The organism is Dyadobacter ginsengisoli DSM 21015 (assembly GCF_059568735.1).
Genome location: NZ_JCANTY010000006.1, coordinates 173,014 through 230,684, shown reverse-complemented (window position 1 = coordinate 230,684; position 57,671 = coordinate 173,014). Strand labels below are relative to the sequence as shown.

The 57,671-nt window shown below is 51.6% G+C and carries 39 protein-coding genes and 3 riboswitches (2 of these 42 only partly in view); of the genes, 16 read left to right on the top strand and 23 right to left on the bottom strand.

Features of this window, described 5'->3' with window-relative positions; genetic code table 11:
* From BP71_RS22705 to BP71_RS22680, 6 genes are all read left to right on the top strand, one after another.
* On the top strand, positions 1–2,098 hold the 3' portion of the coding sequence (locus BP71_RS22705) for an alpha-glucuronidase family glycosyl hydrolase (RefSeq protein WP_496383485.1). Its footprint begins 38 nt before the window's first position; only the last 2,098 of its 2,136 coding nucleotides appear in the window; its start codon lies off the left edge, out of view; it ends in the stop codon at positions 2,096–2,098.
* A gap of 82 nt (positions 2,099–2,180) precedes the next feature.
* Positions 2,181–2,780 carry an RNA polymerase sigma factor gene (locus BP71_RS22700; protein WP_496383483.1) on the top strand — a complete coding sequence of 200 codons (600 nt, stop codon included), beginning with the start codon at positions 2,181–2,183 and terminating at the stop codon, positions 2,778–2,780.
* A gap of 78 nt (positions 2,781–2,858) precedes the next feature.
* Positions 2,859–3,875, top strand: a complete 1,017-nt coding sequence (locus BP71_RS22695; protein WP_496383481.1) for a FecR family protein — start codon at positions 2,859–2,861, stop codon at positions 3,873–3,875.
* 232 nt (positions 3,876–4,107) lie between these two features.
* Positions 4,108–7,530 (top strand): TonB-dependent receptor, encoded by a 3,423-nt coding sequence (locus tag BP71_RS22690; protein WP_496383479.1) that lies wholly within the window; start codon positions 4,108–4,110, stop codon positions 7,528–7,530.
* A gap of 10 nt (positions 7,531–7,540) precedes the next feature.
* Positions 7,541–9,013 (top strand): RagB/SusD family nutrient uptake outer membrane protein, encoded by a 1,473-nt coding sequence (locus BP71_RS22685; protein ID WP_496383478.1) that lies wholly within the window; start codon positions 7,541–7,543, stop codon positions 9,011–9,013.
* Between the two features lie 31 nt (positions 9,014–9,044).
* Positions 9,045–10,811, top strand: a complete 1,767-nt coding sequence (locus BP71_RS22680; RefSeq protein WP_496383476.1) for a DUF8769 domain-containing protein — start codon at positions 9,045–9,047, stop codon at positions 10,809–10,811.
* A gap of 76 nt (positions 10,812–10,887) precedes the next feature.
* Here the strand turns inward: BP71_RS22680 and BP71_RS22675 are convergent, their stop codons facing one another.
* From BP71_RS22675 to BP71_RS22615, 13 genes are all read right to left on the bottom strand, one after another.
* Entirely contained in the window at positions 10,888–11,481 is a 594-nt protein-coding gene (locus BP71_RS22675) for a DUF1572 domain-containing protein (protein WP_496383475.1), read from the bottom strand.
* A gap of 61 nt (positions 11,482–11,542) precedes the next feature.
* Positions 11,543–12,064, bottom strand: a complete 522-nt coding sequence (cobC, locus tag BP71_RS22670) for an alpha-ribazole phosphatase (protein ID WP_496383473.1) — start codon at positions 12,062–12,064, stop codon at positions 11,543–11,545.
* Positions 12,049–12,843, bottom strand: coding sequence for an adenosylcobinamide-GDP ribazoletransferase (locus tag BP71_RS22665; protein WP_496383471.1), 795 nt, complete (start codon positions 12,841–12,843; stop codon positions 12,049–12,051). The genes cobC and BP71_RS22665 overlap by 16 nt, the downstream gene beginning before the upstream one ends.
* 22 nt (positions 12,844–12,865) lie before the next feature.
* Complete coding sequence (gene cobT, locus BP71_RS22660; protein WP_496383470.1) at positions 12,866–13,894, bottom strand: nicotinate-nucleotide--dimethylbenzimidazole phosphoribosyltransferase; 1,029 nt, start codon at positions 13,892–13,894, stop codon at positions 12,866–12,868.
* Complete coding sequence (locus tag BP71_RS22655; protein ID WP_496383468.1) at positions 13,895–14,407, bottom strand: bifunctional adenosylcobinamide kinase/adenosylcobinamide-phosphate guanylyltransferase; 513 nt, start codon at positions 14,405–14,407, stop codon at positions 13,895–13,897.
* Complete coding sequence (locus tag BP71_RS22650; protein WP_496383466.1) at positions 14,404–14,988, bottom strand: cob(I)yrinic acid a,c-diamide adenosyltransferase; 585 nt, start codon at positions 14,986–14,988, stop codon at positions 14,404–14,406. The genes BP71_RS22655 and BP71_RS22650 overlap by 4 nt, the downstream gene beginning before the upstream one ends.
* Positions 14,988–16,160: an ABC transporter substrate-binding protein gene (locus BP71_RS22645; protein WP_496383464.1), complete on the bottom strand. Its 1,173-nt coding sequence runs from the start codon at positions 16,158–16,160 to the stop codon at positions 14,988–14,990. Before BP71_RS22645 ends, BP71_RS22650 begins: the two co-directional genes overlap by 1 nt.
* A 31-nt stretch (positions 16,161–16,191) precedes the next feature.
* Positions 16,192–16,421: riboswitch (cobalamin riboswitch) on the bottom strand.
* Between the two features lie 232 nt (positions 16,422–16,653).
* Positions 16,654–17,604, bottom strand: coding sequence for an adenosylcobinamide-phosphate synthase CbiB (gene cbiB, locus BP71_RS22640; protein ID WP_496383462.1), 951 nt, complete (start codon positions 17,602–17,604; stop codon positions 16,654–16,656).
* Positions 17,583–18,605 (bottom strand): pyridoxal phosphate-dependent aminotransferase, encoded by a 1,023-nt coding sequence (locus BP71_RS22635; RefSeq protein ID WP_496383460.1) that lies wholly within the window; start codon positions 18,603–18,605, stop codon positions 17,583–17,585. The genes cbiB and BP71_RS22635 overlap by 22 nt, the downstream gene beginning before the upstream one ends.
* Positions 18,605–20,089 (bottom strand): cobyric acid synthase, encoded by a 1,485-nt coding sequence (locus BP71_RS22630; RefSeq protein WP_496383459.1) that lies wholly within the window; start codon positions 20,087–20,089, stop codon positions 18,605–18,607. The genes BP71_RS22635 and BP71_RS22630 overlap by 1 nt, the downstream gene beginning before the upstream one ends.
* Positions 20,082–21,926 carry a magnesium chelatase subunit D family protein gene (locus tag BP71_RS22625; protein ID WP_496383457.1) on the bottom strand — a complete coding sequence of 615 codons (1,845 nt, stop codon included), beginning with the start codon at positions 21,924–21,926 and terminating at the stop codon, positions 20,082–20,084. The genes BP71_RS22630 and BP71_RS22625 overlap by 8 nt, the downstream gene beginning before the upstream one ends.
* A gap of 22 nt (positions 21,927–21,948) precedes the next feature.
* Positions 21,949–26,229 carry a cobaltochelatase subunit CobN gene (gene cobN / locus BP71_RS22620; protein ID WP_496383455.1) on the bottom strand — a complete coding sequence of 1,427 codons (4,281 nt, stop codon included), beginning with the start codon at positions 26,227–26,229 and terminating at the stop codon, positions 21,949–21,951.
* A 21-nt stretch (positions 26,230–26,250) separates the two neighbouring features.
* Positions 26,251–27,585, bottom strand: a complete 1,335-nt coding sequence (locus BP71_RS22615; protein WP_496383453.1) for a cobyrinic acid a,c-diamide synthase CobB — start codon at positions 27,583–27,585, stop codon at positions 26,251–26,253.
* Positions 27,586–27,848: 263 nt separating this feature from the next.
* Positions 27,849–28,032, bottom strand: a riboswitch (cobalamin riboswitch).
* A gap of 75 nt (positions 28,033–28,107) precedes the next feature.
* A riboswitch (cobalamin riboswitch) is annotated at positions 28,108–28,319 on the top strand.
* A gap of 105 nt (positions 28,320–28,424) precedes the next feature.
* Between BP71_RS22615 and BP71_RS22610 the strand changes: the two genes are divergently transcribed.
* Both BP71_RS22610 and BP71_RS22605 read left to right on the top strand, forming a co-directional pair.
* Entirely contained in the window at positions 28,425–29,054 is a 630-nt protein-coding gene (locus BP71_RS22610) for a hypothetical protein (RefSeq protein ID WP_496383451.1), read from the top strand.
* A gap of 2 nt (positions 29,055–29,056) precedes the next feature.
* Positions 29,057–31,246, top strand: a complete 2,190-nt coding sequence (locus BP71_RS22605; protein ID WP_496383449.1) for a TonB-dependent receptor plug domain-containing protein — start codon at positions 29,057–29,059, stop codon at positions 31,244–31,246.
* A 47-nt stretch (positions 31,247–31,293) separates the two neighbouring features.
* Here BP71_RS22605 and BP71_RS22600 read toward each other — a convergent pair whose 3' ends face one another.
* From BP71_RS22600 to BP71_RS22585, 4 genes are all read right to left on the bottom strand, one after another.
* Entirely contained in the window at positions 31,294–32,781 is a 1,488-nt protein-coding gene (locus tag BP71_RS22600; protein ID WP_496383448.1) for a SusD/RagB family nutrient-binding outer membrane lipoprotein, read from the bottom strand.
* Between the two features lie 13 nt (positions 32,782–32,794).
* Complete coding sequence (locus BP71_RS22595) at positions 32,795–36,010, bottom strand: SusC/RagA family TonB-linked outer membrane protein (RefSeq protein WP_496383446.1); 3,216 nt, start codon at positions 36,008–36,010, stop codon at positions 32,795–32,797.
* A 142-nt stretch (positions 36,011–36,152) separates the two neighbouring features.
* Positions 36,153–37,079, bottom strand: coding sequence for a nuclear transport factor 2 family protein (locus BP71_RS22590; RefSeq protein ID WP_496383444.1), 927 nt, complete (start codon positions 37,077–37,079; stop codon positions 36,153–36,155).
* Between the two features lie 301 nt (positions 37,080–37,380).
* Positions 37,381–38,229 (bottom strand): CHRD domain-containing protein, encoded by an 849-nt coding sequence (locus BP71_RS22585; RefSeq protein ID WP_496383442.1) that lies wholly within the window; start codon positions 38,227–38,229, stop codon positions 37,381–37,383.
* Positions 38,230–38,446: 217 nt separating this feature from the next.
* Between BP71_RS22585 and BP71_RS22580 the strand changes: the two genes are divergently transcribed.
* The 8 genes from BP71_RS22580 to BP71_RS22545 all read left to right on the top strand — a co-directional run bounded on the left by BP71_RS22580 (position 38,447) and on the right by BP71_RS22545 (position 46,953).
* Entirely contained in the window at positions 38,447–39,523 is a 1,077-nt protein-coding gene (locus tag BP71_RS22580; protein ID WP_496383440.1) for a sensor histidine kinase, read from the top strand.
* Positions 39,524–39,535: 12 nt separating this feature from the next.
* Positions 39,536–40,024, top strand: a complete 489-nt coding sequence (locus BP71_RS22575; protein ID WP_496383438.1) for a hypothetical protein — start codon at positions 39,536–39,538, stop codon at positions 40,022–40,024.
* A 19-nt stretch (positions 40,025–40,043) separates the two neighbouring features.
* The gene (locus BP71_RS22570) at positions 40,044–40,544 is read left to right on the top strand and encodes a hypothetical protein (protein ID WP_496383436.1); all 501 of its coding nucleotides are present in this window, start codon (positions 40,044–40,046) and stop codon (positions 40,542–40,544) included.
* Positions 40,545–40,558: 14 nt separating this feature from the next.
* Positions 40,559–41,269: a LytR/AlgR family response regulator transcription factor gene (locus BP71_RS22565; protein ID WP_496383434.1), complete on the top strand. Its 711-nt coding sequence runs from the start codon at positions 40,559–40,561 to the stop codon at positions 41,267–41,269.
* A gap of 120 nt (positions 41,270–41,389) precedes the next feature.
* On the top strand, positions 41,390–41,530 hold the full coding sequence (locus BP71_RS22560) for a hypothetical protein (RefSeq protein WP_496383432.1): 141 nt from the start codon (positions 41,390–41,392) through the stop codon (positions 41,528–41,530).
* Between the two features lie 64 nt (positions 41,531–41,594).
* Positions 41,595–42,032, top strand: a complete 438-nt coding sequence (locus BP71_RS22555) for a DUF6169 family protein (protein ID WP_496383430.1) — start codon at positions 41,595–41,597, stop codon at positions 42,030–42,032.
* A 10-nt stretch (positions 42,033–42,042) separates the two neighbouring features.
* The gene (locus BP71_RS22550) at positions 42,043–44,346 is read left to right on the top strand and encodes a hypothetical protein (protein ID WP_496383428.1); all 2,304 of its coding nucleotides are present in this window, start codon (positions 42,043–42,045) and stop codon (positions 44,344–44,346) included.
* A gap of 207 nt (positions 44,347–44,553) precedes the next feature.
* Positions 44,554–46,953, top strand: a complete 2,400-nt coding sequence (locus tag BP71_RS22545) for an ABC transporter permease (protein WP_496383426.1) — start codon at positions 44,554–44,556, stop codon at positions 46,951–46,953.
* Positions 46,954–46,959: 6 nt separating this feature from the next.
* Here BP71_RS22545 and BP71_RS22540 read toward each other — a convergent pair whose 3' ends face one another.
* From BP71_RS22540 to BP71_RS22515, 6 genes are all read right to left on the bottom strand, one after another.
* On the bottom strand, positions 46,960–49,011 hold the full coding sequence (locus BP71_RS22540; RefSeq protein ID WP_496383424.1) for an SGNH/GDSL hydrolase family protein: 2,052 nt from the start codon (positions 49,009–49,011) through the stop codon (positions 46,960–46,962).
* Between the two features lie 662 nt (positions 49,012–49,673).
* A complete protein-coding gene (locus BP71_RS22535; RefSeq protein WP_496383422.1) occupies positions 49,674–51,206 on the bottom strand; it encodes a RagB/SusD family nutrient uptake outer membrane protein in 1,533 nt (510 codons plus the stop codon).
* 34 nt (positions 51,207–51,240) lie between these two features.
* On the bottom strand, positions 51,241–54,639 hold the full coding sequence (locus tag BP71_RS22530) for a SusC/RagA family TonB-linked outer membrane protein (protein WP_496383420.1): 3,399 nt from the start codon (positions 54,637–54,639) through the stop codon (positions 51,241–51,243).
* A gap of 38 nt (positions 54,640–54,677) precedes the next feature.
* Complete coding sequence (locus BP71_RS22525; RefSeq protein ID WP_496383418.1) at positions 54,678–55,688, bottom strand: FecR family protein; 1,011 nt, start codon at positions 55,686–55,688, stop codon at positions 54,678–54,680.
* 113 nt (positions 55,689–55,801) lie between these two features.
* Positions 55,802–56,341: an RNA polymerase sigma factor gene (locus tag BP71_RS22520; protein ID WP_496383416.1), complete on the bottom strand. Its 540-nt coding sequence runs from the start codon at positions 56,339–56,341 to the stop codon at positions 55,802–55,804.
* Between the two features lie 212 nt (positions 56,342–56,553).
* A protein-coding gene (locus BP71_RS22515) for an enolase C-terminal domain-like protein (RefSeq protein WP_496383414.1) crosses the window boundary here: on the bottom strand, positions 56,554–57,671 show its 3' portion. It continues 247 nt past the right edge of the window; the window shows 1,118 of its 1,365 coding nt (coding positions 248–1,365); its start codon lies off the right edge, out of view — the gene reads right to left on this strand; its stop codon occupies positions 56,554–56,556.

Sequence of the window (57,671 nt, the reverse complement as noted above, 5' to 3'; positions counted from 1 at the left end):
TCTGATTATCATCCATATATCGATTAGCAAAAAGGCGTTCGCCGACGACGGTTACAGACTTTGGCTCAAATATGACAGGATCGCCGATGAGGCGCTGAGGGAGAACTACATCCGGTCCATCCGGTTCATTGCCGTCTCCCGTCAGGGGGAGATATTGCAGGCTGCGGCCAGCGAATTACAAACCGGCCTTAAGGGAATGCTCGGCGTGTCGATACCCATTGTCCATTTGCCGCCCGCAGGCCAAACCGGTATCACGCTGACAATCATGGCCCCGACTTATCCGGGTGCCGCAACAGCCCACGAGGAAGGATATTCTCTATCGGTACAATCCGGGAATCTTGTGATCTTAGCCAAGCGGGATGCAGGACTTCTCTATGGCAGTTTCGCATTGCTGCGGCATTTACAAATGCACTTACCATTGAAAACAGCACCTGGTGCCAGCGCTCCCAAAATAAACCTGCGGATGCTCAACCATTGGGATAATCCCGAGGGAACGGTCGAGCGGGGTTATGCGGGGGCTTCTCTCTGGAAATGGTATGACCTTCCGGAGCACATCGATCCCCGTTACCGTGACTACGCCAGGGCAAACGCCTCCATTGGGATCAATGCCACGGTTGTAAACAATGTGAATGCAAGCGCGCGATTCCTGACCGCCGAATACCTGCATAAAGTAGCCGCGCTGGCAGGGGTTTTCCGGAGATACGGCATCAAAACCTATTTATCCGTTTATTTCGCCGCGCCGAAAACACTCGGAGGGTTGCCTACCTCCGACCCGCTCGATCCGAAAGTACGGCAATGGTGGCATGACAAAGCTAAGGAGATTTACAGCATTATCCCCGATTTCGGCGGCTTTCTGGTCAAAGCCAACTCCGAAGGCGAGCCCGGGCCACAAGATTATGGCCGCACCCATGCCGACGGTGCAAACATGCTGGCAGAGGCGGTCAAACCTTATAACGGCACCATCATCTGGCGGGCATTTGTGTACAAAGCCGATCCGAAAGCAGATCGGTTTAAAGCTGCCTACGAAGAATTTGTCCCGCTCGACGGGAAGTTCGATTCCCGGGTGATCGTCCAGGTCAAAAACGGGCCGATCGATTTTCAGCCCCGGGAGCCGTTTTCCCCGTTGTTTGGCAACATGCCTAAAACCCCGCTGGGGATGGAATTTCAGATCACCCAGGAATACCTCGGCTTTACAACCCATCTGGTGTATGAAGCGCCTTTGTTTAAAGAATGCCTCGATTCCGATACTGATGTAAATGGTCGGGGCTCTACCGTAGCCAAAATTATTGACGGCTCGCTGCACAACTATCCGCTGACCTGCATGGCCGGCGTCGCCAACACGGGGTCGGGCCGGAACTGGACGGGCCATCCCATGGCCCAGGCTAACTGGTACGCCTTTGGCCGCCTCGCCTGGGACCACAGCCTGAGCTCAGAAGCCATTGCCCGCGAATGGATACAACTCACACTCACGACGCAGCCGCCGGCAGTTTCCAAGATCGCTGCTATGATGCTGCAATCCCGGGAAATCTATGTAAACTACAACGCGCCTTTGGGCCTCTCGCGCCCCTGGGCCGGGAATCATTATGCACCTGAACCGTGGCAAAGCCGGAGCTCCCGCCCCGACTGGACCGCTACTTACTACCATCGCGCCGATTCGCTCGGGCTGGGTTTCGACCGCACGACTACCGGCAGCGGCGCCCTCGAGCAGTACCGCCCCGAAGTACGCAAGCAATGGAACTACGCTCAAACCTGCCCGCTACCCTACCTCCTATGGTTCCATCACGTTCCGTGGACTCAAAAACTGATTTCCGGCCGTTCGCTTTGGGAGGAATTGTGCTTCCGGTTTTATACCGGGGCCGATTCGGTCCTCTGGATGAAACAGCAATGGGCGGAAGTGCGCCCGGTCGTTGATCCGGAAACCTATGCCGATGTGGATGCAAGGCTATCCAAACAGCATAAGGAAGCCGTCTGGTGGCGTGACGCGTGGGTTTTGTATCTGCAAACGCAAGCCGGGCTACCCATCCCGGAGAGCCACCCGAAAACGGACCGAACACTCGACGACGTTAAAAAAATGACCGATGTGTATCTGATCCGCTAAAAATGACAGGATAAAACACATAAAAAATTGAATTCTATTTTGGTATACTTATATTTACACCTGTTAACGCCCGCAAACCCTGATGAAAGACCCCATGATCGACGACCTGCTTTTAGCAACCAACATCCGTCAGGGTGACAAGGCGTCTTTCACAAAGGCTTATCAGTATTACCACCGCTACCTGTACCGCTTCGCATTACGATTTCTCAAATCATCCGAACATGCGGAAGAGGTAGTCCATGATGTTTTTTTAAAATTGTGGGAAAACCGGGAAAGGCTCAATGAAGAATGCTCCCTGAAAGGATATCTTATTAAAATCTGCAAAAACCACATCCTGAATATCCTCACACGTGCCACGCGGGAACGGGCCATTATGCAGGAAATGGGGCAGCGGATAGCGCATTCGCACAATGAAACCGAAAACGCCGTCGTCACAGCCGATTACGAAGCCCGTGCCGACCAGATCATCTCGCAGCTTCCGCCCCAGCGCCAAAAGGTTTTCCGGATGTACCGTTTCGACGAAATGAATTCGGACGAGATTTCACAGCAGCTTGGCATCTCTAAAGGCACCGTCAAAGACCACCTCCTCAAAGCCAACCGCTACCTCCGTAAGTACCTGCACGCTTACACAGGCATTCCCATTGACATTACCGTGATCGTTCTCGCAATGTTCTTACACTGATATTTTTTTTAGAAAAATTTCCAGTCCGAGCATGCCTGATCCCAGGTTCATTTGTATTATCCATACAAAACAAAACCTATGGACAAGGAAATCTATATCAGAAACCTGCTTTACAAGTACCTGGCCGATCAATGTACGGAGCAGGAACAAGACGAGCTTCTGGCACATCTGCAGACGCCGGTAGGCAAATGGGTTTTCGACGAAGTCATGAACTCCGAAGCGGGGAAGATATTCGGATTACCGCAGGAAATCGAACCCGCCATTTCAGACCGAATACTAGACCGCCTGCAGCAAAGCATTGAAGAAAGCGATGCTACGGAAAAACCGGTACCGGTGTTCCGTAAAGCTAATTTCTGGCGCATGGCCGCAGTGTTGACAGGTTTTCTGATGGTGTTCGGCATCGGCTACTATCACTTCAGGGGAACCCGGCCTCAAACCGTCAGCACGGGTAAAGGGCAAATGCAAACCACTATGCTGCCCGATGGTTCAAGAGTTATTTTGAATGCCAGTTCGTCCCTTAAATATGAAAAACAATGGAACAACAAAGCGACGCGAGAGGTGACGCTGGAAGGAGAAGCCTTCTTTGATGTAGTGCACAACCCCCGACAGCCGTTTTTCGTCAAAACCGACAGAATGGAAATCAGGGTGCTGGGCACGGCATTCAATGTCAAATCACGCAATGCGCAGCGGATATTCGAAACCACGCTGGTCCGTGGCAAAGTGACGATCAAAGACCGCCAGGCGCCGGAGCGCAAAGAAACCATTTTAAAGCCTAATGAGCAGGCGATACTTAGCCCACAGTCGGCAAAGTTGGAAACCGCACCGGTAGTTGTGCAAGAGGATAGCTACTGGCACAAAGGACGGCTGATTTTCGAAGATGAGCCAGTGGAAGTGATCGCCCGCGAGCTGGAAAAATGGTATCACGTTAAGATCAAAGTAGAAGAAGAGTCGAAGGATTGCCGGTTCAATTTCAATGTAGACCAGGAAACGCTGCCGGAGGTACTCAAACTACTTGAAGCGGTAACGGGAGCACTCCCGGTGATCGACGGAAAGAATGTATCGATCAAAGGGAAATTGTGTGATGATGTAATGTAAAAAAGTGAATTGCCTATTGAACAGCCAGTAACCCAGAACCATACCTCGTAACGGGCAGCCCGGTGCGGGAAGAAATTCGGATGCTATCGCCTCTCGCCAAAGAATAATGATAGCACCCGGGTTTGAACAAACAGTTGTTTCACCAAACCTTTCCAAAAGTATGAAAAATACTTTATTAAGAGTCTATTACCCAATACAAAGGGTAAAACCGTACAAATCGCATTCCATACTTATGTTAGCATTGGTTCTCTTCCTGATGAATCTGATGCCTTTACAGGCAGGCGGCACCGCAGCTATTGCCAAGGATACCAAAGTTTCGCTTCACCTGAAAGAAACGACGGTCCGGCAGGTACTGTACGAGATCGAACGTCAGAGCAGGATGAGCTTCTTTTATAGTTCTAACCAGATCGATACCCGCCGTCGCATCACGATCGATCTGAATGCTTCCCTGGAAAAAGTCCTCGGTCAGCTTTTTGACGAGGAGGGTATTTCCTGGCAGATCAACGGCAAGCACATTCTTCTCAAGAAAAAGCCGGAAAACACCAAACGGGATACGTATAGCAATGATCGTTCAAACGGTACCGATATCGCCCAACTGAAATCCCCTACCGAAATGAAGCCGCTTGTTCGCACCCAGAGTGTTAAAGGCACAGTCAGGGACACAGACAATGAACCGCTTCCGGGTGTCAGCATCATCATCAAAGGAACCCAGACCGGCGCGATCACCGATCAGGATGGCAGGTACAGCATCGAAGTACCCGATGCCAATGCCACACTGATATTCTCCTTCGTAGGCTACATTCCCCAGGAAGTGCGGGTCGGCAACCAGTCGGATATCAGCCTCACCATGCAAACCGATACCAAGGCATTATCCGAAGTAATCGTAGTGGGCTACGGAACAATCAAAAAAGAAAACTTAACCAGCTCCGTGTCGAAGATCGGCAGTGAGTCGATACAGGGCCGCCCGCTCACGACATTGAGCGACGCCTTTGCGGGGCAGCTCGCAGGCGTACGGGCGCAAAGCGTTTCGGGTATTCCGGGGCAGGAATTGCAGATACGCATCCGGGGCGTCAATACCATTAACGGAAACAGCAATCCGTTGTACGTGATCGACGGGGTACCGCGCGACGACATGAACGACCTCAACCCGGCCGACGTAGCATCGATCCAGATCCTGAAAGATGCATCGGCCACGGCCATTTACGGTGCCCGGGGTGCCAACGGCGTAGTGCTCATCGAGACGAAACAAGGCTCCGGAAAACCTTCCGTTACCTTCGACGCCTACTACGGTATCCAGGATCCCGAGAAATTTGTGGGCATGATGAACAAAGACCAATGGCTGGCTTACAACATCTGGGACCGCAATGAAACCTGGCTTCGGCAAGGCGGATCGATGAAGGATCCAATGTCGGCCCGCCCGGCCAACCTCCAGATCCCCGAAGCCTGGCTAGATCCCAACAACAAGGGTACCGACTGGCAGCGGGCCATCACGGTCGTTGCGCCCATTCAGAGCTACCAGGTAGCCGTGTCAGCCAAGAACGATATCGGCAGCATTTACATGTCCGGAGGGTATTTCGATCAGGACGGCATCATTTACAACACCTATTACCGGCGTATGAACTACCGGTTCAACGGGACACTCAATGTCACCAGCCGGTTTAAGATAGGCATGAACCTCTCGCCTTCATTTTCCGTGCAGGACGACCGCGAAACGCAGGGAAAGGAAACCGTGATTCACCACGCACTGGCACAGTCGCCGCTGGTGGGCCTCGACCAGGCGACGCGCGACTGGGGTTACCCGGTGGGTATTGGACAGGTGTATCCAAATCCGGTAGAAAGATTGAAATACACCACTGATAAGACCAATAAAAACAGGTTTACGTCGGTCGTTTTCGGCGAATACCGGTTTGTTCCCGGCCTGACTTTCAAAACACAGTTTGGCTACAATTTCAACCAGAATCAGTATGAGTTCTTTCAACCCGGCAATGTGACCTACAACAATGGCTATGTAACGCTGGGTAACAGTTACTCCCAAACCAGTAAAGACTGGTCGATCCAGAACACATTGGCTTATGAAAAGAATTTCGGAGATCACTCGCTCAACCTGCTTGCCGGGCAAAGTGCCGAAAACCGCCAGTTCTTTCAGATACAAGCCACCGCGAGTGGCTGGCCCAACGAAATCATCGAAACATTGAACGTCGCCACCACGCCCACCAGGGCTTCTACCGATCGCAATGCCTCGCGTATTTCCTCTTTTTTCGGCCGGCTGGGTTACAGTTTTAAAGACAAATACCTCCTCAATGCGACCCTCCGGCGTGATGGCTCGTCGCGTTTTGGCACCAACCACAAATGGGGCGTTTTTCCAGCGGTATCGGCAGGCTGGAAGCTCAACGAAGAAGGATTTTTGCGCGGTGTAACGTGGCTGTCACTCCTGAAAGTCCGCGCGGCATGGGGAACTTCGGGCAACGACCGGATCGGCAACTACGACTACATGGCCAAAATGGGCATCAGTAATACCAGTTGGGGCGACGCCGTGGTGCCCGGCCTCGTTCCTTCCAATATCGAAAATCCGGACCTGAAATGGGAGTCGACCACCAGCCGGGATTTCGGGATCGATTTTTCCGCATTCAACAACCGCTTGCAAATCAATCTCGATTATTACATCAACAAGACCGACAATCTGCTCTTCAATCTGCCCATTCCCAACACCACGGGTTTTGGTAGCCTGCGCAGTAACATCGGCTCGATCCGTAACAAGGGTTGGGAAGTAGACCTGACGACGGTCAATACTACCGGTCCGATACGCTGGACATCGTCGCTGAATTTGTCGGCCAACAGCAACAAGGTACTGGATATGGGTAATATCAATCAATTCACAAGCACCAACTGGGACGCTCAGTTCATCACGCGCGTAGGCGGACCGGTTTCCCAGTTCCTCGTTTACCGGACCAATGGCCTGCTCACCCAGTCGGACTTCAACGATGCCGGTAAGGCGATTGTACCCACCCTGCCCGGACAGGAAGTCGGCAATGTCAAATATGTCGACCAGAATGGCGACGGTAAGATCAATACGCAGGACTTCGTTCCGTATGGCAACAATCTCCCCGACCTGATCTATGGCTTCACTAACCGGGTCAAGTGGAAGAATTTCGAACTCAGCGTCCTGTTGCAGGGACAGCTTGGCGGCGATGTGCTGTTCCTCGGCCAGCGCCAGCTCGACAATGGCGGCACCAATGTGAATGTATTCCAGCGGTGGCTCCATGCCTGGAAGCCCGATTATGAAAAGAAATACGGGACGGGTGAAAATCCCATCCCCGACTACCTGGGTGTGGACATGTCGTGGGATGGCGAGACACCGTATACGAAAGGCAATAAATCCGACAACAACAGCGATTTCCGGATTTACGACGCCACTTTCCTCCGGATCCGGAACATCGCGCTCAACTATAACCTGCCGGGCAAAATAGGAGGCAGGAGCTTTTTCAAGGGAGCACGTATCTACGTTTCGGTCGATAACCTGAAAACATTCGACAACTACCCGGGAGTAACGCCCGAAACCAACAGTTTCGGCAATGCGACCACCCAGGCGGGGGTCGATTACAGCACCTACCCGCTCTCCAAGAAATATACTTTCGGAATCAATGTTACCTTTTAAGCAGACCGACATGAAAAAGATACTTTATATATGGCTGCTCGCCGGAAGCATCGCATTATCCGGCTGCGACCAGTTTCTCGACCTAAAACCCGATTCGGAATACAGCGTCGATGCGGGTTATAAAACCCAGAATGATTTCAACCAGGCCATCGCAGGCGTGTATGCCTCGCAACAAAACCTGTTTTCCCCGAACGCCAGCTGGTTCAGGGCTACCATCGCGCGGGGTGACGAGGTGAGCATAGGCGGTTTGTATTTCGAGGGACTTGATCAGTTTACCGATAATGCGACCAACGCCTGGACCACCCAGTCCTGGAACGAGCATTTCAAGATGATCAACCTCAGCAACCTGGTCCTAGAAAAGATCGATGCCGGTGAGTTTACGGATCCCAAAATGAAGGATTACATCAAAGGAGAGGCCTATATGTTCCGGGCTTATGCCTACTGGACTTTGGGCTGGATATTTGGCGGCGTCCCTATTCTGGAAAAACCCCAGACCATCGCGAATGTGAAGACCGTAAAGCGCAGTTCGCGGGAAGAGACATTTGCATTCGCGGAATCCAATTACAAAAAGGCCATTGAACTGTTGCCGGTCGAATGGGCGGGTGCCCACAAGGGACGTGTCACCAAATATGCCGCCGAAGGTATGCTGGCCAGAATGTATATGTTTCAATCGAAGTTTACGATGGCCAAACCATTGCTGGCCGACATCATCGGTTCGGGCAAATATGCATTGGAAGAAAGCTATAAAAACGCATTCAACGACGGGTTCGATAATGGCAAGGAACGTCTCTGGGAAGTGCAGTTTACGGGTGGACAAACGGGGGAAGGTCAGACTTTCTCGACCGGGCTGCTGCCGGAAGGATTCAATGACAAAACTGTCATGCCGTTTTCGGGTTACTCTACCGCACTGCGCGTGGCGCCCGGCTTGTTCGACAGCTACGAGGCCGGCGACGCCCGAAGAGCCATGTCGACCCTCAAGGGCTGGGTGAGCAATACGGGTGTCGTTGATACTGTCACGGTGTTTATCCGCAAATATTGCCATTATACTTACGTCCCCAAAACGCAGTCGGACTGGGCCAACAACATCCCGGTACTTCGCTATGCCGATGTGAAGATGATGTACGCCGAGGCACTGAACGAAGAGGGTTTTGTCGCAAACGGAGAAGCACTCACCCTACTCAACGAAATCCGGAAGAGGGCCGGGCTGGCTGCTAAAACCGCTTCGCAACTCAATTCACAGCAAGCCATGCGGGAAGCCATCCGCAACGAAAGGAGGTTCGAATTTGCATTTGAAGGCATGCGCTGGCTGGATCTGCTGCGCTGGAACTTAGCCGAAGAAACCGTCAACAAGTTCCTCGCCACCCCGTTGCAAGGGGGAGGGATTTATTCGATGAAGCCTCACCAGAAAATTTTCGCTATACCATTTGAAGAAATATCCCGGTATGCGGATGAAAGCGTGCTCTGGCAAAATCCGGGTTATTGACACGCATTCATCTTTTACTAAAACATGATATATGATGTACAAAATATTCATACTGGTTCTGCTGACCGCTTGCATACAGGCCTCAGCCTTTTCTATCGGTTACAAGGACAACCACATTCAATACGAACCGGTCAGGCTTTCTGAGGCGGAGCGAAAAATACTCCGCGAATCACTCGACAAACAGCACGAAAAGTATGACCCGAAAGAGCAGATGATCACCAAGACGCTCAATGCATGGAACTACCATACCGATGCTGAAACCGGCATTTTCCATGAAGTACGGGCCTCGTTCAGTTACGCGGTGGGTTTGCTCGATCTGGGCGACCCGCAATACGAACAGCGGGCATTCGACATTATCCGCAAAACCATTACGTTGCAGGATACCATTTCAGCCAACAAAACCTGCGGCATATGGCCTTATTACCTGGAAGAGCCGCTCGCTACCAAGAAATCCCCTGCCGACTGGAACTGGGCGGATTTCAACGGCGTGAGCTTACTGGACGTTTACATGGGCCATCAAGATAAACTCCCCGCAGACCTGAAAGCGACGATCCGTACCTCGCTGATTTATGCGGCGCGATCCATTCAGAAGCGTGATGTACAGCCGGGTTATACCAATATCGCCATCATGGGCACCTACGTTACTTACCTGGTTTCGCATCTATTTGATCTCCCTGATATGCAGACCTACGCCACCAATCGCCTGCAAAAGTTCTATGATTATACTTTGCAGCGGGGTTTTACCGAATACAACAGTCCGACCTACACCATTGTGGCCCTGGACGAGCTGGATCGGATGAAACGGCACATCATCGATAAAGATGCCAAACCCAAAATCGACAGGTTGTACCGCACAGGCTGGGAAATCATCGCCAAACACTATCATAAACCCTCGGGACAATGGGCCGGACCGCACAGCCGGTCGTACAGCACACTGCTGACGCCATCGGTAACGGGTGTTTTTAAACAGGCTTCCGGCGGGAAAATCGATCTGCCAGGTGCCATGCCCAGGCCCGATGTGAAGATCAAACACCGGATACCGGCCGACCTGCTACCCTATTTCCTGGCCCCGAAGTATCCCCGTACGCAAACCGATAACCTGACGACCGACGAACCAAAGATCATCGGAACGACCTACCTCACCGATCAGTACGCATTGTCTTCCGCTAACCGATCGAACCTGTGGAATCAGCGCAGGCCCTTCCTCGTGTACTGGGGTACGCCCGCCAGTCCGCATTACCTGCAAGTACGTGTGCTGCATGACCTGTACGATTTCAGTGCCGCAGCATTTTACAGCGAGCAAAAGGAGAATAGCATTCTTGCGGGCATCAATTTTATGACCAATGGCGGGGACAAACACATCAATATCGACAAGCTCAAAGACGGCAAATTTACTGCCAAAGACCTGAGGCTGAGATTTGAATTTGGTCATGTACCGCCTGGCCAGCTTGCCGTTCCAGGTAAAGTAAATGAGCCATTCAGCGTACACGCGGATGGGCTGGACCTGAGTTTTCAGCTTTTCCATGCGGCTTTTGGCGATTATAAAGGCCATTGGGAAAAAGGCGGAGACGGCAACGTCTCCTGGATCGACTATGTGATCTACTCCGGTGAAAATAAAGAATTGAATCTTTCTTCCATGGAGGATGCAACGCTGGGATTCACCTTTGGTGTCAATGAAAGCAAAGCCGGGTATATTAATCCGGTTGTTTCAAACACAGACAACACATTGCAAGCCAGGTGGAAAGGCATGCGAATTGAAATACCGGGTAAACCAGCTCCTCAGCCCAAGAACCTTTAATGGGTGCTTAAACATTAGTGGGTTATTTAGAGAAATGCCGCCGCTCCATTTGGAAGGCGGCATTTTAGTTTCTGTTTCAAACCGATTGATCCGCATTGCCCGTTTGAGCGCCACCGACATATTCGTCTGTAAAATGCTGCCTGCTCTTTGGCTTCGCAAACTTATCAGCGTTATAAGCCTGTGATTTACCTCTCGGGATCGACAGCGATTCCCATTTTTCATCGGTAATCATCTTGCCAATATAAACGATCTGCCCGACATGGTAGGGATAATGGGCCAGCTGCCGGTTAATGGCCTCCGTGACGGAATGTCCCTGGTTCCGGATATAAATAATCGAGTTCCAATTGGTTTCATTCAATGATTCCAATGTGGTGAACAGGCATTCCCAGCCCTCGTTCCATTTGCTCAGTAAATCGGCACGGTCGACAATGTCATTCTCGAACTCGGCTTCACGATTGCGCCATTCTTTTTCACCGTCGCTCGTCAGAAAACCGGTCCAGCGGGAGCGCATATTGCCCCACAGGTGTTTGACGATCATGGCGATGCTGTTGCTTTCTCTATTATACTGCCAGAAAAGCTGCTCATCGGTCAACTGGGCGATCGTTTTTTCTCCTAGCATTTTGTAGTACTCAAACTGCTTCCGTGTACTTTCGAGATATTCTGTATTCATAAACTGGCTCGGATCTATGGTTCTGAATCTTCCTCCCTAATTTACAAATACATCCCGCCGGTCAACCTTCTACCCTGACTACTTCGCCATAACCGACTTTAATGTTAAAAATATCCCGCAACGGTAACCCGCGGACCATCGCCAGCATCAGCCGGATAACTCCGCCGTGCGTGACGACCGCAACCCGCTCGTGCCCCTGCGCTATCAGTTCCTCCCAGAAGCCCGTCACGCGCCGGTGCATCATTATCATACTTTCCCCACCCGGTACACATTGGTTTACATAGTCGTCCATCCACACTTTCGATGCTTCCTGGTCGACCGTGTCCCAGGTTTTGCCCTCCCAATCTCCAAAATCAAGTTCCTGCAAACGGTCATCGGTCCGATAGGTCCTGCCAATAGCCCCAGCGAGTGTCGTGCACCTCGATGCCGGGCTTGAATAAATGACATCGAAATGCTCAGGCAAGGAGGCCGTTACTGACTTCAGTTCCTCCAAAAAATCCGCACGTAACGCGAGTTCCGTCCGGCCATAGATCATGCCCGGCGGGAAAACAGGCGTCGTATGCCGGATCAGATAAATTTCCACAACGCAACAACAAAAAGATAGAACCCGATTTCACAAACCTGCTGTATAGCGCCCAGGCAATCACCGGTATACCCGCCGATCCATTTCCAGAAATAGCGGGCCATCAGAAACGTAATCGCTCCGAGGCAGGGAATGCTCACCAAAAGCAACGGCTGTCGCGCTTGTACTATCCATAAAACCAGAGGTAACAGTCCGAAGACTATGGCAATAAGGAGTACAACGACCGGTGGCTTCTGTGCTACGGGCTTGGCCTTGCTATCGTTGGTATCGCGGGAATAAGGCAATGTGTAAATAATAAAAACGGGCATCAGCCGGCTCAACGCATGCGCCGCTACGACCGCCAGGATGACCGGCAACCCGGAATGCACGTTAACCATAGCTGCCGTCAGTGCAAATTTCAAACCCAATATCAGGATCAAACCCACAGCCGCATAGGTTCCCACACGGCTGTCCTTCATGATTTCAAGGATTTTATCGCGGGTCCAGCCCCCGCCGAAACCGTCGCAGGTGTCGGCGAAACCGTCTTCGTGAAATGCACCGGTGAGTAAAATCGAAGCAATCATCGAAAGCAGGACAGCAATGTTCGGACCAAATAATCTGAGCGCGCCCAAAAGGACAATTCCGGAGACCAGGCCGGTTACCCAGCCTACCAGCGGCAGATATCCTGTCGCCCGGTTCAGGTTATCCGGGTGGTAAACCAGCCATTTCGGTGCAGGAATACGGGTATAGAATTGTAATGCGGTAAAAAAAAGTGTGATTTGCCTGCGGATGACTGACATAGCTATCTGGGCTTTAGAATGCTTACTGATCCGTCTTCTGACTCACACCCGCGCTCTCGAAACTCGCCATCTCATTCAGGAAATTCACTGCACTCTGCACAAGCGGGTAAGCCAGCGCGCAGCCCGTGCCCTCGCCTAGGCGCATATCCAGTTTCAGGATTGCTTCCGCACCCAGCGATTTGAGAAGCAACTGGTGTCCTTTTTCGTCGGATTGGTGGCAAAAAATGGCATTTTGTTTAATCGAAGCATCCACTCTGAATGCGCACAGATAGCTCACCGTAGCGATAAAACCGTCGACCAGCACCAGCATATTCTGCCGTGCAGCTTCCAGCATCGCCCCGCACATCATGGCGATCTCGAACCCGCCAAAAACCTGCAATACCCGCCGCGCGTCATCCCCAACATCGCCATGGTGCCGGAGCGCAGTATCCAGCGTAGTGATTTTGCCGGCGAGCTGCGTCTCATTGAGGCCGGTTCCTTTCCCCACGCAATCGCCGATGGGTATATTCAGCAACTTACTCATAATCACCGCGGCCGACGAGGTATTGCCAATACCCATTTCCCCAAATCCGATGACGTTACAGCCCGTAGCATGCACGTTGCGGACTATCTCCTCGCCCCTTTCCAGGCATTGCCGGCATTCAGCCTCCGACATGGCCGGTTGGGTCAGAAAACTGCGCGTGCCAAACCCCACCTTGGCATCGATCAGCCGTTCTGTTTTCCCGAAATCGTAATCCACACCGGCGTCTACCAGTATGAGTTCGATTCCGTGCTGTCGGGTGAACACATTGATCGCCGCTCCCCCGCCGATGAAATTCAGTACCATTTGTGGCGTCACTTCCGACGGATATGTACTCACACCCTCAGCCGCAATACCGTGGCTTCCCGCAAAAACCACCACGTGCGGTTTGACGAGCTGCGGCGTCAACGATTGCTGCACCGAAGCGATCCGGAATGCAATCCTTTCGAGCATTCCCAGTGCGCCCAAAGGTTTTGTTTTCAAATTTATCTTCTCTTGTATTTCCTGGTCAATACCTGTTTCTGTCCTCATCTATGCAATTGTCTTTAATGTCAATGGTAACCCCGAAACCATCAAAAATGCCTCGTCTGCTACTGAGGCTACATACTGATTCGCCCAGCCCTGAAGGTCTGTGAATTGGCGTCCCACTTCGCTTTCGGCATGTACGCCCATCCCGATTTCATTGGAAATGATGATAAAAACACCGTCTGTTTTGGCCAGCTCGTCGATCTCCGTTTTAAAGAATGATAGCGACCGTTCAATATCCTGGTCATTGTCCATGAAAAGATTGGTCAGCCAGAGCGTCACGCAGTCGATCACCGCCACCTTTCCGGACAACGGCAGGCCTGCAATGTCTTTTTCACGCTCCCACGATGTCCACTCGGGCCCCCGCTCACTCCGGTGCCGCTCAACGCGACGGGCAAAATCATCGTCCCAGATCCTCGCTGTCGCCACATACACAGGCTCACGGCTTTTCTGTAATGCAAGGTCCATGGCAAAACGGCTCTTTCCGCTTCGCGCACCGCCCGTTACGTAAATGATCATGACGGCTCGGCGGTCTTGAATCGTTTATAGAGGAATAGCTGCCATTTCTCCTCGGCAACCCCGGCTTTATCCATTTCGGCCCGGGCTAATGTAAAAAACAGGTCTGAAAGCCGGTTGATATAAGCCGGAATAGCCTCGTGGACCTCGTCCGTCCGGATGAGTGAGACCAGTCGCCGCTCTCCCCGGCGCATTTGTGTACGCGCCATGTGGCACAGTGCCGACACTTCATTACCACCCGGCAACAGGAAGTAATCCGACGGAGACGTCATCGCCGCTTCGAGTGCGTCGATCCATTCTTCGCAAAATGCTGCTCCGTCTAGCGGCATCGGGTTTTTATTCTCTTTTTTAGCATCTGACGGTCTTGCCAGATGCGACATCATGTCCATCAGGTCTTTCTGGATGCGATGCAGATTGGGCTGCCATTCATGGTCGTTACCGAGCTTCACCCGCAGTAAACCGATTGTAGAATTGGCCTCATCGAGTGTCCCGATACATTCAATGCGGACATCGTCCTTGCTCACCCGGCTTCCGCCAAACAGCCCCGTAGTGCCCTTATCCCCTTTTTTGGTATATATTTTCATCAGTTGATCGGTTTATAATAAATCAGTTCGTGCTTCGGAAGCAATTCAGGGTGAAGAATCCGGATCAGATCTGCTAAAACATCTTGCGGGTTAACAGCTCCCGACTCCCAGTAATCGTTGGCCCCCTGCGCGTTCATCCGCTTGTTATAGCTGTAAATTTTTCCTGTTTTAAATGCTTTGAAATCGGCGTAGCGTACGTCACGCCCCAGGATGTCGTCTTTGGTCTGCACATTGCCAATACTCACATTCAGCCAGTAATCGGCCTGCAAGGCAATTGGGTAAACCGTCTCGAAACTCAGCGGCAAACTGCCTGTGGCCTTTGTACCCGACCAGTGATAGTATCCGCCCGCATCCTGAAAAAAACGGTTCACATAGCTGTCGCCGTTGGGAACATACCAGGCGTCTTTTGAATTCATGCCGGTGATCAGGCTGGGTTTGTGGGGGTGCTTGCCGGCGAGCCGGACCAGCCGACGATATTCTTTCTCCACAGCCCCAAATTTTTGGTTAACCAGCGACTCTTTGTTGATGAGCGCTGCCAGCAGCTTGACCCATTCGGCACGCCCCAGCGGTGTCGTTTCCACCCACTCCGAATTGACCAGCACCGGGATTCCCGCCTGGTGTAACGATTCATAGCGGCTTACCTTCGACACGGGACTGCCCGTGGCCATGATCAGGTCTGGATGCATGCTGATCAGCAGTTCCTCATTCAACCCCTGGTCCTTTCCGACCTCCGCGATTTTACCGGCCTGAATGCGGCTGATCACCTTGGAGGATGATACATAACGCAGGTTGCCCATACCTGTCAGGATGTCTTCGCATTCCAGGAAACCCGCCAGGCCGATATGCAATGCGGACATTGCCACCATGCTCCTTACGGGAATTTCGATCACCTGGCTGTCCTTAAAGCCATTTGGTCGTGGGGTACCGCGTTGCACGAGCACGTACGAGAGCGTGTCCGTCGATTTTTCAAACGGACTCATGATTTTTACGACCTTGTAATGACCATAGTAGGAAATGGAAAATCCCCTTGCGTAGGCTAATTTGACCTTTTCAGGAAACAAGTCCCTTCCTGCATAATGGGTATCGCTTTTTTCGTAAAGCGACGAAGAAGTGCTACAACCGGCCATCATGCCGAGCAGCAAGAATACTGCAATCTTTTTTCTGAAACTCATTTTTGTCTGACGGCCTTTCTTCCGAAAGCCTCGTTCATAGCGTTAGCAGGCAGGTCTTCTGACTCGTTCAACTCTTGTGCCTTCCCAGGAGCTATTTTGAATGCCTGACTGATTGTTTTCTATTCAGTCAGGCAAAACTTCTTCCAGTGACATTTTACAAGAGCCTCGTTGTGAACTTACAGCAGCGGAGACTGTTCCGGATTTTCACCGGATTCCCTTTTCATCACGCGACGTGCGTGAACCTGGTTGGTCGCAAAACTAGTAATATTTTGTTGGTTATCATTGCGAAAATAACCACACACATTTAGCTATGGAGCGGGATGACAAGTTATGGAAATCGATTCCCGAAGATATTTTTGACGACTTCCTGCTTTTCTACTATCCGTACGCCGGGACTGGCTCTCCGTCACTAAGAATCTAATCATGGAAACCAATTTTAGCATCGGGGAGATTGCACGGCTTGTGGGTGTGGCACCGGATTTCGTACAGAAGATCAAATGCATGAAATCACAGTACTTACGACTTTGAGCAACGCGATGCCCGATACCATCAGCAAACAGGTCCTTTGATTGACGCTGATGACCCTGTCGATCTCTTCCCGGCCTATGAGCCTGTCTCGCTCCCCGATCAAAGGCTTTTCCACCAGTTTCCCGTGATAAACATTCGCCCCCCCGAAACGGCAATCCAGAATACCGGCCAGCGCAGCTTCCGGATATCCGGCGTTGGGGCTTTTGTGAAGATGACCGAATGCGCGGATAAACCGTAATCCTCTTCGGCTCCCGGTCACCGCGATCATCATCAGGGCGGTTAATCTCGCAGGAACGAAATTAGCCACATCATCCAATCGCGCGGCGAACTTCCCGAACAATTCATACCGCTCATTACGGTAACCAAGCATCGAATCCATGGTGTTGATCATTTTATAGGCCATCATGCCCGGCACACCGGCAATCATGTAATAGAACAAGGGGGCTATCACCCCGTCGCTCAGGTTTTCCGACATAGTCTCCAAAACCGCAATGCGTATCTGCTGGGGCGTCAGCCTGGCGGTATCCCTCCCTACAATGCGGGAAAGCTGTTTCCTCCCTGCTTCCAAACCGATTTCATCCAGCGCCTTAAACACATTCCTACCCTCGGTGATTAGGGACGTGTTGGCAAGGCCGTAATAGACAAACACTGTATTGATGGCCAGAAACAGAACGGGATATTGGAGCAGAAACTCATTCAACTTACTAAAAATGAGGTAAGTCAATGTCGCCAGAGTAAACGACAAGAATGCGCCCTTCCAAAAACGCGCCCTGCCGGTGTTTAACCATTTTTCACCTTTCGCAATCAGACTGCCGTACACCCGCACCGGGTGAGGCCAATGATCGGGATCCCCCAGAACCAGGTCCAGCAGGTAACCTGCTACGAGAGGAATGATCAATAGTAGAGTGCCTGCCATTCTTTCAATGCATTGACCAACAATCGATTGGAAGCAGGTGCAAGTGTCGCGATCCGAAAGTGCTGTCGGGTCAGCGTACGGAAGTTACAGGCATCCCGGATCAGTAAACCATGTTTTTCGACCAGGTAATCTTTGAGCTGGGCCGAGTTCCGGACGAGTGTCCGTCCCAGAAAGAAATGGGTATCGCTATCTGAGAATTCAAACGATTCGAGCTTTGCCAATTCTTGAACGAACGTTCTTTTATCTTCATGCAATGCAGCAATCGGGGGTTGAACTGTCTCGAAATGGTCAAAAATAAATGCCCCGGCAGCAAGGGCCATCGCATTGACGGTCCAGGGTTGCTTGATGCCGGACAGTTGTGCGATGACATCCTCATTCGCGAGCACGTACCCCAAACGCAATCCCGGTATGGCATAAAGCTTGGTCATCGACCGCATCACCACCAGGTTAGGAAACCTGGCGATCAGTGGAACAATGGTGCTATGATCCAGCGTGAAATCGATAAATGCCTCGTCGACGACAAAAACGCATTGCGGATTCAATTTCAGCCAATATTGCAGATCTTCAAAGATCAAACCCGTCGGATTATTAGGACTGCACAAAAACAGCAGATCGCTTTTCAACCGGGGTAGCTCCCGCGCTTCATTCCAGGACAGGTAACTGATCTCGTGTTCGAAAATCTGGCAGGCATCCTCATATTCCGAAAATGCCGGCACCACGATCGTCGAGCGCTTTGTTCCAAACAATTGCGCGATGAGGTAAATGCTTTCCGTGGTTCCGCTATTGACCAGCACCTGCCCGTCCGAAAAGCCGTGATGCTTTGCAATCCGACTCCTGAGACTTTCCGCGATCACCTCCGGGTAACGATTGACGCTCCCCCATTGCGCAAACACGTGATCCTTTAATCTGCCAGGTTCGCCTCCGTACCATACATTGGTACTGAAGTCTGCGACGATCTCCCTGCCGTAACGGTACCCATCGTCTCCGTGCCCATGTAACATTAGTCTGTTTTTAAACTATTGTAAATAAAATCCATATCCACATGCGAGCGAATCAGATCCGCGAGCTTGTCGTATTGCGCTTCTTTGAATTCCCTGTAATCCTGAGATGCTCCTTTTTCATCGGTAAACCGGGCCAGAACATGATCGATAACCGGTGCATTGTCCAGGATGCCATGCAAATAGGTCCCCCATGCCTGGTCATTCAGATAGCAGCCGTCGCGGGAGTCATCGTCCAGAACAGCCACTGGTGAGGCTGCGTTCAGATGGCGCGTCCTGCCCGCATGGATTTCATAGCCTTCGCATTGTGCCGGCTCATTCAAGAATCTGAAATGTCTTTGAACGGTTATCTTACCGGTTTCCAGAACGGTCTCAACGGGTAAGATGCCCAGTCCCGGAATGGCCCCGATATTTCCTTCCAACTGACCGGGATCTGCTATCATTTGCCCCATCATCTGATAGCCGCCGCAAATGCCGATGACCGTCTTTCCGGCACGATGTGCGTTGTTAATGGCCCCTGCGACGCCGTTGTTTTTAATGGCCAGCATATCCGCAATCGTGTTCTTGCTACCCGGGATAATGATGACCGAAGCTTTTTCTATTTCTGATGCAGTCTGGGTATAATACAAATTCACCCTCGGGTCCTTTTCCAGCCTGTCGAAATCCGTGAAGTTTGATAGCCGGTTGAGCAGAATCACGGCCACATTCACTTTGCCGGATACCGCACTCCGTTGTTTAAGTTCCAGCGATACGGAGTCCTCCTGTTCAATATGAATATCGCGAAAATAGGGAAGTATGCCCACTACGGGCAAGCCCGTCAGTTTTTCGAGCATGCGTTTCCCGTCATCAAACAACCTTGCATCGCCACGAAATTTATTAATGAGAATACCTTTCATCAAAGCTCTCTCCTCCTGGTCGAGCAAAGCGATAGTCCCGTAAACGCTGCCAAAAACGCCGCCACGGTCGATATCCGCGATCAGGTAGGTGGCCGCTCCCGCGTGGGCGGCCATGCGTAAATTGGTAATATCCCTGTGTTTGAGATTCAGTTCGGAAATGCTTCCTGCTCCCTCCATCACCACCGGCGAAAACCTGCTTTCCAACCGATTGAATGCCGACTTTACCGCTGTAAATAGCTCGCGTTTGTCCTGGGCCATGAAATAGTCGTAAGCCGACTGGTTTCCCACCGGTTTTCCATTCAAGACCACCTGGGATGACTTGTCATTCGTCGGTTTCAGCAAAACCGGGTTCATATCCGATTCGCAGGGTATGCCAGCCGCCTCAGCCTGCACGGCCTGTGCGCGCCCCAGCTCCAGTCCGTCGGCCGTCACATAGCTATTGAGCGACATGTTCTGTGCCTTAAAAGGTGCTGGGGCATAGCCATCCTGTTTGAATATCCGGCAGAACCCTGCTGTGATTACACTTTTACCGACATCTGAGCCAGTCCCGACAAACATGACCGGCCGGAGTTTCTTTGAATCTTTATACATTGTTGTGATGAATCCGTGCCGAAATTGTCGTTGTAATATCCCCGGAAGACATGCTGTCCATGACAATGCATTCCGCCCCCAAGGCCTCCGCCAGCGCATGCGCGCGTCCCTGCCGCACATAACCACTTTCCGTGTCGAGTACCAACGCGCCTGCACCCAGGTTGCGTAAGTGTCCCGCCCAAACCAAGCTTTGCGCCCAGGCATCACCAGCCCCGCCCAGCGGTACATTGGCCTTTCCATCCGTCAAAACTACTACGAAAGGCTGCTGTTGCCCGGCTGATATCGCGCGCTTTGCCATTGTTTCGCCGAGTTGCAACGCATGTGGCAAGGGTGTGCGGCCACCGGTTGGTAGTGCGATCAGCGCCTGTTCCGCCAGCTCCGTGCTTCTCGTAGGGTTCAGCAGCACCGTTGCTTCGACACCCCGAAATGCAATGACCGCTACCATGTCCCTTTTTTGATAAGCATTCTGCAATAAGCCCATTACGCTGCCTTTCACCGCTTCCATCCGTTTGCCTGCGGCCATTGATCCTGACGCATCCACAACAAACACGATCAGGTGTCCCGCCTTCCCGTTGCGGACTTTGCGATGCAAGTCCTCCCTCTGCACGTCAAAATGTTCCGACTCACGCGACAAGGCATGAATAAATGTCTCGTTCAAAGCCAGGTCACCGCTATTCAAATCTTTCCCCGTCCTGACCTGGGCTCCATTTCTAACATTTCGAATCTTAATGCTCCGACCAGCCAAAGGTTCGGTCAAAAGAGCGCTCTCTTTAAGACCCAAGGCCAGAACATCCATTCCAAAACCAATTTCCGCTACTTCCGTCAAACCATCATCCCCACACTTCCCTTCTCCGCATTCAAATTCCTCCTCCCTCTCCCCCCTTTTCTCCATTCCCCCATCGCCTGCCCCACGTCCACCCCTTCCTCCATCCTCCTTCCCACTATCTTTCTGCCCCCCCGGCAAAGGTTTCTTCCCTTTGCGGTGTGGCAAAACTAACTCCGCCGCCTCCCGGATATCCCCCGCAACGACCGTACTCCTGCCATTCCAGGCTGCAATGGTGATTGCAGTTTTATACATAACGATATCCGCGCGCAGGCTTCCTACCGCCCATTCAATGCATAGCTGGCTAATCAGGCTCAGGAGCCCGTCGGGCATATGCACAACCGGCAAGAGCTCCCGCGCCTGCCGGATCTGTTGACGCAGGACGTCCCCACTCTTTTGCCAGGTTTCGTTAAATTGTATGGGGTTGTGTTCAAAAGCCATTCTCCGTTTCACCACTTCAGTTCTGTCGCTCACTTCGTTATGCGTTTCCACTTCCACCATCAGCCCAAAGCGGTCGAGAAATTGCGGACGCAGGTTACCTTCTTCTGGATTCATTGTACCGATTAATATGAACCTCGACGGATGGCTCACCGACAACCCTTCCCGCTGAACGGTATTCACGCCGGAAGTCGCGACATCGAGGAGCACGTCCACCAGATGATCAGCTAAAAGATTGACCTCATCGATGTACAAAATCCCCTGATGCGCCTCTGCCAGTAAACCCGGCAAAAGTGTCTTCCTTTTTTCAGAAAGCATCATTTCGATATCGAGGCTGCCCAGCACGCGATCTTCCGAAGCACCCAGCGGCAAATCGACAAACGGAACCTGTCTCAGGCCACTTTCATGAACAGCCGGCGGCATCATCTCCGCCAATCCTCGTACCGCGGTCGTTTTAGCAGTCCCTTTCTCCCCTTTAATCAGCACACCGCCGATACCTGGGTTGACCGCACAAAGCAGCAATGCTTTCTTCAATTTTTCCTGTCCGACAATCGCCGGGAAAGGGTATAATTTCATGATTAGCTCTATTTTGAACCGGTTATTCCACACGGGATTCCAGTAATGCTTCACTTTTCAGGTACAGCTCCCGCAATCCCTGCAATGCCTGCTCAGAAGGTTTTTCCCACATTCCCCGCTGGGCTGCTTCCAGCAACCGTTCTGCGATCGCATGCAATGCCCAGGGGTTATTTTGCTCAAAAAACGCCTGCATCACGGGATCCAAAGCATAAGTTTCTGTTAACTTCTCATACATCCAATCTTCCGCCACGTGGGCTGTCGCATCGTAGCCAAAAACGTAATCGACCGTCGCGGTCAGTTCCAAACCGCCCTTGTAACCATGTTTCCGAATGCTATCCAGCCATTTCGGATTCACCACTCTTGATCTGAAAACCCGTAATATTTCCTCTTTCAGGTCCCTTACAACCGGCCTGGCCGGATTTTGGGAATCTCCGAAATAATGCTTCGGCTGATGTCCCGTCAGGTTCCGGATCGTGGCGATCATTCCGCCGTGGAACTGTAAATAATCGTCGCTATCGAAAATATCATGTTCCCGGTTATCCTGATTGTGCACAGCGACCTCCACACCCGCGAGCCGCTGCGTGAACTCCTTGCGCGCATCTACGCCCTGCGCGTTGCGCGAGTAGGCATAGCCGCCCCAATTAATGTAGGTTTGTGCAAAATCGGCATCCGAATGCCAGTTTTTCTCGTTGATCAACGGCAGGATACCCGCGCCATAGCTACCCGGCGCTGCACCGAAAATCCGGTAGGAAGCTTTTTCCTCAGCCTGTTCAATGGACAAGCCCGGGTCCTTCTGCAACTCGGCGAATTCTTCCAGAAAATGTTTTCTGACAAAATTATCTTCCAATGGCTCCTCCGCGGCTATTACCATCTGGACCGCCTCATCCATCAGTTCGATCAGATGGGGGAAAGCATCCCGAAAAAAACCGCTGATACGCGTAGTCACATCAATGCGCGGCCGGCCCAGCTCTTCCGTGCTGATCAATTTCAACCCGGTTATACGCCTGCTTTCGCTCTGCCAGAGCGGCCTGACGCCCAATAGCGCCAGTACTTCCGCCACATCATCGCCATGGGTACGCATAGCGCTGGTGCCCCAAATGCTGATACCAATGCTTTCAGGATAGCGGCCGGTTTCCCTAAAATGCCGGTCGAGCACCTCCTTTGCCAAGTGCTGCCCCACCTCCCATGCGGCCTTTGAGGGCAACACACGCGGGTCTACTGCGTAAAAATTCCTACCGGTTGGCAAAATATGCGCCATTCCCCGTGTGGGTGCGCCGCTGGGTCCTGCGGGTACATACCCACCCGAGAGTCCATGCAGGAGGTTATTGATTTCATCGTCGGTCTGCCCCAGGTTTGGAACCAGTTCACTGGCCATAAACTGCATTATCGACCTGATTCCATTCAGGCCAGCGTCGAATAGTGCACATGGCAGCGCCTCCGCGATCATCCGGTCGATTGATTGTATTTCAAACCGGTAATGCATAAAAACCCGGATCATATGCCGGGCCATTTCATCCAGCACCTCCAGAACGTCCGCACCTGTAACGATCGGCCGGTCTGCCCAGGCGGCAAACTGGTCGGATACCTGCCCTAATTTTTGCCCTTTTTGTTGATGAAGTGTATCTATATTAAAGCCATACAACGCCGCGAGTTCAGTCTGTAAGCCAGGTACGGGTCCATTGGGCAACCGCGTGAGCGACTGAAGCATATTAATCAGCGCTTCCTTTTCAGGCATTTCCCCCAAAATATGTAATCCATTTCTGATCTGAGCGGCACCCAGTTCACAGAGGTATCCGTCGATGTCCTCGATCAAATGGGCAATATCCTTTCCATCCATTTCTGTCAGGCTCACCGGCACACCTTCGGGAGTCATGTCCTCATCCCAGTCATGTTTATGGTCACCATGGTCCCTGCTGAGCATCGCGGCGAGATCGGTATCGAGGTTGGTCTTCCGGATCAGCTCCCAGATCTGCCTCTGAAGCAACGGCAATTTCGATGGGTCCAGGCTTTCGACCTGGTAATATTCATCGACCAGCTGCGTCAGCTCGGCCAACTCACCATAAGTGTCCGCAGAAGTCATAGGGGGCGTGAGGTGATCGATGATAACCGAATGCGCCCTCCGTTTGGCCTGTGAACCTTCCCCGGGATCATTGATGATAAACGGATAAAACATTGGCAGATCGGTCAGGAAAGCATCCGGAAAACAGTTTTCCGATAATCCGATACCCTTGCCAGGGAGCCATTCCAGCGTTCCGTGCTTGCCTACATGTACAATCGCATCGGCACCCCAACTATCCCTCAGCCAACGGTATAACGCGAAATAGTGATGGGTAGGCGGCAAATCCGGCTGATGATAGATCGCGTCCGGGTCCATTCCGTAGCCTCTTGGCGGCTGTAACATCACGAGGGCATTGCCCAGGTCCAGCCCGGCCAGGGCAATGTGATTCTCGTGCACGTAGGTCTTGCCCGGCGCTTCGCCCCATTGCTTACGCATTTTTTGCCTGGGTTGCTCCGGAAGCTGGTCAAACCATTGCTGATATTGCGCCGCAGGTACGCGCGCAATCGCCTGTGCGAGTTGCCCGGAAGTCAGAAACTCTTCATCATAGGAGCAACGGTCGATCAATGCATGGATCAGCTCTGTCCCCGTCACCGGAAGCTGGTCGATCCGGTATCCTTCGGCCTGCATGGCCCTCAGGATATTCAGCAGCGATGCCGGCGCATCCAATCCCACCGCATTACCGATCTGCGATGCTTTCGTATTGGAATTGGTGAGGATAAAAGCAATTTTCTTATCCCGGTTTTTCAGGTACCGCAGCCTTGCAAACCGGACTGCCAAACCCGTTACCCGCTCGACGCGGTCTTCCAGCGGTTCATAACCTCTTCCTTCTTTGTTTTTCTCCTTAAAAGAAACCGGAACGGTGATGATACGCCCGTCAAACTCAGGGATCGCCACATTCATGGCCGTGTCCAGCGGATTCAATCCCCGCGCCGACGATTCCCAGGGCCCACGGCTCATCCCCGAGGCAATGGCTTGCAACACCGGCACATTCAGGGCAGTCAGCGCATCGGTTTGCACAGGCCGCGCCCCCGCAGCCCTGACGTCGTTCATCGCAAAAGATATCGTGTTGATCAGGACGGCAATGCCGGATTCTTCCGGTTTTCCAAAAAATTCAAACGCATAGGGTTTCCCCGATTCCGGATTGAAGGCTTTCAGTGATGAGGTAAAAACCGGCAGTACATTCACACCCCGATCTTCCAGCGATCGCACCATGGTGTCTATAAAGTGTGTATTACCGCTTAGCCAATGAGCCCGGTAAAATGTAATGCCAATCGTCGCCAGCTGCGGGTCCCGGTGTTTCAGCCAGTCGTCCAGATCCGCATGCTCGGGCAGGTCCGGATGGTAAATACCGTGCTCCGCAAGCACAGCGGGTGTTTCAAAACCAAAACCCGTCATTAGTAAATGGTCAGACAGATAGCCTAGTAACGACAGCAGGTTGTTGTATCCTCCTGCCTGAAGATAACCCAGTGTTTCCTGCAAAATGGCGGGAGAAACGGTGGATACAGCAGCAAATTCGGGATTCAACTCACCTGTGCCGCTCACCACGATCAGATGCTGCCCGCGTTGTCCGGCCAGGTTCACCAGTTCTCCAAAACCCGGAATGCTGCTCAACCTGCCGTGGATGCGCACAACAATGATTTTTGCTTCCGCAATTTCACGTTGCAGCAACTGCTGCATTTGTTCTTCGCTCTTGATGGCTAGCAAACTGATACCGGTTGTCCTCGGAAAATCATCCGGCAAGAGCTGCATCGCACGGTTCAATGTCAGCAGGTCTGTGTCGGCATGGGTCAGAAATACAATGCCTTCCGTAGGTAGCGCCACCTGACCAGCCACCGTCGCATGTTCGCTTCCCTTCCAGGTGTAAAACTGAAACACATACTCCGCCAGGTCGGAAGGCGGTACCAGGTACCGGTCGGCCTTTACCATACTCTCTATATAATCGAAAATGGCGATGATCTGCCATTCATAGTTGATCGAATGGAACCAGACCGAATGACCGTCAAACAGCAGTGTCACCACATTAGCCAGTGTACAGGGCCCCAGGCAACCGCCTTTGGTCATATGCACCACATTCCGAAGCTTTCTCCGCAACCATTCATTTTTATACAATTCCACAGGGATAGGCGCATAACCCCGGTCGACCCGGCCGCAGCAGCAGGCATTGTAACAATATGACAGGTGCCCCCGCCGCTGAACGAGGTTAATGGCTTTTCCATCGGATCGGGTGACGCGCTGACGTTTCATAAGGAGCTATCGGCAATCGGCTTAATGTGAACGATTGCGGTTCGACTGTTGGATTAAATGGCTAATAAACTCGGGCTTGTCTCCCCAGTAAAGATGTGTATAGGTAGCAAAAGTATTTTGGGCCCGATACAAGCGGGTATCGACCGGAATGCCCTTTGCATTGGTGATCAGCACAGGTTCGGGAGTTATTTTCTCGTCGGTCACCGTCGAATAGTGAAATTCATGGCCATTGATTTCCAGCCCATTCCAATGCAGTTTCCGATAGCCCAGCGTCATCCGCGCATGTTTCAGCGAGGTTCGGACGTCCAGCACGCCTGCCATCTCAAAGCTGTCGCCACGGTGGTCCGTAATGCTTTTACCGAGATACATCAGGCCCCCGCATTCGGCATAGGTGATGCCTCCGCTCCCGCAATAATGCGCTATGGCGCTCAGCATCGGGGTGTTTTTTGACAGTTCAACTGCAAAAAGCTCCGGGTAGCCGCCTGGCAGGTACAACAAATCCGTCTCTGGCAATTGCCGGTCCTGTATCGGGCTGAACCATTCCACCTGCCCGATTGATTTTAATACTTCGATATTTTCGTGGTACAAAAAAGAAAAAGCTGCGTCGCGGGCCACTGCGATCCGGAGCGGGCTTCGCGGATCCGCTTTCGGGACAATAGGTTTTGCAATTGTCCGCTGGTTACTATTTCGGGTGATTTCGAGCAGCCGGTCCACGTCAACGGTTTTGGGAATAATTTTGGCCAGTCTCTGAACAATGGCCTCATAATCGGTATCAGCAGAAATATGCAACCCCAGATGCCGCGAAGGGATCACCAGGTTCTGATCCTTAGGCAAATAACCCAGTGCCTCAACACCGGCATCTTCGCAGGCCTCTTTCAAAAAACGGTAATGGGACTCGGTATTGACAAAATTGAAAATGACACCGGCAATGCGTACCCGTGGATCAAACCGGCTGAAACCATAAATCAACGGTGCCGCGGAATAGGCCATCGACTGCGCCGAAATAACCATTATTACCGGAATATCCAGCAAAGCCGCGATCTCTGCGCTGCTTCCCTTCATCCTGTCGGCCCCGTCGAACAACCCCATTACCCCTTCGGTAACCGCTACATCCGATGCGCCAGCATACTTTTCGAACAGCGCCTCTGCATGCGATCCGGGAGCCATAAAAGTGTCCAGATTAATCCCTGGCGTCCCGGCAGCGGTGGTATGATGGATTGTGTCGATGTAATCCGGCCCGCATTTGAATGGCTGCACCTTGTACCCCCGATTTTTCAATGCGCGCAATAACCCCAGCGTAACGGTGGTCTTACCCGAGTTGCTGGAAGGAGCAGAAATGAGGAATGCTGACTGCATTGAGGAGGGCGGTTTTGTTGTTAGCTATTTATTTCAAGGCAATGACTCCTTTTTTAGATACAAGCTTTCTTCATCATCCTATCCCAGCAATCGCAAACCATCCGGGATCCCGGCCCTCAGAAAGTCAGGATCTGAAAAGCCACACATCAGGCGATATCAGTAAGTAAGCAAAGAAAGAAAGGTATGAACGGAAGCACCGAAACCGGCAGGCGGGAGCAAATCCCGGCCATATCCAAACCTGACCCTGCTTCAAACCGCGAAAGCATTGTCAACATGAAAAAGCAGGTGCTCTGGCTTTGGGTTTTAATTCTGAATGTTTGACTGAATAATTTTTGCCCAATCATTCGTCATTCAAAATTGTCCCTTTACAGTTGCGCGACAGCTCGTGATTTTCACACGATTCCCCTGGAATGCATTGAAATGCATTACCTTTTCTGTTGTAGAAGTATGTTAAAGAACTTGTTGGACCGCAAAGTTAGGCTTAATCATCCGGTTTTCTGGTTTTACTCGGTCAAAAAAAGCTAGCTTTGCACATTCATAGGTTCACGCTCTGCGCGTGATTAAAAGGGAATCCGGTGCAAATCCGGAGCAGTACCCGCTGCTGTAAGTTCAAAACATCGCTCTTGCATGATGTCACTGGGATAGACTTTTTGAATGACTTCAATCATTCGAAAGCCCGGGAAGGCGCAAGAGCTTGGACGAGCCAGAAGACCTGCCGTTGAACAATCCGGTTTTGCTTTCGGGAAGAAAGGCAAGAGGACAACAACGCAGGTACATGTAACCTGAGTCGCCTTCTGCATTCTCCCATAAGTTGTTTTTTAATTTATGCGGAAATCCAAATGATTCATTATCTGCTCATTGACTCGCTGCTGCTCGGCGTACAACATTCTTTCGAACCCGACCATATGGCGGCGGTATCGGTACTGGCCACCGATGAAAATAAAAGTCCGGCACAACGCTGGAAACTGATATGGCGCTCGTCGCACTGGGCGTTGGGTCATTCTCTCACATTGATCCTGTTTGCCGTCCTGGTGCTACTTCTCAGGTCGACGCTTTCGTTGCAGGTTGCCGGTAAAGTGGAATTGCTGGTGGGGCCGCTGATGATCTGGCTGGGCATGCTGGCTATCCGAAGGAATTTCAAAAAGAATACATACTCCCCTATTGCCGATGATCCTAAGGTCAGCCGCTCGTTCTGGGTAGGCATGGTTCATGGGCTTGCGGGCACGGGCGGAGCGTGCGCCGTTGCATTGACGCTCGCTGCCAGCGACGCCGTCACGGCCGTCTGGATCATCATTCTCCAGAGCGTCGGCATCATCCTTTCCATGTCGGCTTACGGCTATTTCTTTGCCTTCTCGATCGGCCGTTTTGCCGGCAAGCGCGACCGTTTCCTGACCATCGTCAACTACCTCGTCGGCTCATTCTCGATCCTCATTGGCGCAGTGACTTTATACGAATCATTTCAATCTTAACAATGCATATTACTTTGTACCATTCTTTCCGCAGGCCTTTCGCCGGGTTGATGTTATTCGTTCTCGCTAACCTGCCAGCGTCCGCGCAGGAAAACGTCCCCGACTCCTCCGATCACAAACAGCTGGACGCCGTGGTCGTGACCGCGACGCGATTTGAGACAAAAAAAGAACAGATCGCACAAAAGCTCACGCTGATCTCCGGGGACGATATCCGGATGACTCCGTCCGCCGACCTGACCGATATCGTCCGAAAAACCGCCGCTGTGGATGTAATTCAATATCCGAACCTTTCATCCGGCATTGGAATCCGCGGCTTCCGGCCCCAGTTTTCGGGTCTGAACCAAAGGACATTACTATTAATCGACGGACGCCCGGCCGGTGCTACGAACCTATCGCAGATCAATCTCAATGGTATCGAGCGGATTGAAGTTCTGAAAGGGCCTGCTTCTTCCCTGTATGGTTCACAGGCTATGGGCGGGGTGATCAACGTAATCACGCAACGTTCAAAAGGTGAGCCAGCCGGTAATGTGTTCGTTGAATATGGTAGTTTCAAAACCATTCAGGCAGGGCTTCATACGGGCGGGAATATTACTTCAAAACTCGATTACGATCTCTCATTCAGCTACCTGGAAAGATCCAAAGATTACCGGATCGGGAAAAACAATTGGCTGAGGGACGCCTTCGGGTACAAACATGCACAAAAAAACTACATCGGCCGGCCCGTGGTTGAGACCGACGAGACCACCGGTGACGGCGACCGGCGACCGTTCACCAAGCTGCATTATTTCTCTGGTGCATTGCGCCTCGGATACCAGATCAATGAGCATTGGCGGGTGGATGTCCGTGGGGAGCAATTTCAGGCGAAGGACGTAGAATCGCCGGGTGAGCTATCGTCAGGAAGTGCCGAGGCCAGTACCAAGGACTTGGACCGGCAGGCCCTGGATGTTTCATTAAGTGGCCTGATTGGCCGGCATAATCCGAGTGTGAAAGTTTTCACTTCTGAAGAGAGTACCAAAAATTACACACAAAATGTGTCTGGCAAGGCTGTTGTCCCCTTCCGGTCGGCGCAGGGGCGCAACGCATGGAAGGGTATTCAGGTGAAGGATGTCTGGAAATTAGGCCGTCATTCTGTGATATTGGGTTATGATTATCTCAATGCTTCTACCAAAAGCCGTCGCTGGACCAACGACACCACGGAGCGCGCCCCTACTCAACCGGAATATGCGCTGATTTCCAATGCCTTCTTCGGCCAAGCCCTGCTAAATTTCGGAAAACTGACCGTACAGCCAGGGATCCGACTCGATCACATTACTTTTGATGTTCGGGAAACCGCCCTGCTCCCTACTTATAAAGCAGGGAAGAAGACCAGTCCATTCACAAGTCCAAGTCTGGGCATTACGTACGAACTCGTGCCTTCGTTTCGGATGAAGACCAATGTCGGCAGGGCGTTCGTGACCACGGATGCGTACAGCGTGGCAGGATATAATGAGATCCGCGACTCGAAAGGCCGCATTGCGATCACTGCGGGCAATCCTGATCTGAAAAACGAAAGCAGTTTCAGTTGGGATCTTGGGTTGGATTTCAATAAACCCAAAGCAGGTTTCGCAGCCAATGCCACATTCTACCATACGCAGGTAGACGACCGCATCGCGAAAATCATACATGTCGTGAACGAGCCACTGCCCAATGGTGATGTGATTACATCCAGGGCCACTTTTGTGAATGCGGCCGACGCGGAAATCACAGGTCTGGAAACCGAATTATCCTATGATTTTGGGGCCAGAAGCGACTATCACTATTCGCTCAGAGCATTCTGGAACGGTAATTCAATAATCAAAGCCAGGGAGCTGATTGTTGGCACCGACGCCTCCGAAGTGGAGCGCGACATTCAGAATGTTGCACGAAATACTTTCAATTACGGCATTGCGTATGATAACCTGAAATGGCTTCAAATCAGATTATCCGGAAGATCGATCGGAACACGAAAAGACATCGACTACACCGATCCGATCAATCCCGAAATAGAATATCCGAAATATATGGTGCTGGATTTCACCGCGCAGTTCAAAATCGTCGGCGACCACGCCATCGCGCTGAAACTAAGCAATATCACCGATGAGAACTATTACGAAAAACGGGGATACAATCTGCCCGGAAGGGCATTGTCCGTTCGGTATGTGAAGCGATTTTAACAAAGTAAAACGGGCGCATCGTAAACATGCGTTGCGCCCGCCTTTCATCAAAATTTATCCCACCAATTCTTAGCAGCCTTGCTATTCCTGCCTCCAATTCTTTCCAACGCCATCCGGTAATGCGTGCCGTTGAGCGACGCTTCTACAAGCGGGTAACTCATGCGGGCCGATATATCCGTTACATCAGGGTCGAGTGAGCCGTCGGCGGGTAATGCAAAAATGGCTTTGCCGGTATTGGGGTCCCTGAAATCCAACCGGAGACGTTCCAGCCAGCCTTGCATGCCCTGCGTATACATCGCAATCCATTTCTGGGAGCCGATGCAATCCTTCCATTTGGCGGCATTATACGGCACCTTTTTGAGATAAGCCGTGATGTTTTCGTCGCGGATGCCCGCAAAGCGCATGGATGCGGTGACGCCTTCCTGGTAATATTGGGCCGCAGTTCCGGTCAAGCCGACTTTCAAACCCCTCGCGATAATTTCAGCCAGCATAAACTTCACCTCCGCCAGGTCCAGCCAGATCGTCGGTGCCGTAGCGCCGACCGCGTAACCTGCCGGCAGGCTCACCAGGGTGGGATCTCCATTGGAACTCGCATCGCTGTTCTCGAGACCGTACGTCTCACCCACATAATTGTTGCTATTCAGCAGCGGCTCTGCAAAAACAGGCAGCCTCGGATCGTCATACAGTTTAAGATAATCGATAAAGGGCTTCGACATCGAAAAATCAGCCCGTACTTTAAAGGCCTGGTTCATTGGATTGTTGTTCGGCGGAGACGGCAGCCAGCGGAACAGCGCACTTTGATCCTGGCTACTTATAATGCCCCCGTTCGCCGGATCCAGGGCCTTCTTAATGGCTTCAGTAGCTTCGGCAGGTTTCACATCGATCATCCGCAAAGCAATCCGCAACCGCAACGAATTGGCAAACCGCTTCCACGCATTCACTTCACCTCCGTATATCACATCGCCGGTGGCATAGCTCGGCTGCGCCGGATCGAGCAGTTTCACCTGTTCGTCCAGTGTGACGAGCAATCCTGCATATACTTCCTCGCCACTGTTGTAAGCCGGCGTGACGTCATCGGCATTCAGGGCTTCGGTATAGGGGATGGGGCCGCCATAAATATCGGTCAGGAAATGGTAGGTATAAGCCTTCATGATCTCGGAAATGACAATGCGGTTCTTGTATCCCGGCCATTTTGATTCCTGCTCCACCTTCTGGGATTCCTGCAATTCATTGAGGACGTCCGCATAAAAGGTGTTCCACATGATCTGGTTTATGTTCTCCCGGATTTGGTACCGGCTCTCGTCGGAATAATAGGTCGACGACCAGTACTGTGCATAATACATCCCGAAACGGCCATTGTTCCATTCGTCGGTGATATTGGTCGAGAAATTATATTGCGCATTGGTGAGCAGCTGGGAAGAAGTTGCATGCTCGGCACTGTTCGGGTCTTTGTTCATTTCCTCAAAACCATCGGTGCAAGCTAGCATCGACGAGAGGACGAATGCAGATGAGATATTTCTGATGCTTTTTTTCATAGCTGTTTTCAAGTTAAAATCCGAAAGAAACGTTTACTCCCATCGAACGGACCGAGGGTAACGCTCCCCCTTCCAGCCCCTGCCAGTTGGTGATGGAATTGGTGATATTAGTAGGATCGACGTGTTTGGAGTTCGACTTCATCAACCACAGGTTCCGCCCCACTACCGACAACCTGACCTTGCTGAACGGCGTCTTGGAAACGATCCCTGCGGGTAAATTGTAGCCCAGGCTCACTTCGCGCAGGTAAATGAAGCTCGCATCGATCACATCGATTGAGTTGATGTTATAGCCGCCATTCCCATTGCTGCTGTAATGCTGGCGGGCGGTAATCACAACGTCATTCGGAGTACCGTCCCACTTGACACCCTCTGCAATCATACCGTCTTCCCGGATACTACCGGCGGCGGTTTCTTCCAGGATACCTGTTTCTCTCCCGAACATCTGAGTGGTCGAAAAGAAACTGCCCCCCTTCTGAAAATCGATCAGTGCCGAAAAATTGAAGCCTTTGTAACGGAATGCATTAACCAACCCGCCCGTGAATGACGGCAGTACGGATCCCAGCACCACCTGATCGTCCGAGCGCAGGTAGATTCCGTCCTCATTCACTACTTTCTGCCCCTTGTCGTTGTACACAAAATCATAGCCGACAATAGAGCCGAACGATTCGCCCTCCCGGGCTTCCAGCTGCACAGCGAAAGACGCATTGGTCAGCAGCATGGTTTTCTGGTCGGGCATGAGGCGCACGATTTTGTTGGTGTTTTTGGCCCAGTTAAGGGTTACGTCCCATTTAAAATTTTCCATCGAAACCGGCGTGGCGTTTAGACTGATTTCGACACCTTTGTTTTCAACCAACCCGGCATTGATATACTTATAGGTAGCCCCTGTGGCAGCCGAGCGGCTGAGCGGAATGATTTGGTTTTTAGTGCGACGGTTGTAATAGGACAAATTCACGCCTAACCGGTTATTCAGGACTTTAAATTCAGTTCCAAACTCATATTCAGAGGTGATTTCAGGTTTCAAATCCGGATTTGGCAAAGTATTTGGCACCGACACTCTCGAATCGGAGCCGAATGGCTGATAAAGCTGGTACGCCAGCACCGTATTATAAGGATCGGTGTCGTTTCCAACCTGTGCGATCGCCGCACGCAGTTTCAGGAAATTCAGCCAGTTGGCCTCCATCAGGTTGGAAGCGATCCAGGAAAGCGATCCGGACGGGTAGAAATAGGAGTTGTGCTTCACCGGAAGCGTCGACGACCAGTCATTACGTGCGCCCAGATCCAGAAAAAGCATATCCTTGTAACCCAAAGAGGAACTCGCGAACACCGAATTGATCCGTTTTCTGGTCTTGAAATCCGTAATGTCGGGGCGCCCCATGGATGCTTCCAAACTAAAAACATCCGAACTCAGTCCGTCCACAGTCTTGGATATTAATGTGGATCCGGTGCGTGTCATGCGATTGACCCCGAGGTTCGCATTGAGCGAAAAGTCCTTGGTAAACACCTTATTGTAGGAAAGTAAGCCCTGAAAATTATTTTCCAGATGCCCGTACTTGCTCAGCCAGTACTGTGACGTGTACTGCGACCCGATCGCCACACGCTCCTCCTGGGTTTCGAAATACGTATCCGTCATGTATTTGATTTCGGCGGTCAGTCCTTCGGCCAGTTTATAATTGGCAGCCAGGTTTCCGAACACCCGCGTCCGGCCGTCGGACTGGTAATTTTTATGCCTTATCCAATACGGGTTGTCGGAATATCTTGGTGCGGAATTAAACCATGACGTCCGGTTCCAGCTCAGCTGCGTCCCGTCCGGCAGTTCGTACTCCTTCATTTTGTTGAAATCGACTTGTCGTTGGCCCCATTGGGTGAATTGCACCATCACGTTCGAGCCGTCGTCCGCGTATCCCGTACCTGGCCTGCCTTTCGCCGAATGGGTCACAAAGTTGACGGCTCCCGAAATCGTCAGGTTTTTGAGTGCTTCGTAACTGCCGTTCATGCTCGCATTGTGCCTGATCAGTTTGGAATTGGGAAGAATGTATTTCTGGTTCAGATTCGAATACGAAATTCGGTAAGAACCTTTGTCGGTCGATCCGTCGAGAGATACATTATGATTGAAAGTAGAGCCTGTTTCAAAGAAGCTTCGGATGTTGTTGGGTTGCGCTTCCCAGGGTACCACTTTACCAAAATCAGGGTTCTTACTGTCTTTGTCCCAGCTCCAATAGGGCCGGTACAACTGCCCTTCAAACTTCGGCCCCCAGGATTCGTCGGTTGCATACTGCGGTAAGAGATCATAACGCCCCAGCCCGTCATTGTCGTCGTAGCTTCCCTTGCGGTCGTCGGGAAATGCCTCCGGATTTTCATTATAGTAGAGCTTGTCAAAACGGAAGCCGCCACCGTATTTATTCTGGTAACGGGGGAGTTTGTATACCTTATCTATATTGTAACCAAGTGAATAGGTCAGGTTTGGTTTCCGCGACTTCCCGCCTTTCTTGGTCGTCACCACGATTACCCCGTTGGAACCCCGACTTCCATATAGCGCAGTAGCCGCCGCGCCTTTAAGCACTGTCACATTTTCCACGTCATTGGGATTCAGGTCCTGGATAGAATTTCCGTAGTCATAGCCTCCCGCACCGCGCTGCTGATCCGGTGAGTTCGTATTTCGGTTTTCCATTGGCATACCATCCACAACAAAAAGCGGGTTATTATTTCCGTAAATCGACGTAATCCCCCGGATATTGATCTTTGCAGAACCGCCCATTGCACCCGGGCTACCTGCAACCTGCACGCCCGCCAGCTTACCCGACAACGAGTTGACCAGGTTGGTTTCCCGAACATTGCTCAGCTCCGAACCATCGATTTTCTGCGCTCCGAAACCCAGCGACTTCTCCTCCCGGCGGATACCCAGGGCCGTTACAACGACTTCACCCAGTTGCCGGGTATCCTGCTCGAGCGAAACGTCCAGCCGCGACCTGGCCCCCACCTTCACTTCCTGCGTTTCAAAACCGATATAGCTAAAAACCAACACCGTACTATCGCTGGATACCCTGATTGAGTACTCACCGTTCCCATTCGTTTGCGTTCCGGTATTCGCATCCCTGACTTTGATGTTCACCCCGGCCAACCCGGTCCCATCGTCTTTGGCGGTCACCACCCCGGTGACGGCCCTGTCCTGGGCTGCGGCTTGCATCGCCGGCAGCAACAGCACACATAGTAATGAATAGATATTTTTCATGGTCATTATGGATTGGTTAAAAATGCGGATCGGTTTGCCGGTCAACGACCGGACAGCTATGTGCTGAGAGCAGGATTGTAGAATGGGCACAGCATTCCCGTTCACCGTACAGCGCCGGTGTCAAAAAGTGCGCGGATAGCGCTTAACGAAACAGGCAGATCTGATCGGCAACGATTTTCCAGCCTTCGGGCCTGTGCTGCCAGATCCTGACAAAGAAACCGTCGGTTGGTTCCTGCACACCGCTGGTGGTAGCATTTACCCGACCGTAGCAGTAGGCAAGGTCGCCCGCTCTGGAAATCCCCTGTCCGCCCTTGATAAATTGGTATGATTTGATATGCTGTTCACCGATCGTACGAAGCGCCTGTGCTTTGGTTCGCCCGAAGGGACTATTATTTCTCAATAAGACTACTTCCTCTGCTAATGACCGATTATAGGCTTCGATCACATCAACTGCGGCCGTTTTTGAAAAATTATCGTCCTCCATCCACACATTGCCAGTTTGTCCGCCGACGGGCGCAAACGGGAGGATGTAGCCATAACCGGTGTAGCTTTTCGGCTCAGGATCACGCAGAAAGGCTTGTGCATGGTCTTTGGCATGAAAAGCTCCTCCGTCAAGCAGAACCTTGAAGCTTCCCGATGCATTCTTCTTCCAGATAGAAAAAAAGTACCCGGAACTCACTGCTTTCTTGTCCTTTTCTGCAAAATACTGATAAGGCCCGGAGGTAAAGCCCAGATCACCGGACACGTGCGCGATCACGGGATACCAGCTCAGAAGATCGTTGTTACTTCCTGCCACCTGACCATATTCGGTCATGCCGTTAACGGGTACGCCTTCCTTGAAAACTACCCCGGTACTATCCAGATAGGCCAGAAAAGCAGCCGGAATACCTCTCTCCCCTGCCGCAGTAGCAAAGGCCTTCTCGGTATCGATCAGCAATCTCAAATCCGGATCAATCTGCTGTGACCTTACTATATATACGCAACCCAGGTACAACACCAGAAACATGCCCCATATCCGGAGCGGTTGCCCCACGATCCGACGCGGGTTGGTATGTAGAGGCCAATACATTCAGTTCGATCAGTTAGGAGTTATCATACAATAATACAGCATCTTACAGAAAGGAGAAAAGCTACGGGGCCTTTATCGACCAACAACGCGAAGAATCGGCAAAATACATTTGTAGAACAAAAACGTCACAAAATTACACCCCTTCGCCTTTTGTATTGATCCTTTCTTCCCTCCGCGTCTTTGCATCGCCCACCGGTATCGGTAAACCCTTGGAGTAAATAATGATGTAATAGAGTAGTTGTAATAAATCATCCCGCCTCCGGATGTGGAGGGCGGGATGATCTGCTTCTCAGGAAAATGGTCAGAATTCAATCTGGCCACGGATTTCTCCTGCCGGGTAGATAATATTATGAATATTAAAATAATAGAGGCCATTGAGCAGCTCCGTCTCCTTGATCTTTACCCCGTCAACCATCACCGAATTGGAATATTCTCCCGACAGTGTCTTAGGGAAGTTGTTGAAGAAATCATGCTGAACGCCGGCATTGGCTCCTTTGGGTGCTATGCCATGAATATGTGAGCCGGTTGGTGTGCTGGTCAGGTCCTTCCACTTGATGAAATAACTCAGCAGGTGGGTAGACTTGTTGTACATCACGTCTACCGTACCCCAGGCGTTGGTCATCACACCCGGAACCTGTTGCCCCCCGGTGAGCGGCAAGCCTTTCTTCACCACGATATGAGGCTGATCATAGAACTCGATCTGCCCCCGGATCTCACCGCCCGGATTAAGTGGCGTATGAATGTTGAAGTAGTACATGCCGTTGAGCAGGTCCGTTTCATTGATGCTTGTGCCGTCCACCAGCACGGATGATGAATAGGTGCCGGATGGTGTTTTCGGGATCAGGTTAAAAAAATCGAATTTGATGCCGGCGTTGGTTCCGCGTGCTGCGGTCCCGTGTATGTGCGCGCCTGTTGGGTTACCTGTCAGGTTTGCCCAGTTGAGGGTGAATGTGAGCATGTGCGTGGTTTTGTTGTACGAAACATCCGCCCAGCCCGTGGCACCGGTTTGTTTGGCCGGCAACTCCTGGGAGCCGCTCAGAGGCAATCCGTTCTGCCTCACGACATCCTGTGGGGTATCATGGTCTTCGCATCCTGAGAACAGTGCAAAGAGCAGCCATACCATTCCAAATTTACATAGAACTTTCACCATTTGGTTTGTTGGATTTGAGTTGAAGATATGTATAAACTATTCCTTTAAAATTACAATTATTTATACGAAGTTTCAGGATAAAAAAATCAATAAATCATTAATAAATAGTGAATTACGAGAACTATGCATTTCCTCTACTTTTTTGAGCGTTGGTCGATATAATTTCATCCGCCGGAATCTTTTGCCTTCATTTACCCGACTATTTCAATCCGCGCCTATGGATACCTCATTTCTGGAAAAACAAGTAAGGTTTCCCCTATCGAACCGGACCGTCAATGTCAAATATGCATTGGTCCACGCAGGCTACTGGCTGCTGGTAACCGGCTTTTTCCTGTACGAGAAGCGCTACCTCATTTACAAGGCGAGTCTCAATTACTTCGCCATTTGCGTCATGGGCCGGATTGCCCTGCTGATCGTCATCGCGTATCTCAATCTGCATTATTTTTTACCCAAATACCTTTTGAGAAAACAGTATCTGAAATACTTCGGAATGGTGCTGCTCTCGATCATTGCTTACCTGCTGATCCAGTGCCTTTTTGACTACTATTTGTATGGTTATGTGATCGGCCCGATGCGTAACAGCAATTGGATGGAGTCCGTTTCCTACAATTTTTTCAGCACGCTCTGGTATCTCGCATTGATGGTAGCCCTCAAACTGAGCATCGACTGGTACGAGCAGCAGCGCATTTTGCAAAAAATCGTAGTCGAAAAGCTGAATGCCGAGGTAAATTTCCTGCGCTCACAGGTGAACCCCCATTTCCTTTTCAATATCCTTAACAACCTGTACGCACTGACGTTGAAGAAATCTGATCTGGCACCTGAAGTGGTTTTGAAATTGTCTGAAATGATGGAGTACATGCTCTACGACAGCGACAACAGCACTGTTTCGCTCGATAAGGAGATCAGCTATCTCCATAATTATATCGAACTCGAACGGATCCGCTACGACAACAATCCTGATATCTCGCTCGACGTGGCGGGTGATCCTGATGGTAAGGAAATCGCTCCGCTGCTGCTTTTGCCACTGCTTGAAAACGCATTCAAGCACGGTGTCAGCAGGAAGTCCGAAAAAGGCTGGCTCCATGGAAAAATTCATGTAAAGCCGTCGGCCCTAGAGGTGACCATCGAGAATAGCAAATCGGCCCATTCCGGGAAAGAAACCAAAGGCGGCATCGGGCTGGCAAATCTCCGTCAGCGCCTCGAACTGTTGTATCCCTCGCGCCATAGCCTTCGGATCGATGATCAGCAGGAACGTTTTACGGTATTTATGGAAATCAATCTTGCCAACACTTAACCCCAACATATCATGAAAACACACCGGTTCCTTCCTTTTCTTTTGCTGGTAATGTTCTTCAACCAGGGGCACAGGCCCTCTCCTGAACGCGAAATGTTTGTCGGCGCTACACCCTGCGATCCGGTAGCCCGGCATTTGCTGTCGATCCCGATGGATATGGATTGCGAAATGATCAAATGGAAAATAGCTTTGCAGCGTCACCCGCGTGACCAGAACCCAACCCGTTTCACCTTGCAGTACACCTATGGAATGACAAAGCCAGGTACCCAGGGATTTGCCAACGATGGATTTTCCAGGGAAATAAATGGGGAATGGCATATCGAAAAAAACACCGGAAAAGCACCTGGCGCAGATATTTTCGTGCTTCAATCTCAATCGAAAACACCGATCAGGCTTCTACGGCTGGACAACCGGCTACTCCATTTACTGGATCCCGAAGGCAACCTGATGATCGGCAATGCCGGGTTTAGTTACACCATGAATCGATCCACCGGAATCTGAACATTCAAATCCATTAGCCATGAAAACCTTGTTTCTGTGCATCGCAAGTGTCATTTCATTCCAGGCCGCTGTTGGGCAGGAAGTACAGCTACCCAATGTTCCATCCAGAACCACCACCCGCCAACCGATTGCCGAGGGCTCCAAAGTCTGGGGTGTTTTTCACGGCCGCGTACCGTGCCAGGAAATTGCACAGGTGCTGCATGTGCCGGTGGAAGCCAATTGTGAAAAGGTAAAATGGGGCTTCACGTTCTTCATCGACCCGGGCACCGGCCAGCCCACGACGTATCTCTGGGAAGGATCGTTATACCGTGACAAGCCCCGTACCGGGAAATGGGCAACCGCCAAAGGCACCGCTGACAATCCCGGCGCCACGGTAATCGTGCTCGACCCCGACGAACCCGGCAAATCCCTGCTGTTTCTGAAAGGCGACGAAAATGTGTTATTTGTGCTCGACAGTTCCCGGAAGCTGATGGTGGGCGGCGACTATCTGAGCTACACTTTCAACCGTGTCGTAAACTGACTTAACCGCAACGTATGCTGCAATGCGTGATCATCGACGACGAACCGCTCGCCAGGGAAATTCTGGAAGGATACCTCCGGAAGTCGGGGGTTGCGGCCGGCATTGTGCAGTTCGGGAACGCGCGTGACGCACTCGCCTGCATGGAAGGAAAAGAACCGGACGTGCTTTTCCTCGATATCGAAATGCCGGAAATGAATGGCATAACATTCCTGAAATCATTGTCGCAGCCTCCGGTAACCGTTTTCACAACCGCCTACCGCGATTATGCATTCGAAGGATACGAGCTGGGTGTGATCGATTTTCTGCTTAAACCCATTTCCTACCCGCGCTTTTTGCAGGCGATCGAAAAGGTGCGGGATTTTCTGCAGCTGAAGGAGCAAAACACCAATCTCGAACAGCACGGTTCCGAAGAAAAACCCGATTTTATTTTTGTCAAAAGCGGCGTACAGCGCGTCAGACTTGCATTCGATGACATTACGCACATCCAGGGACTCAAAGACTACGCGATCATCCATACCGGCTCGGGTAAAGTCGTGATCAAAGGGTCGGTGAAAGCCATGCTGGACATTTTCCCCGCTTCACGGTTTATCCGGGTCCATAAATCGTTCATCGTATCCATTGACAAAATACGGCGCATCGAACGCAACCGCATTATCTGGGGCGCTCATCAGATCCCGATCGGGAGGAATTATAAGGAGGAAGTCATACAGTTAATCCACCGTTAGATCAACAGATTCTGCTTTTCATATACCTCCCTCCCAGACCCTCCCTGAATATCGGATATTAAACTAACCAAAAAAAAACGCTTACAAGTCGAACAACTAACGATCCTAATCGATATCAACATGGAAAAGCACATCAGAATAAACAAGCCCATGCCCGAAAAACCGAAAGAAGCCATTTCAAAAAAACAGGAATGGACCCAAAAAGTACAGGCAGGAGATATGCGGGATTCAATAAAAAACAAACCAAAAACCGTCGTCTGACTGTTATCCTGCCTTCCCTTGCAACGAGAAATCGAGTTCTCATGAATTCTTCTTCGATACCCGGTTGGGGCATCGCTATTTCATCCGCTTTACACCTGCCTCTTATCTATTCCAGCTGGATTGCTTTCACTGCCAAAATACGTTAGAGCTGTCATTCTATCCGGAAAGTAAGAGCGCTCCCCGGGATTCTCGCATCAAAAATACCATTGTTGAGCTGATCAGATCTTTCATGAAGGAGCATTGGGCTCCCATCTTATATATTTGTGATAATCTGGATAAAAAGGAGCATTACCGCTCCCGCTTGATCAAACGCTGGTTCGAGGAATTCGGGTCAGAGGATTTGCGTCATGACTATCGCATTATCGAGTTTGATGATTACACAATTATTCTTGAAATCATCACTTTTCACCGGGATGTTTCCACCAGCGCTTATTTTAACCGGTTAGAAGATTTCCGGCTTGTCAAAACATCTCATACACGCTATTTTTACCCCTTCATTTAACGCCCATTACATGGACCTTTTTTATTTCCCGGATTCGCCTTTCGAGGTGCAGCTTTGTTTTGGTCAGGTAATCCGGGAACTGGAAAAGACGGCGAATGTTCCATCCAATCCCCTGGCAACCCAGCAACGCGCCCTGCTGAAAGAGGTTTCGCGATTTCCCGAGCTTCGACAGGGTATTACCGATGTGGCGCAGGTTACCGGCAATGCTGAGCTGATCAGCCAACTCCTGGCACCTTATTTTCCGGAGGTATTGACCAAAAACGAAATCAAGGCGATCGGACTGCCCTACTCCGGGTTCATCTTCAATCACTCAGAGCGGTTCAAGGCCATTCTGGACGCCGCAGGGCCGGATTTCGATTTCAACATCCGTGATTTCAGCGAGCATCAGTTCTATGTCATGAGCTGCTGCCTCATCCTGCAGGAGCATTACCATGTGAGGATCGATTTTACCAAACCGTTTTTCTATGATATTCCGGCCGCAAACGGCATTACCCGGCATTACCGGATCCTTTACAATGCAGATTTCCTCGACATCATCGCGACGAAAAACTCACTTCCCATCAGTGCAGAGGATATCGCCCAGCTAATCGACAACTTCGACGACCTGGAACTTTGGAAATCCAAGTTTCCGCCCAACAGCTGGCTAATTCAGGGTTTTGGCATTATGAGCCTCATCGACGTGACCGTAGAAACGGCCGCCTCATTGCTTAAAGAAAAACTGCTGGGAATCCGGTCGCCCGGGTTCAGGCAAAGCATTAATTCTATATTCCGGTCGATTTACCGTATTCCCGACATTGAAGTGGGGTTTACCGTTTTCAATCCCGAAGAGAGTCGTTTCAGTCCGGACACTTTCGGTCAGCAATTGCCGAGTTTCATCCTCCGCGATCACAAGCATGAGGACGTCCGCACCATGCTGTGCTCCGACTCTTACCATACGCTCATCGATGAGAAAGTATTTTTTATTATTTCAAACACCGCCGAATACCTCGACGCGAATCCGCGAAACCTGCTGGCACGCAACTTTTCCGCCCAGCAGATAAGTAGTTTCATCCTTGCTCCCGTGGTCAAGAACGATTTCCTGTACGGCATCCTGGAAGTCGTTTCACCGCATCCCAAGGCACTCAACAGCATTAATGCGCGCAAACTGGAAGTAGTACTCCCCTTTTTGACCGACACCATCGAAAGACTGGCCTCCGAACTGCAAAACCAGGTGCAGGCGGTGATTCAGGAAAAATTCACGACCATACATAACAGCGTTTACTGGAAGTTCAATGCCGAAGCCAGAAAACTGATCCATCACAGACAGCTGGGAGAGGATTACGAGTTACACGAGATCACTTTTCCCGAAGTGCACCCGCTATACGGACAGATCGACATCAAGGGATCATCGGAGGCCCGGAATAACAGTGTACAACAAGATCTGACCCGGCAGTTGAATGCGGCCATGACATTACTCGAAACGATCGACAGGCAGCCGTTGTTCACGGATCTGTTTCAGGAAGAGCGGCGTCAGCTGAGTGGTTACCTCGCGGACCTTTCCCTGCCGATAAGAGCAAGTACGGAGCAATACGTCAGCAGCTTTCTTGAAAATACTATCCATCCGAAACTGCGCGAAATCGGCGACCCTGAACCGGCCCGACTGATACAGGAGTATCTGAACGCCAGCGATAAAATGACCGGCCAATTTCACCATGCGCGCCGGAAGTACGAAAGAACCATCTCGATGATCAACGAAGCCATGGCCCGCATCATCGACGACGGCCAGGCGGAGGCACAAGGGGTTTTCCCGCATTATTTCGAAAGGTTCAAGACCGACGGCATCGAGCATAACCTGTATGTCGGCGCTTCGATCTCTCCAGGACGGCACTTTCACCTGGGCAAGTTGCATGCACTACGTTTGTGGCAATTCCGTACGCTTTGCGAAATGGAGATCGCTCATCATGAGATGAAACCTGCTTTGCCTTACCCGCTGGAAGTGACCACGCTTATCCTTGTTTACCACGCGGCCATCGATATCCAGTTCAGAATGGACGAAAAACGGTTCGATGTGTACGGTAGTTATAATGCAAGATATGAGATCGTCAAAAAACGCATTGACAAAGCATTTGTAAAAGGTATCAACGAGCGGATCGTCCAAAGCGGCAAACTGGTGATCGTATATTCGAACCCGGCGGTTGAAAAGGAATATGAAGGTTACATTCGCCTGCTCCAGGCCGAAAACAGGATCACCGGCGAGATGGAAAGGCTCGAAGTGGAAGATTTACAAGGCATATCCGGTTTGAAAGCATTGCGGGTCAGCCTCGTCCGCCCATAGCCGGATCATGACAAGCCGGACATTTGGTTGTCCGATACTGGACAGGATTTGGATTAAAAAATACCTTTACAGGCTCCTTTGGCTTGTTTAGAAGTTGGTATGATTCTTGAACCAACGACTCTGCTATACAAATCTACAATCCCTATGCAGCTCATTTATGACCTCCGAATTTCATTCCGACGACTTTGGAGTGACAAAACAAGCTCCATGATCAATATTCTCGGACTGGCCCTGGGCATGACGTGCTGCCTTGTCATTTATGTATTTGTCCGGTATGAGTTAGGGTTCGACAACTTTCATTCGGACTCCGGGCGCACTTACCGCGTCGTAGAACACAGCAAAAAGGCCGACGGCATTCAGCATTGGCCCACTACTGCCTATCCACTGGCGGCTGCCATCCGCGAAAATATCCCGGGCGCAACCGTCACCCAGACGGCCGGGCCGCTGAGCCGGATCATCAGTTCTGTGGACAGCAAAGGGAACATTCACCGTTTTGAAGAAAGCAAGCTGATGTTTACCGATTCGCAGTACCTGAAGACATTTGATTTCAAAAAGATCCATCCGGAAGGGGTCTGGCTTGCAGGCAACGCGGAAACGGCCTTCGCCCAACCTAATGCCGTGGTACTCACTCAAAAGCTCGCCGATCGTTATTTTGCCGAGTACGCCGGTAATTTCGAGCAGATGATAGGCAAAACACTGACACTCAATAATACCGATCCGCTGGTTGTATCGGCCGTCATCCGCAATCCGCCGGGCAATACCAATCTGCTCTTCGATATGCTGGTCAACTACCGGTTTTTCAAGGCAAACAATGCGTACGCCACCTCCAACTGGTCGGGTAATTACCAGGGAACCACATTCGTAACGCTCGCACCCGGCGTTCAGCCCCGGGTATTCGAACGTCAGTTGACTGCGATGAAGAAGAAGTACATGAACAAGGAAGATGATACGCGCATATCCTATTTCCTGCAACCATTGACCGAAATACATACGGAACCCCTTTATGAAGATTTTTTGGGAGGCTATCTGGTAAGCCGGCAGATTCTATGGGGATTGACGAGCCTCGGCATTTTCCTGATCCTGATCGCCTCGTTCAACTTTATCAACCTCACCACTGCCCGTGCGTTACGCAGACGTAAGGAGGTGGGCGTACGCAAGACCGTCGGAAGCACACGTGTTCAACTGTTTTTCCAGTTTATCGGCGAAACATTGATCGTCGCATTGATTGCGGGTTCGATATCCCTGCTGGCGATGGGCTTTTTACTGAACGCGCTTAATAATGCCCTCACAGTCGTCAGCCTCGACCTGCAGCCCGATATCGAGGTCTGGCTTTTCAGCGCTGCCCTTATCGTGCTGATCGCATTGCTGGCCGGCTTCTATCCGGCGCTGGTCATATCGCGCTTTCAACCGATGCATGCGCTTAAAAATGCGGTCACTCCGGTAAGAAGCAGGTTTACATTGCGGCAGGGGTTAATCATCGGGCAATTTTGCATTACCTATGGTTTGCTGGTTGGCACGTTCGTCGCGTCCGGGCAGATGAATTTGTTTAAAAATAAAGATCTGGGTTTTGCCAAAGATGCGGTGATCGCCATCAATGGACCCCGTAACCAGGTAATCAGCAAGATGAGCGCATTCCGGGCGCAACTTCTGCAAAACCCGTCGATCCGTGAAGTGAGCTTTTCTACCGGTGCGCCGATCACCAAGAGCTTTTACGGGACCAATTTCCGGCTCAAAACGGAAGGGCAACCTATGGACAGGCAGGCGGAAATGAAGGTGGTTGATTTGCATTACAATTCCCTTTTCAACCTGAAAACCCTCACCGGACGCTGGTTCAACCATTCCAACATCGTCCCCGATGGTTCTGCATTCAACGGCTTTGTGATCAATGAAACGATGGTAAAAATGCTGGGATTAACCCCGGAAACGGCCCTGAACAAAACCCTGGTGATAAGCGAAGGCGAGGCACCTGTTATCGGCGTCGTGAAGGATTTCCACAATGTATCGTTGCAGCAACCGATCATGCCCTGTGTGATCATGTGCTGGAATACCGATTTCTATGACCAGATCCATGTGGCGGTTAATACGGCCAACGGTGCGTGGATGAACGTGGGCAGTACGCTCGCGGGCATCGAGCAAGTCTGGAAAAATATTTTCCCGCAGGATGTTTACCAATATGCTTTCCTGAATGAATCCCTCGCGAAAGGTTATATGATGGAACAACTGGTGTTCGACGCGTTCCGGATCTTCGCAGCCATTTCGATATTCATTTCATGTCTGGGGCTGTTCGGGCTGGCTACTTTCGCGGCTCAGCAGCGGACCAAAGAGATCGGCGTCCGGAAAGTGCTCGGCGCTTCCGTTGCGAACATTATGGCCTTACTTTTCAGCGATTTTGTGCGGCTGATACTCATTGCAATCGTGATCACGTCACCCATTGCCTGGTATGCAATGGAAAACTGGTTGCAGGATTTCGCCTACCGGATCGAAATGCAGTGGTGGATATTTGCAGTTTCGGGACTGCTTGCCGTGGGAATTGCATTGCTTACCGTCAGCTTTCAGAGTCTGAAAGCCGCTTTGATGAACCCGGTCAAATCGCTGAAAACTGAATAGGACACATTAGTGCTTCGTCCCGAGTATCGCCATCAGTTGCAATGCAGAAGGGTCGTGTGCGTTGAGCCTGAGAATCTTCCGCACATAATGCAATGCACCGTCACGGTTGTCCATTTTGTAGTAGGCCAAGGCAATTCTGTTCAGCACTCCAATGTCCGAAGAATCGGCCTGCATTACCGCCCTGAGCGCCACGACTTCCTGTGCTAACATCCGCACCGGCGAGAGATCGAGCCCTGATGTATTGCTCCGGATCGCGTAATCCAGGTACGGAAGTGCTTTTTCGGGCTGGTCTTGCTTTAAATACAAAACAAAAAGGTATCTGGCCGATTCAAAGGACGGTGCGAGCTCAAAGGCCTTTCTAAAACTGAACAAAGCATCGCCCTCCCGATGCATTTGTCCGCTCAGCATGGCCGACTTCATATAGTACCGCGGATCGGAAGGTTGTTCCAGGATGAGCGACTCTACCACTCTCCGTGCTTCCTCGTAATCGCTTTTGGCAATGTAATGATTATAGGCCTCGTTCATCGCTTCATTCCAGCCCAGTTTACGATTCGCCAGCGCATGGGCGGTCTGTTCTTCAAAACTTTCGATCCTGAAAGAGTCGTCTTGCAGGCTTCCGTTGAATGGCCAGCTGTTTTTCAGATTAGCTACTTTATAAAGCCCGGCCAGTGAATCGATGCGGGAAATAGGCATGGTTTGCAAAAGTTTTGAAAAGGACATTTCACCGGAGGCAGTCATGGGCAGCAAGCCAGTCTTTTTCAATGCCCGATAAAATGCCTCCGACATGAATGCATATCCTCTCAGATCGGGATGGACGTGTTCGAGGATCAGTTCCTTTCCGACAATCCCTCCGGGGGAATTTGCTTCGAAAAGCCCCTTTACATCTACCAAATGGCTATTGGAGTAGCGGGTAACAAGTTGCCGGATCACGCCGTTGAATTCTTCCGGCGCCCTGAAACGCAACCCATCCAGATCCCGGGCCTTTGTAAAATACTTGCGCGCCAATGAGAATTGCTTACGGGCATATTCAAGTTGACCCAAATAATAATTACAACCGGCATGTGCCTCGTATTGCTGTCCCGCTTTTTTGAGAAAATGATACGCAGTAAGGCTATCTCCATGAGCAAGACTTCTGACGCCGGCACGATATAAAGGTTCAAATTCCGGAAACTTTACCGGGTCTACCGCCTCGCTTGCAAACGGCGGCAGGTCTTTATCATTGCTCACGAGGTTACTGATCAGCACCGGAATCCGGTGCGCGTGCAACACTGCCAGCATTTGATCCATATTCGCCCGGAATTGCTCCACACCCTTCCGGTACGCATCCGACTGATAGCCGATCCGCTGGTCAGCCACCATGCGCTGCATCCGCGTGCCCTCGTTACCACCTTCTCCTCCTGCCGGGCTCAACGCCGTATACAAGTGACTTGCCAGCTGAATTACCCTCAGCCCACGGAGGTGCAGCAATGCATTCACCAGCCATGGGTTACCCGCAATGCTCTCAGCCGAACCTACTCCCATGGCTCCATAATACTCGTTATGCCCGGTGTAAGTCAGCACGGCATCGGGCGCGTAATCCACCAACTCCCGTGCGAAGCCCAGTGCGGTGTAGGAATTAACGGCGGTCAAAGCCAGGTTGATAATCTCAAAATGCTGATCGGGAAAAGTGTGCGCAAGCCTGAATTGCAGCCAGCGGTGAAATGAACCATTATGAAAATAGGGATAGCCAATCGTGGTAGACTCTCCCAAAACGAAAATGCGACGGGTACCTGCGGCTTTCTTTTTCAAAAAAGGTTCCACATTACCGGTCGTCGCATTCTTCTGGTTAATGAAGTATCGTTTGGAAGCGTCAGGGTTTAGGTATAGGTAATTTTTGTCAAGAGGATATTCGATAAAAAGGTTGAGGTCGGCACCGTAATGGAACATCCGTAACCCGCATTCGATCAAAAGAATGCACAACAAAGGCAAAGCAACGCTGATCAGTTTGAAAAGTATCAAACGTCGGCCCGCCCGGATGTCGCTCCCGAAAGATGGTATATATCTCGGATTTTCTCTCATCATCACAAGTTGATCTGTATAGCTCTCCCCCCAACCCAGGGCTTCAGCCCTGGGACCGGCACCTCGGTGGACTGATACCCCTGGCGGACCGACACCCCGGTGGACCGGTAACGACGGACCGACACCCCAGTGGGCTGGCACCGACGGGCAGTCCACCGGCGGGCTACTCCCGAGACTGACGGCCCGAGCACCGCCAGCACATCCACAGAACCTCAGTTATGGCAACCGCACCGCATATGCCGTCCAGACTATGACTACCCCATCCATCAGCACCCCAGGGCTCATAGGCTGCCCATACACGAGGTACGACTGAGCTCCCGGGGCCGAGTCTCACGTGGCGCAATCCCAGGCAAGCGGGACTGACCCTCGCCTGAGGCATCCCTGAGTTCGCGGTGGGGCTGCCTCTGCTGTCAGATATCCCGGAACTCGCAGGCGGCCCCTATGCGAGCTCCCACTGAGCTCACGCATGTGAGATACATGTGAGACACGCTGGAGCCTAGCCACACGTGAGTTCCGCACCGTGGCTCACTGGGGTGGGTTCCCGGTGAGCCCGGCATCAGTGCGCTCACCATAGACTGAGCTCTGGGCGCGCCGACAGAGCTCAGTCTATGGTGAGCTCTGCCGGCGCGCCCAAGGCTGAAGCCTTGGGTTCGGGATGCGCATCAGTATCCTTCATTCTGCGCCCATTTGGTGTTTCGGGTCATTTCGTTGAATGGGATCGGGGCGAGATATTTCTGACTGAAATTGGTATTAGCGGGAATCGGATTTTCTTCCGGGCTCCTTTCCGCGACGATCTTCGGCAACAGCTGCAACCGGACAATGTCAAACCAGCGCACCCCGAACTCTCCCGCAAACTCGTAAGCCCGCTCGTACACGACCGAATCCCGAAATGCTGTCGCTGATAAGCCAGCCGTCAGATTGGGCAAACCAGCCCGTTTCCGTACCTCGTTGATCGCTGCGTAGCTTGCAGCGGTAGGCCCGCCGCCCGCCATCGCCGAAGCTTCTGCGTACGCCAGCAACACCAGCGGATAGCGGATGATGTCATACACCTTGTTGGTGCTGGGATTGATCGAGTTAATGGCTGTCTCCGTTTCCGAAACTCCGTCACCATTCAAACCGGCACGGAATTTCTTATAGTAGGGATGCCGCGCGTGGGTTTCGGGTGAATCCCAGGATACCAGTTTAAAAGTTTTGCCATCCGGCTGCCGCAGTTTCAGTGTTGTGTAGAACGTATCGTCCGTACGCTTGCATTTAGGCGCTTTTTTGTAAAAATTAATTTCCGGATAATAGTCATCCCAGCCGCTCGATCCATTCGTAGCCACCTCGTCCAGCGGCACGCAGGAAGACCCAGCGCTGCGCAATGGCAAACCGCCATTGACATTATACTGCAACCCGAAGATCGATTCGGGACCGTTGTTCGTCGTGAAAACCTGCGCATAAGGAGTGCTCACATTGAATTGCCCGGATTTAATCACCGCATCGGCCTCCGTCGCCGCCTGGGCATAGTACGAGGCCTGGCTCAAAGGCCAGCCGGTCATCGTCAGGTACACATCCGCGAGCAGCGAACGGGCTGCCATCTGGGTGGCTTTACCGGGTGCATTCGCAAATTTCACGGGCAGCAACTCTTTGGCTTTTTGCAGATCGGCAATAATGGCTTCATACACTTTCTCTACGGGATCGCGGTCTGGCCGGTCATCGACATCGATGGGCGTCAGGATCACCGGTACCGGGCCGAATGTCCGCACCAGGTAGTAGTAACCCAATGCACGCAGGAAGTAAGCCTGGCCCGCGGACTGGTTTTTGAGTTCCTCCGTCGAATTGACTTTGGCATAATTCGCAATCACATTGTTGGCCTGATAAATACCCTGCCACGGCCCCTGCCATTGTGCAACCATACTCAGGTTTCCGCTGCCGCCGCTCAGACGGTCGAAAAGGCGAAAATCCTCCTTGTTCAGCCCGGGGTCGGTGGTGAAATCGTCGGACCCGAAATATGAAGTACTCCGGTTAGTAAAACCCCATGCACCATCCCTGGCAAACTGAATGTAAATGGCCGACACCGCTCCGTCCAGATCGGATTGCGTCTTGAAATAGGTTCCCGGCGTCAGGTTTGCTTTCGGGTCCTCGGTCAGGTTCTGGCATCCCGAGAATGCTATCGCAGCAAACAGAATCGATAATATTGAATATTTCACTTTCATAATGCTCTTTTTAAAATGTCATGAAACCTGTCCTTTACAATCCCAATCTCAAACCGATCGTGTAAGTCTTGGCATTCGGGATCACACCCATTTCCAGACCCTGTGTAATGGCATTGAACCCATTGGAAACCTCAGGATCGTAGCCCGGATACTTGGTGATCATAAACAGGTTCTGGCTGCTGAGGTACACCTCCAGGTTACGAACCCTGATCTTGTTCAGGACCGCCGCCGGCAGTTTGTAGGTCAGCGAAACGTTTTTCAGCTTGATATAGCTCGCATTGTACACATACCGGCTGCTGTTGTTGAAATTCTTGCTGGTATTGCTGAATGCGGGGTTATCGGTCTGGTTGTCAGGCGTCCATATATTGAGCGCATCCTGGGTGGTCGCATTCCGCTGATCTCCCAGCCCGCCCCAGAGGTACGCGAGTGTTTGCGAGTAGATCTGGTTCCCGTGCGTGCCCTGGAACATGAAGCTCAGCGTAAAATCGCCGTAGCTCACATCATTGATAAAACCGAAAGAATATTTCGGCGTACCGTTTCCGATCGGCATGCGGTCGTCGGCAGTGTAGGCATGGTCACCGTTGACGTCGGTGTACTTCGCGTCACCGGGCTTCATACCATATTTAGTGGCCTCCTCGGCTTCATTGGTTTTCCAGGTTCCCAGGAATTGATAGCCATAAAACTCACCCAAAGGCCGCCCCACCCGAAGGATCGAGGCGCTGTTTCCTGCCGAACCAATCCCGTTGACGATCACATTGTCGAGCCCGCCCAGGTCGGTTACTTTGTTCCGGTTGAAAGAGATGTTGAAATTAGTCGTCCACCGTAGTCTGCCCGAGCTGACCGGCGTACCACCTACCGAAAACTCGATCCCCCTGTTCTCTACACTTCCGATGTTGCGCAGGTAATCGCCCCCGCCCATGTAAAAGGGCGCCTGGTAATTGTAAAGCAGGTCGGAAATGTTCTTTTTGTAGGCATCCGCTGTGAATGTAAGCCTACCTCTGAGAAACGACGCATCGAGACCAACGTCAAACTGCTCTGTACGTTCCCATTTCAAATTCTTCGAAACCGGCGCTCCCAACGGCGTGGCTACGCTGGCCGTGGAACCATCGAAATAATAGGCTGGCTGCGGTCCGCCGGTAGTGATCTGTGCGATAGTTGCATAGGCACCTACTGCCTGGTTGCCGGTCTGCCCGTAGCTTGCACGTAGCTTCAAGTCGGAAAAGACCTTCGAGTCTTTCATGAAATCCTCATTCGCCACATTCCAGCCCAGGGCCAGTGACGGGAAAGTGCTGTACTTCTGCGTGAGGTGCGAGGAACCATCGGTACGGACCGCGGCGGTGAGCAGGTACTTATCTTTATAAGCATAATTAACCCGCCCCATGTACGACTGCAATGCGTCCTGCGAATAACCCGAATTGGTCTGCTGTGTCGCGCCAAGGCTCAGGTTATAGTACCCTAGTGCATAGGACGACAGGTTGTTGGAACGGGCATTGAGGGAAGTATTGTTCCCGTTCTGCTGCTCGTACAAGGCGGTCACAGTCAGCGAGTGGTCTCCGAAGTTGGTTTTGTAGGTCAAAAAGTTACTGTTCTGGAAGAAACCGCCCCGCGACGCATTGCCTTCTGCATACAGCACCCCATTGCTCGTTCCCGGCCCGAAGAGATTCTGACCAAACTGCGATCGGATCTCGTAAGTATTGATCGTCGTGAACGATAAGCCTTTTATGATCCGGTAAGTCAGCACAGCCGTTCCGGTCACATTGGCCTGACGGTTATCGAACTGCTGGTTGGTAGCACGCGAGATCGGGTTATACTGGATCGATCCGTAAGGCGCTGTATAAATAAACTGTCCGGTAGCCGGGTCGCGCACAGGCGAGGTCGGGTCCCATTCGGTAGCCTGCGTGAACGGGTCGGTCAGGTCGCCCGAATAGCCGTTGTTGCGGCTGTTGGGCAACATCGCAGCTACATTGAATTTCAGATCGATCTTGTCGTTCAGTTTGGCATCGATGTTCGCACGCAGTGTTGTCCTTTTGTAATATTGGTTTAAAATCAACCCCGGTTGATCCAGGTAGTTGGCTGAAAACAAGTAACGGACATTCGACGAACCGCCCGACACATCCAGCTGATAGTTTTGGATCCAGGGTTCCTGATGCAGCTCGTCCTGCCAGTCGGTACCGCCATTGGCTTTCAACTCGGCCAGCCGTTGATCGGAGAATGCCGGGGCATTACCGGTAGAGGCAAATTGGGTGTTCACCGTTCTGGCAAAATCATAGGCATTCATCAGGTCTAGTTTCCTGGGAATACTGGCTTTGCTGAACCAGGTACTGAAATTGACCCGCGCTTTGCCCTCCTTACCGGTTTTGGTCGTAATCAGCACCACCCCGTTCGATCCTCTCGAACCGTAAATGGCCGCGGAAGAAGCATCTTTCAAGATTTCAAGGGACTCGATGTCGTTCGGGTTAATGGATTCGATGTTACCGCCGACAAAACCATCGATCACATACAATGGCTCATTGGACCCGGTAATGGAGTTCGCGCCCCGGATACGGACATTCAATCCCCGCCCCGGCTGCCCACTCGAACTCGACACCGTTACGCCCGATGTCGTTCCCTGCAATGCCTGCTCTACGCGTACCAATGGCCGTTTGCCGATCTCCTTCGCGGAAACTGTACTGGAAGCCCCCGTAACATCACTTTTCCGCTGCTCACCGTAACCTACCACCACGATTTCATCCAGTCCTCTTTCCGCCACACGCATGCCTACGTCGATGCTCGTACGCCCGCCTGCCACCACTTCCTGGCTTTCATATCCCACAAAACTGAACACCAGCACCGTGCCGGAAGCTGCTTCATCGGGGATTTCGAGTTGGTATTGTCCGTTCACGTCGGTAGTAGTGCCGCGTTGCGTGCCCTTGAGAATAATGCTTACACCGGGAAGCGGCTCATTCTTCTCGTCGGTTACCTTACCCCGTATATTGATCGCCTTCGGTGCATTCTCAGGGCTGGTCAGGTTTTGTCCCGGCTGCATTTCCATAGACGGCTCGGAACCTCTCGGCGGTAATTGAGTCTGACGCAGACTTTGTTTCAGCTCTTTGACAGACCCTGCGTCCGCATCTTTCGGAAAGATCGCGTAGATCTTTCCGTGCTTTTTGTATTCCAATCCATTGGACTTCAGTATCCGCTCCAGCGTTTCTTCGATGGCCTCGGCCCCGCGCGCCTGGTACTGGATCTGCATCGACTTGATCTTATCATTGTGATACATAAAGTACACGCTATGCCTCTTTTCCAGGTCACGCAGGACCTGGTCGAGGCTTCGGTATACAGGTTGCTCAGCCCGTTCCGGCTGGGGAACCTGTCCCCGGGCGAAAGTCTGGGCATTAGCGACCGAGCCGCCCATGCATAGCAATCCCATCATGAGTAAGTTGATCTTTTTCATGAGCATTGATTTGAGGTTTCAGTAAATGTTTTCTGCTGCTAGTTAGGCCGGCCCCGGATCGTCACCCGGTTCTCCTGATGTGTAATAGTGATGGGCAAGACACTTTCCAATGCATTGAGAAGGTCGTCCATGTTGTCGGTCGGGACGATGCCGTTCACGACCTGCTTTTTAAGTGAGTCTGTTTCGATGGTAACGGTTACGCCATACGTATCGTGAAGCAACGCCGCAATCTCGCTGAGCGGCGTGTCGTTGAGCGTCCAGCGGTTATTTTTCCAGGAATACATCGGAGCCGCGTCATGGAGGTGCCGCATCGACAGTTTCTGGTTTTTTCTCGAAAAATCGACGAGGTCGCCAGGTTTCATCCGGATCTCCTTCTGATCCCTGCCATTCAAATGCAAATGGACCAGGCCCTCGCTCAGAACAACCCGCGTTTGCTGCTTGCGGGTGTTCACATTGAATTCCGTTCCGCGGACTTCCACGTTGAGGTCGTGCGTATGCACCACGAATTTCACAGCCTCCCCTTCTCTTTTTAGTTTCCTGACGCTGAAAAATGCTTCACCATTTAGCCACACCTCTCGTTCGGTGCGCCGGCCCCAGCGATCCGCCACGCGCAGGCTCGAATTCGCATTGAGCGTTACCAGGGATCCGTCCGGTAACAGCACACGCCGCGATTCGCCGAAAGTAGTGTGGTAGGTATGGTTCTGGTTTTGCCGGCCGATGTAAAAAACGAATGCAACCAGCAGCAACGTCACCACCGCCGCGACTTTCATCCATACCAGCCGGTTCCGGAAAATAATGTGCTTTTTGTTCTTGCCTGCTTCAATGCCTTCCCAGATCCGGTCCACCGCTTCGGTCGAAGGCCCGACGTCGTCATCCAGCGAAGCCAGCAACACCATTTGGCGGGCCAGCTCAATGTCCTTCGCTTTGGAAGGATTGTCCCGGAAGAAGTCCAGCCAGAATAGCTCTGTCTCCGGGGTCGGATGCAGGACCCAGCTGCAAAAGAATGCATCTGTCGCAAAGTCCTCCGGTTCAAATGACAAATAATTCATGGAAAAATCTGATTTCGTCCTCCAAAATCAAATGGGAGAAAGGAGCACAGATTACCCCTGAAAGGGTAAATTTTTTCGAGAAAATTTGACTTAACCTTGAAAATGAGGTGATTTCAATTCAAAAAGAGGAAGATCAATGCTGAAAGAATGATCTCCGAGTAGCCTGATAGCAGCGTACGCAGGCCCTTCATCGACTTTTGAAGCGTGTTGTGTACCGATTGCAGGGAGATGTTCATGATGTCGGCGATCTGCTGGTGGTTGAACTCGTTGTAGTAGCGGAGGTTCACTACTTCCTGCTGCCTCGGGGGCAACTGTGTGAGTGCGCGCCCGAGCATGCGCGACCGGCCCTGCTCGCTTTCATAGTCGATCAGCTCGCTTTCGGCCGAGACAGAGAAGAACCGGTGCTCAAGGGCGTCCACTTTCTCAGCTTCCACCCCGGCACCGGCTACGTTTCGGTTTAACGGATGCTGTGTGATTTTACGACGCAGGATCCGGAAAAGATAATATTTGATGCTATCGGTGTCTGACAGCCTTTTCCGGCTGTTCCAGAGCTCGATGAACATGTCCTGGATGGAGTCTTCCACCAGTTGCGTGTCGGTAGTCAATTTATGGCCATACCGGTACAGGATCTCGATATGGGATTTGTAAAGCATTGAAAAGGCCGTTTCATCCCCGCTTCGGAAACTGCTCCACAAGTCTGAATCATTCATAGCAATGGCGCCGGAAAAAAGGGTAAATATGTTCCGGCAAACCTAAAATCCAGCCATTAAGAAAAACTTAACAAACCATTAACAAGCCCTATTTTTCATTGATTTTTTTAACAATTTCAATAAAAAATAGCGCATTGTCACGAATCAACTGATTTTCAGGGCTTTAACAGGGTCCCATCGCTCTTCCGCACCGTCCACCGCGACTTCGTTCCGATCGGGTATTTGGCTGCTTCTTTCTCATTGATATCGATCCCGAGTCCCGGCGTTTCATTCACATAGTAATAACCGTTCTTGATGGTGGGACAACCCGGAAATACTTCCTGCACCTTTTCACTGAAACGCTGCGATTCCTGGATACCGAAGTTCCAGACCGCAATGTCGATGTTGTTATTCGCGGCATGCCCTACCGGCGAAGTGTCGCCCGGACCATGCCATGCCGTTTTGACATTAAACCACTCGCCCAGCCGCGCTACTTTCATGGCCGGGGTAATGCCGCCCAGCTGCGAAATATGGCAACGGATGTAATCGAAAAGCTGGTTCGCCATCGGGTCGCGGAACTCGTTGATATTGTTGAAAAGTTCTCCCATCGCGATCGGCACAGTGGTACTCTGCCGCAACTGTTTGAACCAGCCCATGTTTTCGGGAGAAAATGCGTCTTCGATGAAGTACGGGCGGTATTCTTCCAGTCCTTTGATCATATTGATCGCATCCATCGGCTCCACCAGCTCATGCATGTCGTGCAGCAGCTCGATGTCTTCGCCGCATCTTTTGCGGACCATTTCAAACATTTTGGGTACCCGTTTCAGATAGGTACGCTGGTCGCTGAAATCGTCGGAAGCCCTGCCAAAACCGGCCGCCTTGAAATCAGGTTTGACTTCGTCCATCGCCCCCACTCCGCCGTAGCCACCTTGCTGAATGCGGATGTGACGGAAACCTTCGGACATATATTGCTGCACTTTGTCGGCGATGGCCTCGGGTGTAGGCCCGCTCGCGTGCGTGTAGGTATCCACCGCAATGCGCGCCTTTCCGCCCAGGAGCTGGTGTACGGGCATTTTTGCGCGCTTGCCTTTGATGTCCCAAAGCGCCTGGTCCAGTCCGGACAATGCATTGTTCAGCACCGGCCCGTTGCGCCAGTAAGAGCTTACATAAGCCGACTGCCACATGTCCTCGATGTTATCGACGTCCTTGCCGACACAGAATTCGTTGAGGTAGATATTCACCGCCGGGATCACCACCATTGCGCGCTGTGTGAAAGTGGCGCAGCCCAAGCCAT

What these genes read in the sequence shown, in the direction of transcription:
- BP71_RS22565 (WP_496383434.1), top strand. Translation starts at nt 40,559, where the DNA reads ATGCTGCAATGCGTGATCATCGACGACGAACCGCTCGCCAGGGAAATT.
- BP71_RS22570 (WP_496383436.1), top strand. Translation starts at nt 40,044, where the DNA reads ATGAAAACCTTGTTTCTGTGCATCGCAAGTGTCATTTCATTCCAGGCC.
- BP71_RS22550 (WP_496383428.1), top strand. Translation starts at nt 42,043, where the DNA reads ATGGACCTTTTTTATTTCCCGGATTCGCCTTTCGAGGTGCAGCTTTGT.
- BP71_RS22650 (WP_496383466.1), bottom strand. Translation starts at nt 14,988, where the DNA reads ATGAAAATATATACCAAAAAAGGGGATAAGGGCACTACGGGGCTGTTT.
- BP71_RS22685 (WP_496383478.1), top strand. Translation starts at nt 7,541, where the DNA reads ATGAAAAAGATACTTTATATATGGCTGCTCGCCGGAAGCATCGCATTA.
- BP71_RS22560 (WP_496383432.1), top strand. Translation starts at nt 41,390, where the DNA reads ATGGAAAAGCACATCAGAATAAACAAGCCCATGCCCGAAAAACCGAAA.
- BP71_RS22625 (WP_496383457.1), bottom strand. Translation starts at nt 21,926, where the DNA reads ATGAAATTATACCCTTTCCCGGCGATTGTCGGACAGGAAAAATTGAAG.
- BP71_RS22530 (WP_496383420.1), bottom strand. Translation starts at nt 54,639, where the DNA reads ATGAAAAAGATCAACTTACTCATGATGGGATTGCTATGCATGGGCGGC.
- BP71_RS22525 (WP_496383418.1), bottom strand. Translation starts at nt 55,688, where the DNA reads ATGAATTATTTGTCATTTGAACCGGAGGACTTTGCGACAGATGCATTC.
- BP71_RS22545 (WP_496383426.1), top strand. Translation starts at nt 44,554, where the DNA reads ATGATCAATATTCTCGGACTGGCCCTGGGCATGACGTGCTGCCTTGTC.
- BP71_RS22595 (WP_496383446.1), bottom strand. Translation starts at nt 36,010, where the DNA reads ATGAAAAATATCTATTCATTACTATGTGTGCTGTTGCTGCCGGCGATG.
- BP71_RS22610 (WP_496383451.1), top strand. Translation starts at nt 28,425, where the DNA reads ATGATTCATTATCTGCTCATTGACTCGCTGCTGCTCGGCGTACAACAT.
- BP71_RS22580 (WP_496383440.1), top strand. Translation starts at nt 38,447, where the DNA reads ATGGATACCTCATTTCTGGAAAAACAAGTAAGGTTTCCCCTATCGAAC.
- BP71_RS22605 (WP_496383449.1), top strand. Translation starts at nt 29,057, where the DNA reads ATGCATATTACTTTGTACCATTCTTTCCGCAGGCCTTTCGCCGGGTTG.
- cobT (WP_496383470.1), bottom strand. Translation starts at nt 13,894, where the DNA reads ATGAGGACAGAAACAGGTATTGACCAGGAAATACAAGAGAAGATAAAT.
- BP71_RS22675 (WP_496383475.1), bottom strand. Translation starts at nt 11,481, where the DNA reads ATGAATACAGAATATCTCGAAAGTACACGGAAGCAGTTTGAGTACTAC.
- BP71_RS22700 (WP_496383483.1), top strand. Translation starts at nt 2,181, where the DNA reads ATGAAAGACCCCATGATCGACGACCTGCTTTTAGCAACCAACATCCGT.
- BP71_RS22520 (WP_496383416.1), bottom strand. Translation starts at nt 56,341, where the DNA reads ATGCTTTACAAATCCCATATCGAGATCCTGTACCGGTATGGCCATAAA.
- BP71_RS22645 (WP_496383464.1), bottom strand. Translation starts at nt 16,160, where the DNA reads ATGAGTTTCAGAAAAAAGATTGCAGTATTCTTGCTGCTCGGCATGATG.
- BP71_RS22680 (WP_496383476.1), top strand. Translation starts at nt 9,045, where the DNA reads ATGATGTACAAAATATTCATACTGGTTCTGCTGACCGCTTGCATACAG.
- cbiB (WP_496383462.1), bottom strand. Translation starts at nt 17,604, where the DNA reads ATGGCAGGCACTCTACTATTGATCATTCCTCTCGTAGCAGGTTACCTG.
- BP71_RS22635 (WP_496383460.1), bottom strand. Translation starts at nt 18,605, where the DNA reads ATGTTACATGGGCACGGAGACGATGGGTACCGTTACGGCAGGGAGATC.
- BP71_RS22615 (WP_496383453.1), bottom strand. Translation starts at nt 27,585, where the DNA reads ATGCAGTCAGCATTCCTCATTTCTGCTCCTTCCAGCAACTCGGGTAAG.
- BP71_RS22585 (WP_496383442.1), bottom strand. Translation starts at nt 38,229, where the DNA reads ATGGTGAAAGTTCTATGTAAATTTGGAATGGTATGGCTGCTCTTTGCA.
- BP71_RS22655 (WP_496383468.1), bottom strand. Translation starts at nt 14,407, where the DNA reads ATGATCATTTACGTAACGGGCGGTGCGCGAAGCGGAAAGAGCCGTTTT.
- BP71_RS22535 (WP_496383422.1), bottom strand. Translation starts at nt 51,206, where the DNA reads ATGAAAGTGAAATATTCAATATTATCGATTCTGTTTGCTGCGATAGCA.
- BP71_RS22630 (WP_496383459.1), bottom strand. Translation starts at nt 20,089, where the DNA reads ATGTATAAAGATTCAAAGAAACTCCGGCCGGTCATGTTTGTCGGGACT.
- BP71_RS22665 (WP_496383471.1), bottom strand. Translation starts at nt 12,843, where the DNA reads ATGTCAGTCATCCGCAGGCAAATCACACTTTTTTTTACCGCATTACAA.
- BP71_RS22590 (WP_496383444.1), bottom strand. Translation starts at nt 37,079, where the DNA reads ATGTATTGGCCTCTACATACCAACCCGCGTCGGATCGTGGGGCAACCG.
- BP71_RS22600 (WP_496383448.1), bottom strand. Translation starts at nt 32,781, where the DNA reads ATGAAAAAAAGCATCAGAAATATCTCATCTGCATTCGTCCTCTCGTCG.
- BP71_RS22690 (WP_496383479.1), top strand. Translation starts at nt 4,108, where the DNA reads ATGTTAGCATTGGTTCTCTTCCTGATGAATCTGATGCCTTTACAGGCA.
- BP71_RS22540 (WP_496383424.1), bottom strand. Translation starts at nt 49,011, where the DNA reads ATGAGAGAAAATCCGAGATATATACCATCTTTCGGGAGCGACATCCGG.
- BP71_RS22695 (WP_496383481.1), top strand. Translation starts at nt 2,859, where the DNA reads ATGGACAAGGAAATCTATATCAGAAACCTGCTTTACAAGTACCTGGCC.
- BP71_RS22575 (WP_496383438.1), top strand. Translation starts at nt 39,536, where the DNA reads ATGAAAACACACCGGTTCCTTCCTTTTCTTTTGCTGGTAATGTTCTTC.
- cobN (WP_496383455.1), bottom strand. Translation starts at nt 26,229, where the DNA reads ATGAAACGTCAGCGCGTCACCCGATCCGATGGAAAAGCCATTAACCTC.